General features: G+C 70.1%; 51 protein-coding genes and 1 riboswitch (1 of these 52 only partly in view). Of the genes, 21 read left to right on the forward strand and 30 right to left on the reverse strand.

Annotated features, from left to right (window positions below; genetic code table 11):
- Positions 1–140: 140 nt before the first annotated feature.
- From MFF64_RS24900 to MFF64_RS24915, 4 genes are all read right to left on the reverse strand, one after another.
- The gene (locus tag MFF64_RS24900; protein WP_099898938.1) at positions 141–977 is read right to left on the reverse strand and encodes an LptA/OstA family protein; all 837 of its coding nucleotides are present in this window, start codon (positions 975–977) and stop codon (positions 141–143) included.
- A gap of 4 nt (positions 978–981) precedes the next feature.
- The gene (lptC, locus tag MFF64_RS24905; RefSeq protein ID WP_099898958.1) at positions 982–1,740 is read right to left on the reverse strand and encodes an LPS export ABC transporter periplasmic protein LptC; all 759 of its coding nucleotides are present in this window, start codon (positions 1,738–1,740) and stop codon (positions 982–984) included.
- A 133-nt stretch (positions 1,741–1,873) separates the two neighbouring features.
- On the reverse strand, positions 1,874–2,488 hold the full coding sequence (locus tag MFF64_RS24910; RefSeq protein ID WP_099898940.1) for a ribonuclease D: 615 nt from the start codon (positions 2,486–2,488) through the stop codon (positions 1,874–1,876).
- 93 nt (positions 2,489–2,581) lie between these two features.
- Positions 2,582–2,974, reverse strand: coding sequence for a ComEA family DNA-binding protein (locus tag MFF64_RS24915; RefSeq protein ID WP_099898942.1), 393 nt, complete (start codon positions 2,972–2,974; stop codon positions 2,582–2,584).
- Positions 2,975–3,222: 248 nt separating this feature from the next.
- On the opposite strand from MFF64_RS24915, the gene rpmF reads away from it, so the two are divergent.
- The gene (gene rpmF, locus MFF64_RS24920) at positions 3,223–3,408 is read left to right on the forward strand and encodes a 50S ribosomal protein L32 (protein WP_048425702.1); all 186 of its coding nucleotides are present in this window, start codon (positions 3,223–3,225) and stop codon (positions 3,406–3,408) included.
- Between the two features lie 87 nt (positions 3,409–3,495).
- On the opposite strand, the gene MFF64_RS24925 is transcribed toward rpmF, so the two are convergent.
- Positions 3,496–4,698, reverse strand: coding sequence for a YbfB/YjiJ family MFS transporter (locus tag MFF64_RS24925; protein WP_099898944.1), 1,203 nt, complete (start codon positions 4,696–4,698; stop codon positions 3,496–3,498).
- 74 nt (positions 4,699–4,772) lie between these two features.
- On the opposite strand from MFF64_RS24925, the gene MFF64_RS24930 reads away from it, so the two are divergent.
- Positions 4,773–5,669 carry a LysR family transcriptional regulator gene (locus MFF64_RS24930; protein WP_207767851.1) on the forward strand — a complete coding sequence of 299 codons (897 nt, stop codon included), beginning with the start codon at positions 4,773–4,775 and terminating at the stop codon, positions 5,667–5,669.
- Positions 5,670–5,864: 195 nt separating this feature from the next.
- Here MFF64_RS24930 and MFF64_RS24935 read toward each other — a convergent pair whose 3' ends face one another.
- Both MFF64_RS24935 and phaR read right to left on the reverse strand, forming a co-directional pair.
- The gene (locus tag MFF64_RS24935; protein WP_099898949.1) at positions 5,865–6,092 is read right to left on the reverse strand and encodes a hypothetical protein; all 228 of its coding nucleotides are present in this window, start codon (positions 6,090–6,092) and stop codon (positions 5,865–5,867) included.
- Between the two features lie 69 nt (positions 6,093–6,161).
- The gene (gene phaR / locus MFF64_RS24940) at positions 6,162–6,764 is read right to left on the reverse strand and encodes a polyhydroxyalkanoate synthesis repressor PhaR (RefSeq protein ID WP_099898951.1); all 603 of its coding nucleotides are present in this window, start codon (positions 6,762–6,764) and stop codon (positions 6,162–6,164) included.
- A 316-nt stretch (positions 6,765–7,080) separates the two neighbouring features.
- On the opposite strand from phaR, the gene MFF64_RS24945 reads away from it, so the two are divergent.
- Positions 7,081–8,262, forward strand: a complete 1,182-nt coding sequence (locus tag MFF64_RS24945; RefSeq protein WP_099901733.1) for an acetyl-CoA C-acetyltransferase — start codon at positions 7,081–7,083, stop codon at positions 8,260–8,262.
- 200 nt (positions 8,263–8,462) lie between these two features.
- Positions 8,463–9,191 carry an acetoacetyl-CoA reductase gene (gene phbB / locus MFF64_RS24950; protein ID WP_238192702.1) on the forward strand — a complete coding sequence of 243 codons (729 nt, stop codon included), beginning with the start codon at positions 8,463–8,465 and terminating at the stop codon, positions 9,189–9,191.
- A 40-nt stretch (positions 9,192–9,231) separates the two neighbouring features.
- On the opposite strand, the gene MFF64_RS24955 is transcribed toward phbB, so the two are convergent.
- Positions 9,232–10,464: an ABC transporter substrate-binding protein gene (locus MFF64_RS24955; RefSeq protein WP_099902083.1), complete on the reverse strand. Its 1,233-nt coding sequence runs from the start codon at positions 10,462–10,464 to the stop codon at positions 9,232–9,234.
- 242 nt (positions 10,465–10,706) lie between these two features.
- Here MFF64_RS24955 and secA point away from each other — a divergent pair, with 242 nt between their 5' ends.
- The gene (secA, locus tag MFF64_RS24960; RefSeq protein ID WP_238192703.1) at positions 10,707–13,577 is read left to right on the forward strand and encodes a preprotein translocase subunit SecA; all 2,871 of its coding nucleotides are present in this window, start codon (positions 10,707–10,709) and stop codon (positions 13,575–13,577) included.
- Between the two features lie 220 nt (positions 13,578–13,797).
- On the opposite strand, the gene MFF64_RS24965 is transcribed toward secA, so the two are convergent.
- The 6 genes from MFF64_RS24965 to MFF64_RS24990 all read right to left on the reverse strand — a co-directional run bounded on the left by MFF64_RS24965 (position 13,798) and on the right by MFF64_RS24990 (position 19,054).
- Entirely contained in the window at positions 13,798–14,214 is a 417-nt protein-coding gene (locus MFF64_RS24965; protein WP_099903439.1) for a gamma-glutamylcyclotransferase family protein, read from the reverse strand.
- Between the two features lie 17 nt (positions 14,215–14,231).
- Positions 14,232–16,235, reverse strand: a complete 2,004-nt coding sequence (locus MFF64_RS24970; RefSeq protein WP_238192704.1) for an acetyl-CoA carboxylase biotin carboxylase subunit — start codon at positions 16,233–16,235, stop codon at positions 14,232–14,234.
- 128 nt (positions 16,236–16,363) lie between these two features.
- Positions 16,364–16,813 (reverse strand): hypothetical protein, encoded by a 450-nt coding sequence (locus tag MFF64_RS24975; RefSeq protein ID WP_099902957.1) that lies wholly within the window; start codon positions 16,811–16,813, stop codon positions 16,364–16,366.
- A 183-nt stretch (positions 16,814–16,996) separates the two neighbouring features.
- Positions 16,997–17,674: a hypothetical protein gene (locus MFF64_RS24980; protein WP_099902959.1), complete on the reverse strand. Its 678-nt coding sequence runs from the start codon at positions 17,672–17,674 to the stop codon at positions 16,997–16,999.
- A 184-nt stretch (positions 17,675–17,858) separates the two neighbouring features.
- Positions 17,859–18,416 carry a DUF1993 domain-containing protein gene (locus MFF64_RS24985; protein ID WP_099902961.1) on the reverse strand — a complete coding sequence of 186 codons (558 nt, stop codon included), beginning with the start codon at positions 18,414–18,416 and terminating at the stop codon, positions 17,859–17,861.
- A 38-nt stretch (positions 18,417–18,454) separates the two neighbouring features.
- Positions 18,455–19,054, reverse strand: a complete 600-nt coding sequence (locus MFF64_RS24990) for a L,D-transpeptidase (RefSeq protein WP_099902964.1) — start codon at positions 19,052–19,054, stop codon at positions 18,455–18,457.
- 208 nt (positions 19,055–19,262) lie between these two features.
- On the opposite strand from MFF64_RS24990, the gene MFF64_RS24995 reads away from it, so the two are divergent.
- The gene (locus tag MFF64_RS24995) at positions 19,263–20,192 is read left to right on the forward strand and encodes a histone deacetylase family protein (protein WP_238192705.1); all 930 of its coding nucleotides are present in this window, start codon (positions 19,263–19,265) and stop codon (positions 20,190–20,192) included.
- A 246-nt stretch (positions 20,193–20,438) separates the two neighbouring features.
- Here MFF64_RS24995 and ribB read toward each other — a convergent pair whose 3' ends face one another.
- Together ribB and aroC are read right to left on the reverse strand one after the other, a co-directional pair.
- Positions 20,439–21,740 (reverse strand): 3,4-dihydroxy-2-butanone-4-phosphate synthase, encoded by a 1,302-nt coding sequence (ribB, locus tag MFF64_RS25000; protein WP_438823096.1) that lies wholly within the window; start codon positions 21,738–21,740, stop codon positions 20,439–20,441.
- Between the two features lie 53 nt (positions 21,741–21,793).
- Entirely contained in the window at positions 21,794–22,909 is a 1,116-nt protein-coding gene (aroC, locus tag MFF64_RS25005) for a chorismate synthase (RefSeq protein WP_238192706.1), read from the reverse strand.
- 386 nt (positions 22,910–23,295) lie between these two features.
- Between aroC and MFF64_RS25010 the strand changes: the two genes are divergently transcribed.
- Positions 23,296–27,162: a glycosyltransferase gene (locus tag MFF64_RS25010; RefSeq protein ID WP_238192707.1), complete on the forward strand. Its 3,867-nt coding sequence runs from the start codon at positions 23,296–23,298 to the stop codon at positions 27,160–27,162.
- A gap of 190 nt (positions 27,163–27,352) precedes the next feature.
- Here MFF64_RS25010 and MFF64_RS25015 read toward each other — a convergent pair whose 3' ends face one another.
- The gene (locus tag MFF64_RS25015; protein WP_238192708.1) at positions 27,353–27,820 is read right to left on the reverse strand and encodes a hypothetical protein; all 468 of its coding nucleotides are present in this window, start codon (positions 27,818–27,820) and stop codon (positions 27,353–27,355) included.
- Positions 27,821–28,097: 277 nt separating this feature from the next.
- On the opposite strand from MFF64_RS25015, the gene MFF64_RS25020 reads away from it, so the two are divergent.
- The 4 genes from MFF64_RS25020 (at position 28,098) to rimM (ending at position 31,075) form a co-directional block, all read left to right on the forward strand.
- A complete protein-coding gene (locus tag MFF64_RS25020; RefSeq protein WP_099903004.1) occupies positions 28,098–28,319 on the forward strand; it encodes an eL24 family ribosomal protein in 222 nt (73 codons plus the stop codon).
- A gap of 19 nt (positions 28,320–28,338) precedes the next feature.
- Positions 28,339–29,937: a signal recognition particle protein gene (gene ffh, locus MFF64_RS25025; RefSeq protein ID WP_099903001.1), complete on the forward strand. Its 1,599-nt coding sequence runs from the start codon at positions 28,339–28,341 to the stop codon at positions 29,935–29,937.
- Between the two features lie 74 nt (positions 29,938–30,011).
- Positions 30,012–30,371, forward strand: a complete 360-nt coding sequence (gene rpsP / locus MFF64_RS25030; RefSeq protein WP_048449108.1) for a 30S ribosomal protein S16 — start codon at positions 30,012–30,014, stop codon at positions 30,369–30,371.
- A gap of 8 nt (positions 30,372–30,379) precedes the next feature.
- The gene (gene rimM / locus MFF64_RS25035) at positions 30,380–31,075 is read left to right on the forward strand and encodes a ribosome maturation factor RimM (RefSeq protein ID WP_438823097.1); all 696 of its coding nucleotides are present in this window, start codon (positions 30,380–30,382) and stop codon (positions 31,073–31,075) included.
- Positions 31,076–31,396: 321 nt separating this feature from the next.
- On the opposite strand, the gene MFF64_RS25040 is transcribed toward rimM, so the two are convergent.
- The 4 genes from MFF64_RS25040 to MFF64_RS25055 form a co-directional block, all read right to left on the reverse strand.
- Positions 31,397–31,822: a Ros/MucR family transcriptional regulator gene (locus MFF64_RS25040; RefSeq protein ID WP_238192725.1), complete on the reverse strand. Its 426-nt coding sequence runs from the start codon at positions 31,820–31,822 to the stop codon at positions 31,397–31,399.
- 406 nt (positions 31,823–32,228) lie between these two features.
- Entirely contained in the window at positions 32,229–33,197 is a 969-nt protein-coding gene (locus tag MFF64_RS25045) for a cation diffusion facilitator family transporter (RefSeq protein ID WP_099907622.1), read from the reverse strand.
- Between the two features lie 106 nt (positions 33,198–33,303).
- Positions 33,304–36,297 carry a hybrid sensor histidine kinase/response regulator gene (locus MFF64_RS25050; RefSeq protein ID WP_099907620.1) on the reverse strand — a complete coding sequence of 998 codons (2,994 nt, stop codon included), beginning with the start codon at positions 36,295–36,297 and terminating at the stop codon, positions 33,304–33,306.
- A 24-nt stretch (positions 36,298–36,321) separates the two neighbouring features.
- Entirely contained in the window at positions 36,322–37,368 is a 1,047-nt protein-coding gene (locus MFF64_RS25055) for an HD-GYP domain-containing protein (protein WP_099907618.1), read from the reverse strand.
- A gap of 280 nt (positions 37,369–37,648) precedes the next feature.
- On the opposite strand from MFF64_RS25055, the gene MFF64_RS25060 reads away from it, so the two are divergent.
- A complete protein-coding gene (locus MFF64_RS25060; protein ID WP_099907623.1) occupies positions 37,649–37,996 on the forward strand; it encodes a DUF6481 family protein in 348 nt (115 codons plus the stop codon).
- A 537-nt stretch (positions 37,997–38,533) separates the two neighbouring features.
- On the opposite strand, the gene MFF64_RS25065 is transcribed toward MFF64_RS25060, so the two are convergent.
- Together MFF64_RS25065 and MFF64_RS25070 are read right to left on the reverse strand one after the other, a co-directional pair.
- Positions 38,534–39,031: a Ros/MucR family transcriptional regulator gene (locus MFF64_RS25065; protein ID WP_099907616.1), complete on the reverse strand. Its 498-nt coding sequence runs from the start codon at positions 39,029–39,031 to the stop codon at positions 38,534–38,536.
- A 565-nt stretch (positions 39,032–39,596) separates the two neighbouring features.
- Positions 39,597–40,178: a DUF2147 domain-containing protein gene (locus MFF64_RS25070; protein ID WP_099907614.1), complete on the reverse strand. Its 582-nt coding sequence runs from the start codon at positions 40,176–40,178 to the stop codon at positions 39,597–39,599.
- A 272-nt stretch (positions 40,179–40,450) separates the two neighbouring features.
- Between MFF64_RS25070 and MFF64_RS25075 the strand changes: the two genes are divergently transcribed.
- The 4 genes from MFF64_RS25075 to MFF64_RS25090 all read left to right on the forward strand — a co-directional run bounded on the left by MFF64_RS25075 (position 40,451) and on the right by MFF64_RS25090 (position 43,241).
- Positions 40,451–40,600, forward strand: coding sequence for a hypothetical protein (locus tag MFF64_RS25075; protein ID WP_165795859.1), 150 nt, complete (start codon positions 40,451–40,453; stop codon positions 40,598–40,600).
- 165 nt (positions 40,601–40,765) lie between these two features.
- Positions 40,766–42,589 carry a cation:proton antiporter domain-containing protein gene (locus tag MFF64_RS25080; RefSeq protein ID WP_238192709.1) on the forward strand — a complete coding sequence of 608 codons (1,824 nt, stop codon included), beginning with the start codon at positions 40,766–40,768 and terminating at the stop codon, positions 42,587–42,589.
- Positions 42,590–42,697: 108 nt separating this feature from the next.
- Complete coding sequence (locus MFF64_RS25085) at positions 42,698–42,955, forward strand: hypothetical protein (protein WP_099907327.1); 258 nt, start codon at positions 42,698–42,700, stop codon at positions 42,953–42,955.
- A gap of 73 nt (positions 42,956–43,028) precedes the next feature.
- Positions 43,029–43,241 (forward strand): hypothetical protein, encoded by a 213-nt coding sequence (locus MFF64_RS25090; protein WP_099907324.1) that lies wholly within the window; start codon positions 43,029–43,031, stop codon positions 43,239–43,241.
- A 189-nt stretch (positions 43,242–43,430) separates the two neighbouring features.
- On the opposite strand, the gene thiS is transcribed toward MFF64_RS25090, so the two are convergent.
- From thiS to MFF64_RS25105, 3 genes are all read right to left on the reverse strand, one after another.
- Entirely contained in the window at positions 43,431–43,643 is a 213-nt protein-coding gene (gene thiS, locus MFF64_RS25095) for a sulfur carrier protein ThiS (RefSeq protein WP_099907322.1), read from the reverse strand.
- Positions 43,640–44,854, reverse strand: a complete 1,215-nt coding sequence (gene thiO / locus MFF64_RS25100) for a glycine oxidase ThiO (protein ID WP_099907319.1) — start codon at positions 44,852–44,854, stop codon at positions 43,640–43,642. Before thiO ends, thiS begins: the two co-directional genes overlap by 4 nt.
- 66 nt (positions 44,855–44,920) lie before the next feature.
- Positions 44,921–45,054: riboswitch (TPP riboswitch) on the reverse strand.
- 38 nt (positions 45,055–45,092) lie between these two features.
- Positions 45,093–46,340 carry an adenylate/guanylate cyclase domain-containing protein gene (locus tag MFF64_RS25105; RefSeq protein ID WP_099907318.1) on the reverse strand — a complete coding sequence of 416 codons (1,248 nt, stop codon included), beginning with the start codon at positions 46,338–46,340 and terminating at the stop codon, positions 45,093–45,095.
- 224 nt (positions 46,341–46,564) lie between these two features.
- Here MFF64_RS25105 and MFF64_RS25110 point away from each other — a divergent pair, with 224 nt between their 5' ends.
- Entirely contained in the window at positions 46,565–46,819 is a 255-nt protein-coding gene (locus MFF64_RS25110) for a DUF2798 domain-containing protein (protein ID WP_099907316.1), read from the forward strand.
- Positions 46,820–46,902: 83 nt separating this feature from the next.
- On the opposite strand, the gene rpoD is transcribed toward MFF64_RS25110, so the two are convergent.
- A complete protein-coding gene (gene rpoD, locus MFF64_RS25115) occupies positions 46,903–48,900 on the reverse strand; it encodes an RNA polymerase sigma factor RpoD (protein ID WP_099907314.1) in 1,998 nt (665 codons plus the stop codon).
- 194 nt (positions 48,901–49,094) lie between these two features.
- Positions 49,095–51,005: a DNA primase gene (gene dnaG / locus MFF64_RS25120; protein ID WP_207768229.1), complete on the reverse strand. Its 1,911-nt coding sequence runs from the start codon at positions 51,003–51,005 to the stop codon at positions 49,095–49,097.
- A gap of 238 nt (positions 51,006–51,243) precedes the next feature.
- Here dnaG and MFF64_RS25125 point away from each other — a divergent pair, with 238 nt between their 5' ends.
- Complete coding sequence (locus tag MFF64_RS25125) at positions 51,244–52,248, forward strand: DUF2806 domain-containing protein (RefSeq protein WP_238192710.1); 1,005 nt, start codon at positions 51,244–51,246, stop codon at positions 52,246–52,248.
- Between the two features lie 48 nt (positions 52,249–52,296).
- On the opposite strand, the gene MFF64_RS25130 is transcribed toward MFF64_RS25125, so the two are convergent.
- Positions 52,297–52,755: a GatB/YqeY domain-containing protein gene (locus tag MFF64_RS25130; protein WP_099904778.1), complete on the reverse strand. Its 459-nt coding sequence runs from the start codon at positions 52,753–52,755 to the stop codon at positions 52,297–52,299.
- A 162-nt stretch (positions 52,756–52,917) separates the two neighbouring features.
- Here MFF64_RS25130 and carA point away from each other — a divergent pair, with 162 nt between their 5' ends.
- The 3 genes from carA to MFF64_RS25145 all read left to right on the forward strand — a co-directional run bounded on the left by carA (position 52,918) and on the right by MFF64_RS25145 (position 55,365).
- The gene (carA, locus tag MFF64_RS25135; protein ID WP_099904780.1) at positions 52,918–54,132 is read left to right on the forward strand and encodes a glutamine-hydrolyzing carbamoyl-phosphate synthase small subunit; all 1,215 of its coding nucleotides are present in this window, start codon (positions 52,918–52,920) and stop codon (positions 54,130–54,132) included.
- Positions 54,133–54,269: 137 nt separating this feature from the next.
- On the forward strand, positions 54,270–54,641 hold the full coding sequence (locus MFF64_RS25140; RefSeq protein WP_099904783.1) for a hypothetical protein: 372 nt from the start codon (positions 54,270–54,272) through the stop codon (positions 54,639–54,641).
- Between the two features lie 31 nt (positions 54,642–54,672).
- Positions 54,673–55,365 (forward strand): class I SAM-dependent methyltransferase, encoded by a 693-nt coding sequence (locus tag MFF64_RS25145; protein ID WP_238192711.1) that lies wholly within the window; start codon positions 54,673–54,675, stop codon positions 55,363–55,365.
- A gap of 66 nt (positions 55,366–55,431) precedes the next feature.
- Here MFF64_RS25145 and metG read toward each other — a convergent pair whose 3' ends face one another.
- A protein-coding gene (metG, locus tag MFF64_RS25150; protein ID WP_238192712.1) for a methionine--tRNA ligase crosses the window boundary here: on the reverse strand, positions 55,432–55,764 show its final stretch. 1,473 nt of this gene lie beyond the right edge of the window; 333 of the gene's 1,806 nt are visible here — the last part of the coding sequence; the start codon falls outside the window, past its right edge; the stop codon is at positions 55,432–55,434.

The following is a 55,764-nucleotide window of genomic DNA, read 5'->3' on the forward strand; positions in this document are numbered from 1 at the left end:
TCGCGCCTTCGCATCGACGCGTCGATGCGAAGGCGACCGGCGCATTAGCGCCGGCCCCCATTCGGTCTTGCCTGGCACTTTCGAACGCGTCCGTTCGAAGGTGCGGCGGTATCAGGGATCGATCTTGCTCAATTTCCCGCCTACCCCCGTGGCTTCGGCGCCGCCTTCCCCGCCTGCCCCGCCGGTTGTGCGCAGCCGGCCTGCTTGCCCTTGGCGTTGTCGTCCTTGCCGCCGGGCACGAACATCGCGGAGACGCGGCCCCCGGCGACCGGGTCCATGTTCGCCCGGCCGGTATTCATGTCGTAGACGAGGCGCGAGCCGCGGGTGACATTCTGGCACTGGCTCAAGACAACGTTGCCGGTCAGCACGACCCGGTTCGCCACCCGGTCGAACACCGCGTTGTCGCCGCTCGCCACCTGGTCCTTCGACACCACCGTGACCGGGCCGGCGCAGACAACCTGGCGGATCGCGCTGCCGTCGGTCGGATCTGACGACTTCTCGGCCTTGGCCTCCGTCTTGGGCTCGGGCTTCGCCTCGACCTTCACCGCCTTCTCGACGGCCTTAGCCTCCGCCGGCTGGGCGATGGAGGCTTTCGCGTCAGCCTTCGGGTCCGAGCCCTTGGCATCGGTTCCCTTGGCCTCGGTTCCCTTGGCCTCGGCGCCCCTGCCCTTCGGGTCCTTCTCCTTGCGCTGGTAGTGCACGGTCATGCTGGAGCAGCGGATGGTGCTCTCGCCCTGCACCGCCACGACGTTGCCGGCGAAGACCGCCTTGTTTTCGCGGTCGAACACGTCGAGCCGGTCGGCGTCGATCTTGATCGGCTCCTTGCCGCCGCCGCTGCCGAAGGCGCCGAAGCCGGAACCGGCTTCCTTCTTCTTGGCGGGCGCAGCCGAGGTCTCGGCCCGCGGGACGGACGGAAGGGCGAGGGCGCCAAGGGTGAGGCAGCCGAGCGCCGCGAGGGCCGGAAGACGGGGACGCACGGGCTCAATCGTCCTTGATCTGGGCCTCGGTGGTTCGCAGCGGCGAATCCTGCTCCGAGGGCTCTTGCGAGGGCAGATGGTTGGAGAAGACCGCCTTGACGTTGCCGACGAACGAGATGGTCTTGCCGCTCTCGGTCACCTCGAGCCCGTCGGCCTTGATCGAGCCGGTCGGCATCGTGACGGTGACGGCCTCGCGCGACGACATCGCGCCGGCCTTGAAGTCGACATGGGCCGAGGTCAGACGCGCCTCCTGGCCCTTGTCGGTCCACAGGCGGATGTGCTGGCTCAGGTCCAGCGACTCCTTCTGAGTGTCGAAGATCCCGGCCGTCGCCTCGATATGGGCGAGCCCCCCCGATTCGTCGGTGGTGAGGCGGCCGAGCATGTTCTGCAACTCGATCACGAACGGCTTGCGCACGTCCTGGAGCGCCGCCTTGGCGGTGACCACGTAGGGCCGGTTGTCCTTCGAGCGGTAGCCCGAGAGGCGCGGGCTCTCCATCGTCACCTTCGAGCCCGAGACGCCGATCGAGCCGAGGCTGACCGAGACGCCGAGATCGGCGAAGGGGTTGAGCCAGGTGCCGACCACGATGGCGAGCCCTGCCGCGCCCGCCCCGAGGGGGATCGCGCGCCGCAGCCAGCGCACCTGCGCGCTGTGCCGCCGCGCCCGGGCATGGGCGCGCAGGCGCCGGGGATCGAGGCCCGGACCGGCCGCGGACGGGACCGCGTCGAGCGAGGAAGCTTGCAGCAAGGTCGTGGCCACCTGCATCGTGCCCGGGTCCGGCACGGAATGCGCGGGACTTGACGTCCCTCCATGCTCCGGCCCGGTGTCGAAGTTATGGCCGGCAGGTTAACAGAACGGCGACGCTTCGTCTCGCCGCCCTCGCACGGGCTCTCACGCCTCAGCTATGCGCGAAGATGTCCGTCTCGTCCCATTCGAGCAGGTCGAGGCGGGCGCGGGTCGGCAGGAAGTCGAAGCAGGCCTGAGCCATCCCGCTGCGCTCCTCGCGGGCGAGCATCATGTCGAGCCGCTCGCGCAAGGCGTGGAGGTGGAGCACGTCGGAGGCGGCGTAATCGATCTGCGCCTGGCTCAGGGTGTCGGCGCCCCAATCCGAGGATTGCTGCTGCTTCGACAGGTCGACGCCGATCAGCTCGCGCACCAGGTCCTTCAGGCCGTGCCGGTCGGTGTAGGTGCGGGCGAGCCGCGAGGCGATCTTGGTGCAGTAGACCGGACCCGGCATCACGCCGAGGCGGTGATAGAGCACCGCGAGATCGAAGCGGGCGTAGTGGAAGATCTTGGTGACCGCCGGGTCGGCGAGCACGCGCTTGAGCACCACCGGCTCGGGGCCGACCCGCGGGATCTGCACGAGGTCGGCCTCGCCGTCGCCGCGGGAGATCTGCACCACGCAGAGCCGGTCGCGATGGGGCTGGAGGCCGAGGGTCTCGGTGTCGACCGCGATGGCCGGTCCCGGAACGTAATCGTCGGGCAGGTCGCCGCGGTGCAGGCGGTGGGGCATGGGAGGGGGTGATCCGGGGCCGTGCGATGCGCTGTCCCGGCGCCTATCACCCCTCCCCCGAGCCGGCAAGGATGCGGCAAGGATCCAGGCAGTTCAGGACTTCTGGCGGGCGATGACCTTGTCCTTGATGCCGTCGTAGACGTTGGACGGGACGATCTTCTTCGACAGGAGCTCGTCCTTGCCACGATACGGCCGCCCCTTGATGATCGCCTCGGAGCGAGCAGTTCCGATACCCGACAGGGTCTCCAGTTCCTGCTTGGAGGCGCTGTTGAGGTCGATGAGGGCCGGCTTGCCGGCGGGTGCCGCCTTCGGAGCCTCGGGCGCCTTCGGAGCTGCCGGCGCCGCGGGAGCCGGTGCGGTCGGCACCGGCCGGGTCGCGGGAGTCGACGGTGCAGGAGACGGTGCAGGAGACTGGGCCAGGGCGGGGCCGGCGCCCAGCAGGGCGACGAGGGCCAGAACGCGGGGCAGGCGGGGGAAACGCGTCATCGGGAAGCTCCGATCGTGCCACCCGGGGTCCGGGCTTCGGTTCCCGAGCGGCAGGGCCATCATGCGAGCGTCGCCGTTGAACGGCGGCTTAATGGATGATGCCGCAGCAGACCGGTTTTCTGAAGCGGGTCCCCTAGCCAGAGCGGCGCGTCTCCTCTATAGACCGCGCTCCGATCAGGATCGCGACGCGCGCGGCGGCCCCGCTGGGGCGGCCTCGCGCCTGTTTTGTTGCACGGGAAGTAGTTTCAATGGCCGTTCCGAAGCGAAAGACCTCTCCGTCGCGGCGCGGCATGCGCCGTTCCGCCGACGCCCTCAAGGCCCCGACCTACGTCGAGGACAAGGATTCCGGCGAGCTGCGCCGCCCGCACCACATCGACCTGAAGACCGGCATGTACCGCGGTCGCCAGGTGCTGAAGGTCAAGTCCGACGCGTGATCCGGCTTGGCGGCGCGCATAGCGCCGCCGATGAACGGCACGGGATGACGGCGCCCCTCGCGGGCGCCGTTCTCGTTTGTGGCATCCCTAGGTCGGGGCGCGATCGGCCCGCCACAGCCACAGGGCGGTGACGACCAGGAGCAGCGTCGCCAGCGCGCCGGTCAGGTCGATGGCGTCGAAGCCGGCCCGGTGATCCGGCCCGAGGGTGCGCACCATCAGCGGGCCGAGGATCTGCCCGGCCGCGAAGGCGGCGGTCATCCGGGCGAGGAGCGGCGTGGGCGCGTCGGGGCGCGCCTCGCGGGCCAGCTGCAGCCCCGCCATGGTGGCGATCATGAACGTGCCGCCGACGAGGAGCGCCGAGGCCGCGACCGCCCAGAGGGCGTGGATTGCGAGCGGCAGCACGGTGCCGAACGCCATGACCGCCTGCGCCATCGCCCAGAGCCGCCGGCGCGGCACGCCCGCGAGGTGGCGCGCCGCCACGGCGACCGAGAGAAGCGCCGCAAGACCGAAGAGCGGCCAGGCCAGGCCGAAGACCAGGGGGTCGGGGGTCAGTTCCCGCGCCATCGCCGGCAGGAACGTCGCCGGCACGATGTAGCCGAAGCCGAAGGTGCCGTAGCATAGGATGAGCGCCCCCTGCCCGGCGCCCCGGGCGGCGGCTGCCGCATCGCGCTCCGCGGAGACGGGTGGGCGGGCGCCCTGCCCATACGACAGGAACCCGACGACAAGCGCGCCGAGCGTCGCGACAGCCCCGAGTTCGAGCCACAGCCGCGCCGCCGGCTGGCGCCCGCCGAGCCAGGTGAGGAGACCGGCGAGCGCGATGCCGAGGCCGACGCCGGTATAGATCCAGGCGCCGAGCCGCGGCGCCTGCCTCCGGGCGAGTTCGGCCAGGCACCAGCCGCTGGCGCAGACGAGGGCCCAGGCGCTGAACACCCCGGCCGCTGCCCGCAAGAGCGCACCGATGAGGGTCGGCGAGGGGCTGCCGGCTCCCGCCATCGCCACCGTCGTCAGCGCCACGCCGGCGAGGCTCAGGCGTAAGCCGCGGCCCGGATCGCCGGAGAACCACGCCGCCGTCAGGGCCCCGACCAGGTAGCCGGCATAGTTGGCTGCCGCCCATTCGGCGCCGGCAGCGGCATCCAGGGCATTGTCGCGCAGCATCAGGGGAAGGAGCGGCGTGAAGGCGAAGCGGCCGATGCCCATGGCGACCGCGAGGGCGAGGATACCGCCGGCGACGACCAGGCCGTTGGCCGGGCGCGCGTCGGGGGAGGCGAGAGAGAGATCCTTCGTGCTCATGAGGGCGATCAGACACCCGCTCTCCCTTCTTGGAAAATGAATTTTTATGATCTATCCTTCTTGTTATGAGAACGATGGACCTCGACGACCTGCACATCTTCCGCAGCGTGGTACGGGAGGGCGGGGTGACGCGGGCGGCGAGCCACCTGAACCGGGTGCCGTCCAACGTCACGACCCGGATCAAGCAGTTCGAGGAGCGGCTAGGCGTGGCGCTGTTCCGGCGCGAGGGCCGCACGCTCGCCCTCACCGACGCCGGGCGCACCCTGCTCGGCCACGCCGAGAAGCTCCTGCAGCTGGCGGACCTGGCCGAGCGGGAGTTGCGCGGCGGCGGGATGCGCGGGGTGTTGCGGCTCGGCTCGCTCGAGAGCGCCGCCGGCGCCCGGCTGCCGCCGATCCTGTCGGCGTTCCACGCGCACTATCCCGACGTCACGATCGAGCTGCAGACCGGCACGACCCGGGCGATGCTACGCCAGCTGGAGCGCCACGAGGTCGAGGCCGCGTTCGTCTCCGAGCCGTTCGAGCATGGGACCCTGTCGTCGGTGCCGGCCTTCGACGAGGAGCTGGTGCTGATCACGGCCTGGAGCGCGGACGGAGGCTTGGACGCGATCCGGACCGTGGTGGCCTTCCCGCACGGCTGCTCCTACCGCCAGCGCCTGTTCGAATGGCTCGCCGCAGAGGGCCGGTCGCCGGAGCGGGTCCTGGAGATGAGTTCCTACCACGCCATCGTCGCCTGCGTGGCCGCCGGCACCGGGGCGGCCATCGTGCCGGCGGAGGTGCTGGATCACGCGGTGCTGGGCACGGCGGTCGCGCGTCATCCGCTGCCGGCCGGCTTGCGGCTCAACCGTACGCACCTGGTCTGGTCGGGTGAGGCGAGCCCGGCCCTGCGCTCGCTGATGGGGCTGTTGCCGCGGATGGGAGAGCAGGAGGCGGCATCAGGGCGTTCTTCGCGCGTCGGTCCGACGAACTCCTGAAGATTCCATACCCTCCGCGTCGTCCCGGGGCTCGCCGCGGGGTAGCCCGGGATCCAGGCACTCTGGGAGTGCGGAACGAAGCCGAACGCGATCCAGTCCTCTTCCGAAATATTTGTGGTTCCGGAAGCCGGGCGCCGCTGCGCCACCCGGACCGACCCTATGGGTATCGACACCAGCGAGCGAGTCGGGAAACTCTCACAGATCGCTGCCCGCCGCATACTGCGCCGAGGCCACCCGCGACCGGTCGCGCCGCGACGGCCGCAAGCTCCCGGTCGGTCCGTCGATCAGGTGGACCAGGAAGGTCGCCAGCGGCCGGGCCGGCAACACCCGGGGCCCATGCCGGGCGGGCTCCGGAGCACCGAGCGGGACGAGGGCCCGGCTGGTGGCGTCCGGGTCCGGGACGGGCGTATCGGGCTGGGACATGGCGGAGGCCCTGCGAGGTGACGACGGACCAACGCAGCAAGCCGCCTGCCGTGTTCCCTCCCCGCCGCTCTACTTCTTCGCCAGGGCCTCGAGCCGGCTCTGCATCTCGGCCATCTGGCGCTTGAGGTCGTCGAGCTCACCCTTCGGCGCGGCCGCCGCGGGAACCGGTGCCTCGGCCGGCTTGTCGCCGGCGGCCGGCTGGCCGCCGGGGCCGAACGGCGTGAACATCCGCATGGCCTCGTTGAAGAAGCTCATGTTGGCGCGCACCTGCTCCTCCATGGCGTGCTGGAAGGCGGTGGGGCCGAAGGTCTGGGACATCTTCTCGCGCAGGCCGTCCTGCTCGCGGGCGAGGTGATCCATCGAGTATTCGAGGAAGCTCGGCACCATCGCCCGCATGCTGTCGCCGTAGAAGCGGATCAGCTGGCGCAGGAAGGCTACCGGCAGCAGGTTCTCGGCGCCAGCCTTGTTCTCCTGCTCGAAGATGATCTGGGTCAGCACCGAGCGGGTGATGTCCTCGCCCGATTTCGCGTCGTAGACCACGAAATCCTCGCCGGCCTGCACCATCGCGGCGAGGTCCTCCAGCGTGACGTAGGTCGAGGTGCCCGTATGGTAGAGACGCCGGTTGGCGTACTTCTTGATGACGGTAGGTGTCGACTTGCCGCTCTCCGCCATCGGTGCGTGGCCTCCCTCTGAGCCAATCTCTTGGCCAACTTCTTGGCGAACCCGGCGGGAACTGGACGGCGCCGGGCGAGCCGAATTTTCACCGGTTCTCATGATTGAACCTTAAGGCCTTCGTGTGCTGGCGAAAATAGCAATCTGCGCGCCGTCCACGCAAACTGGCCGCGCTGCCAGCGCGAGAACCGTCCGAGCACGCCTTGACTTCGCGCAGGGCAACGCTTTCATCCACCCCAAAGCACGCGGGACAGAGCTGCCGGAAGCGGGCCGACGGCATCCCGTGACGCTGGGAGAGGGTCGAGAGGAGAGGCGCATGGCTGAGAAGGCAGATATCGTGATCGTGGGTGCCGCCCGCACCCCGGTCGGGTCGTTCAACGGGGCCTTCGCCACCGTGCCGGCCCACAAGCTCGGCGCGGTCGCCATCAAGGCTGCCCTGGAGCGGGCCAAGGTCTCCCCCGAGGAGGTCGACGAGGTGATCTTCGGCCAGGTGCTCGCGGCCGGCGAGGGCCAGAACCCGGCCCGCCAGGCCGCCATGGCCGCTGGCATCCCGCAGGAGAAGACCGCCTGGGGCCTCAACCAGCTCTGCGGCTCGGGCCTGCGCACCGTCGCGGTCGGCATGCAGCAGATCGCCAACGGCGACGCCGACATCATCGTGGCCGGCGGCCAGGAATCGATGTCGATGGCCCCGCACGCCCAGTACCTGCGCGGCGGCCAGAAGATGGGCGACCTCAAGCTCGTCGACACGATGCTGAAGGACGGCCTGATGGACGCCTTCAACGGCTACCACATGGGCAACACCGCCGAGAACATCGCCCAGCAGTGGCAGCTGACCCGCGAGGAGCAGGACGCCTTTGCGGCCCGCTCGCAGAACAAGGCCGAAGCCGCCAAGAAGGAAGGCCGCTTCAAGGACGAGATCGCCCCCGTCACCGTGCCCGGCCGCAAGGGCGACGTGGTGGTCGATGCCGACGAGTACATCCGCGAGGGCGCGACGCCCGAGGGCATGGCCAAGCTGAAGCCCGCCTTCTCGAAGGACGGCACCGTCACCGCCGGCAACGCGTCCGGCATCAACGACGGCGCCGCCGCCCTGGTGCTGATGTCGGCGGCCGAGGCCGAGAAGCGCGGCCTCAAGCCCCTCGCCCGCATCGCCTCCTGGGCCACCGCCGGCGTCGACCCGAAGATCATGGGCACCGGCCCGATCCCGGCCTCGCGCAAGGCCCTCGAGAAGGCCGGCTGGAAGGCCTCCGACCTCGACCTGATCGAGGCCAACGAGGCCTTCGCGGCGCAGGCCCTCGCGGTCAACAAGGACCTCGGCTTCGACGATGCGAAGGTGAACGTGAACGGCGGCGCCATCGCCATCGGCCACCCGATCGGCGCGTCCGGCGCCCGCGTCCTCGTCACGCTGCTGCACGAGATGCAGCGCCGCGACGCCAAGAAGGGCCTCGCCACGCTCTGCATCGGCGGCGGCATGGGCGTCGCCATGTGCCTCGAGCGCTGAGAACGCCTGAAACGCTAAAGTCGCGCTGAAATATCACGCCCTAGACGAAAGGCGGCCGGGAGCCCGGCCGCCCCCTCACAGTTAGTACTCAAAGAAGCGGGACAGCACCCGCCTTCGTTGTGGAACGGCGTCCTTCCGTAAAGTACCACGGAACCGCGCCGAGGGACGGATCGCTCGAACGCTCATCAAGGAGAGGGCACATGGCAGAACGCGTCGCACTGGTCACCGGGGGCACGCGCGGCATCGGCGCTGCAATCTCGAAAGGTCTGAAGGAGGCCGGCTACAAGGTCGCGGCCAATTACGGCGGCAACGACGAGGCCGCGCAGGCCTTCAAGGACGAGACCGGGATTCCGGTCTTCAAGTTCGATGTCGGCGACGCTGCGGCCTGCGAGGCCGGCATCCGCGCGGCGGAAGCCGAACTCGGCCCGATCGACATCCTGGTCAACAATGCCGGCATCACCCGCGACGGCATGTTCCACAAGATGACCTTCGAGCAGTGGCAGGCGGTGATCCGCACCAACCTCGACTCGATGTTCACCTGCACCCGTCCGCTGATCGACGGCATGCGCTCGCGCGGCTTCGGCCGCATCATCCTGATCTCGTCCATCAACGGCCAGAAGGGCCAGATGGGCCAGACCAACTACTCCGCCGCCAAGGCCGGCGTGATCGGCTTCGCCAAGGCGCTGGCGCAGGAGAACGCCAACAAGGGCATCACCGTCAACGTGATCGCGCCGGGCTACATCGCCACCGAGATGGTCAAGGCGATCGCCCCCGAGGTGCTGAAGGCCAAGATCCTGCCGCACATCCCGGTCGGCCGCCTCGGCGAGGCCGAGGAGATCGCCCGCGCGGTCGAGTTCCTGGCCGGCGAGCATGCGGGCTTCATCACCGGCTCGACCCTGACGATCAACGGCGGCCAGTACTTCGCGTGATGGGGTCGGGGGCGCTGGCCAGCGCCCCCGCTTCGCTCGCTTACTGCGTCAGCGGGCAGCCGCTGGCCTTCGCGGACAGGAACGCCTTGTCGCCGGGAATCGTCGCCAGTAGCTTGTAATAGTCCCACGGCGCCTTCGACTCGGCCGGCGACTTGACCTGGAACAGGTACATGTCGTGGACCATGCGGCCGTTGGCCTGCACCGTGCCGCCGCGGCCGAAGAAGTCGTCGACCTTCAGCTCGCGCATCTTGGCCGCTACCGCGTCGGTGTCGTCGGTACCGGCGGCCTTCACGGCCTTCAGGTAGTGCGCGACCGATGAATAGGTGCCGGCCTGGATCATGTTCGGCATCTTGCCGGTCTTGGCCATGTAGCGCTTGGCGAAGCTGCGGGCCTGGTCGTCGAGGTCCCAGTAATAGCCTTCGGTCAGCACGATGCCCTGGGCAGCCTTGAGGCCGAGGCCATGGACTTCCGCCAGGGTGAAGAGCAAGGCCGCGAGGCGCTGCCCGCCCTGGACGATGCCGAACTCCGCCGCCTGCTTGATCGCGTTCGAGGTGTCGAGCCCGGCATTGGCGAGGCCGATGATCTTGGCGCCCGACCCTTGGGCCTGGAGCAGGAACGACGAGAAGTCCTGCGCGCTCAGGGGATGGCGCACCGCGCCCACCACCTTGCCGCCCTTCTGGGTCACGTACTGGGTGACGTCGGCCTGGAGCGCGGTGCCGAAGGCGTAGTCGGCGGTGAGGAAGAACCAGGTATCACCGCCGGTCTCGACCAGCGAGCCGCCGGTGCCGACCGCGAGCGCGTGGGTGTCGTAGGCCCAGTGGAAGCCGTACGGCGTGCACTGCTTGCCGGTGAGGTCCGAGGTGGCGGCGCCGTCGACGATCGTGATCTTGCGTTTCTCCTTCGACAGGCCCTGCACGGCGAGCGCCACCGAGGAGGTGGTCAGTTCCATGATCGCGTCGACACGATCGGTGTCGTACCATTGCCGGGCGATGTTCGAGGCGATGTCCGGCTTGTTCTGGTGATCGGCATCGACGATCTGCACCGGCACGTCGAGGACCTTGCCCCCGAAATCCTCGACCGCCATTTTGGCCGCCTCGACCGAGCCGCGGCCGCCAAAATCGGCGTAGACGCCGGACTGGTCGTTGAGGATGCCGATCTTCACCACGCCGTCGGACACGCCCTTCTGGGGCCCTTGCGCCTGCGCGGCGACCGCGAAGGCCAGTCCCGCGGCAAGCGCGGTGGTGCGGGCGAGCGCCCGGCTCAAACGTGTCATGTCGTCCTCCCCGGCCGCTTCATTGCCCGTGCGGCCGTTATCCTGCTGAGTGGCAGAACGGCAGCTAGAGCGGTGCCGGAGCGGGAATCAAGCGGCGGATCCGCCCTCCTCCCCCCGTCTTTCGCAGCACGGCCACGCTCGTGTCGTGCGACGGCTGCCTTTTGGGTGCACGGCTCCCTATATGGGCCTATAAGGCGCCCGCGGCGCGCGCCCAGACTGTTACGATCGATCGCAGGTTTACGATGCTCGGTTCCATCGCCAAGAAGATCTTCGGGTCGTCCAACGACCGCCGGGTGAAGGGATACCGCCCCCGCGTCCAGGCCATCAACGCCCTCGAGCCCGAGCTGGCGGCCCTGAGCGACGAGGCCCTGCGCGCCCGCACCGACGCCCTGAAGGCCGAGCTCGCCGCCGGCAAGACCCTCGACGACATCCTGGTCCCGGCCTTCGCCACGGTGCGCGAGGCAGCGAAGCGCGTGCTCGGCCAGCGCCACTTCGACGTGCAGATGATCGGCGGCATGGTGCTGCACGAGAGCGGCATCGCCGAGATGAAGACCGGCGAGGGCAAGACCCTGGTGGCGACGCTCGCCACCTACCTCAACGCCCTGTCGGGCAAGGGGGTCCACGTCGTCACGGTCAACGACTACCTCGCCCGCCGCGACGCGGAATGGATGGGCCGGGTCTACCGCTTCCTCGGCCTCTCGACCGGCATCATCGTGCACGGGCTCGACGACGTCGAGCGCAAGGCGGCCTATGCCTGCGACATCACGTACGGCACCAACAACGAGTACGGCTTCGACTACCTGCGCGACAACATGAAATACGAGCTGGGCCAGATGGTCCAGCGCGGCCACAACTACGCGATCGTCGACGAGGTCGACTCGATCCTGATCGACGAGGCGCGCACGCCGCTCATCATCTCGGGTCCCATCGACGACCGCTCCGACCTCTACACCGCGATCGATGCGGTGATGCCGCGCCTGGCGCGTGAGGATTACGACCTCGACGAGAAGCAGCGCACGGTCTCGCTCACCGAGAACGGCAACGAGCACATCGAGGAATTGCTGCGCGAGGAGGGCATCCTCAAGGAGGGCGACCTCTACGACGCGCACAACGTCACGCTGGTCCACCACGTCAACCAGGCGCTTCGCGCCCACACCCTGTTCACCCGCGACAAGGACTACATCGTCCGCAACGACGAGGTGGTGATCATCGACGAGTTCACCGGCCGCATGATGCCGGGCCGGCGCTACTCGGAAGGCCTGCACCAAGCGCTGGAGGCCAAGGAGCGGGTGACGATCCAGCCCGAGAACCAGACCCTCGCCTCAATCACCTTCCAGAACTACTTCCGGCTCTACAAGAAGCTCGCCGGCATGACCGGCACCGCCTCGACCGAGGCCGACGAGTTCCAGGAGATCTACAACCTCGAAGTGGTCGAGATCCCGACCAACAGGTCAGTCGAGCGCGTCGACGAGGACGACGAGGTCTACCGCACCGTCGACGAGAAATACGCCGCGATCATCAAGGAGATCGACAAGGCGCATTCCCGCCTGCAGCCGGTGCTGGTCGGCACCGGCTCGATTGAGCGCTCGGAGCACCTTGCCAGCCTGCTGGTCAAGCACGGCTACAAGCCGCTCGACTACAGCGACCCCTCGGCCCTGGAAGACGTCTACGCCGCCGCCCGCGAGGGCCGGGTGACCAAGCGCTTCGCGGTGCTGAACGCCCGCTTCCACGAGCAGGAAGCCTATATCGTGGCCGAGGCCGGCGTGCCCGGCGCGATCACCATCGCCACCAACATGGCCGGCCGCGGCACCGACATCAAGCTCGGCGGCAACCTCGACATGCGCATCGAGCAGGAGCTCGCCGGCGTGCCGGAGGGCCCCGAACGCGACGCCCGCATCGCCGGCCTCAAGGCGGAGATCGAGCAGAACCGCGCCAAGGTCCTGGCCTCGGGCGAGCCCGCCGACCTGGCCGCCGGCCGTAAAGTGGCGCTCCCCGGCGGCCTCTACATCGTCGGCACCGAGCGCAATGAGAGCCGGCGCATCGACAACCAGCTGCGCGGCCGCTCCGGCCGCCAGGGCGATCCCGGCCGCTCGAAGTTCTACCTCTCGCTTCAGGACGACCTGATGCGGATCTTCGGCTCCGACCGCATGGACGGCATGCTCCAGCGCCTCGGGCTCGAGGAGGGCGAGGCGATCATCCACCCCTGGATCAACAAGGCGATCGCCAAGGCGCAGCAAAAGGTCGAAGCGCGTAACTTCGACATGCGCAAGAACGTGCTCAAGTACGACAACGTCATGAACGACCAGCGCAAGGTCGTGTTCGAGCAGCGCCGCGAGTTCATGGCGCAGGAGAGCGTGCGCGAGACCGTCGACGAGATGCGCCAGGGCGTGATCGAGGATGTGGTGGCGCGCCACGTGCCGGAGGACGCCTATCCGGAGCAGTGGGACATCGCGGGCTTGCGCGAGAGCGTGACCCGCGACCTCAACCTCGACGTGCCGGTCGAAGACTGGGCCAAGGAAGAGGGCATCGCCGACGAGGAGATCCGCGAGCGCCTGCGCAAGGCGGCGGACGAGGCCTACGCCGAGCGCGTCGCCCGCAACACCCCGGAGGTGATGGCCTATGTCGAGAAGCAGGTGCTGCTCCAGAGCCTCGACCACCTCTGGCGCGAGCACCTCGTCACCCTCGACCATCTGCGCCAGGTGATCGGCTGGCGCGGCATCGCTCAGCGTGATCCCCTCAACGAGTACAAGTCGGAGGCGTTCGACCTGTTCAACAGCCTCGTCGGCAATCTGCGCGAGCAGGTCACTGGCCAGCTGATGCGGGTCGAGATCATGTACCAGGAGCCGGAGCCGCAGACGCTGCCGCCGATGTTCGCCCAGCACCTCGACCCGGTGACCGGCGAGAACGAGTTCGCCTTCGCCGAGGGCGCGGCCGGGGGTGGCGGCGGCGCCTACGAGTTCGCCGGCCAGGCGCTCAACGCCGATGCCCCGGTCCTGGAGCGCAACGCCGACGACGCCACGACCTGGGGCCGCGTCGGCCGCAACGAGCCCTGCCCCTGCGGCTCGGGCAAGAAGTACAAGCACTGCCACGGGCGGTTCGCCGCGGAGGTGTGATCTGAAGGCGGCGATGCGCGCCCAAACCCTCCCCCCTCTGCGGGGAGGGTGCCCCGCGGCGAGTGCGAAGCACTCGTGCGGGGGGTGGGAGAGGGGACGCCGCTTCCGGAAAGGTCGCGACCAGAGTGAAGGGCATCCCGTCCTTCAGCGTCGCGCTGCCCCTCTCCCGGCCTACTCCGTAGGCCACCCTCCCCCGCGGAGGGGGGAGGGTTTCAAGCGCTCACCGCTTCAGCGCCATCAATCCCCGTAAATACGTCTCCGGCAGCCCATTATCCCGCCCCGCCGCGATCACGCCTTCCAGGTAGCCCGGCCGGGGCACCCCGCCGCTGCCGCGTCCCAGATACACCAGCGCCCGCCGCACCCCGCCCTCGGTCGAGACCGGCTGCTGCGCCTTGACGTAGAGCCCGCTCGCCACGCCTTCGTAGCGGTCGAGGGCCGGCACGTCGCTCAAGCTCAGGTCCCAGAGTACGCCCCAGACCGTGCCGGTGGGGCAGCGCTCGACCGAGGCGTAACCCTCGCGCATGATCACCAAGCGGTGGCGGTTGAGCCGGCCGAGGCCGAGCACACGCGAGGCGGGGCAGCGCCGGGCCATGGCGGCCCGGTCCATGTTGGAGCCGTAGGCGAAGTAGAGCGGCACGAACGGCCCCCTCCGCCTCAGGCGAATTCGAGGATCACCGCGTCGACCGCCAGGCTGTCGCCTTCCTTGGCCTGGATCGTCTGCACCGTGCCGTCGCGCTCGGCGCGGAGCACGTTCTCCATCTTCATCGCCTCGACGATCGCCAGCGGCTCGCCCGCCTTCACCTCCTGGCCAGGCGTGACCATGATGCTCTTCACCAGCCCCGGCATCGGGCAGAGCAGCTGCTTGCCCGAGCCGCCGACCTCCTTGACCGGCATCAGTGCCGCCAGCTCGGCCTCGCGCCGGGTGTAGACCCGCGCCTCGGCGGCGGCGCCGGCATGCTGAAGGAAGACGCCGTTGAGGAGGGAGCGGACCTGGATCGCCGACGGCGCACCGCCGATCGTGCCGGTCCAGACCGGCTCGCCGGGGACCCAGTCGCTCTCGACCAGCCATTCGGTCCCGTCCGCGAAGGCGACCGCGATCCCGTCCTCGGTCGTCTCGACGACGGCCTCGAAGCTCTCCTCGCCGAGCCGCACCACCCGCTCCTGCTCGAACCGCAGCAGGTTCGGCTCGCGCATCTGGCCCGAGATGCCGCGCTTGCGCTCATTGAGCAGGTGGTCGATCGCGGCCGCCGCGGCCGCCATCCGGCGCGCCACCTCGCCCTCGGGCTTGGGCGCCTCGAACCCGTTCGGGAATTCCTCGGCGATGAAGCCGGTGGAGAGCCGGCCCTCCTGCCAGCGCGGATGATGCATCAGCGCCGACAGGAACGGGATGTTGTGGCGGATGCCGTCGATCGCGAAGGCGTCGAGGGCCTGGGCCTGGGACGAGATCGCCTCGGCGCGGGTCGGGGCCCAGGTGACCAGCTTGGCGATCATCGGGTCGTAGTGGATCGCGATCTCGCTCCCCTCCTCGACGCCGGTGTCGTTGCGCACGATCGCCTCGCCGAGCGGGCCCTCCTCCGGCGGCCGGTAGGTGGTGAGCCGGCCGATCGAGGGCAGGAAGTTGCGGGTCGGGTCCTCGGCGTAGACGCGGCTCTCCACCGCCCAGCCGTTGAGCGTCACGTCGTCCTGGGCAATCGGCAGCGTCTCGCCAGCCGCGACCCGGATCATCAGCTCGACGAGGTCGAGGCCGGTGATCATCTCGGTCACCGGATGCTCGACCTGGAGCCGAGTGTTCATCTCGAGGAAGTAGAACGACTTGTCCTGGCCGGCGACGAACTCGACGGTGCCGGCGGAATCGTAGTTCACCGCCCTGGCCAGCGCCACGGCCTGCTCGCCCATCCGGCGCCGGGTCGCCTCGTCGAGGAGCGGGCTCGGCGCCTCCTCGATGACCTTCTGGTTGCGGCGCTGGATCGAGCATTCGCGTTCGCCGAGATAGACGACGTTGCCGTGCTTGTCGCCGATCACCTGGATCTCGATGTGGCGCGGATCGGTGATGAACTTCTCCACGAAGACCCGGTCGTCACCGAAGGACGAGGCGGCCTCCGAGCGGGCGCGGGCGAAGCCCTCCGCCACCTCGCCGGCGGAATGCGCGATGCGCATGCCCTTGCCGCCGCCGCCGGCCGAGGCCTTGATCATGACGGGGTAGCCGATCTCGTCGGCGATGGTGACGGCGTGCTCCGGGCTCTCGATCACCCCGAGGAAGCCCGGCACGGTCGAGACCTTGGCGGCGGACGCCGCCTTCTTCGATTCGATCTTGTCGCCCATGGCGGCGATGGCGCCGGGATTCGGGCCGATGAACACGATGCCGGCCGCTTCCAGCGCCTTCGGGAAGGCCTCGCGCTCGGACAGGAAGCCGTAGCCGGGATGGACCGCCTGCGCGCCGGTCTGCCGGCACGCTTCCACGATCTTGTCGATGACGAGGTAGGACTGGGCCGCGGCGGCGGGGCCGATATGCACCGCCTCGTCGGCCATGGCGACGTGGAGCGCGTCGCGGTCGGCGTCGGAATAGACCGCCACCGTCTTGATCCCCATCCGGCGCGCCGTCTTGATGATGCGGCAGGCGATCTCGCCGCGGTTGGCGATCAGGATCTTGTCGAACATCGGAGCGCGCACTCGAGCCTTTGGGGGGAGCCGGGCCGGGGTGGGTCACACCCAAGCTCATCCCCGTTAAAGCATGGCGCGCGCGCCGCAAAGCCGGCTGTTCTCGGCCAAACGGTCGAAACCCACGCTCACGCGGCGACCGCGTAGGACAGGATCTCCTCGACCGCGTCCTCGGCGCCGGCCCGCGCCCGGTTGGCCTTGAGGGCGAAGCTGATCAGGACCGGGTCGTTGGTCTCGGCCTCGCGCACCACCTCGACGGCGATGCGCGCGCCAATGGCGGTCGGGCCGCGGCCGCAGCCGAGCGAGGCGGCGAGCCAGTGGGCGGTATCGGCGTCGATATGCCCGGTCGGCCGCTCGCCCCACACGGCGAAATCGACGATCGCCGCGACCAGCCAGTCGCCGAAGGTCTCGTCGGCCCCCGGGATCGCCCGGTCGAGGCCGAACAGCATGTCGGCCTCGTCGCGGCAGGTCAGCCCGTCGGGCAGCACCGCCCGGTTCAGCTCGCGCACGTCCTCCAGGCTGATGGCGCCGGCGGCGATGATACGGTTGCAGAAGTGTTGCAGCGAAGCGTTGGTCATCTGTCTGTGCCTCCCCGGCCTTTGTTGTGCCGGTGCTTGTCCCTGTGTGAGGAGGACTATGCGGGATGGAAGGGCGTCAACAAGTTAACGGCGGGATCTGAATCCCTGTTCAGGTTAAAGCCTGGCAACGGGACGGCGTTGCTAAAGGGTTGCGATGGTCCGTACGATGCGAGCCCTTCGAACTCAGATCGTCCGCCAGGGGGCGGCCTCGTGCGGGGCCCGCTCCAGATGGTCGAGGAGGGCGAGAACCAGGGCGAGAGCCGCGTGGCTGCCGGTGATCCAGGGACCGGCCGTCCCATCCTTCTCCAACCGGACCGTCGTGGAGCGGCCATGGCGTCGCAGCGCGAAGCCGTAACCGGGCAGCGCCTTGTCGAGCAGGCGGACCGCCTCGTCGTAGGAGGTGATGAAGTCGCGCACGCTCATGCCGCAGGCGGTCACGTAGTAGTGCGGCTCGAACCAGCCCTGGAGGATCATCCGGGCATGTCCCCCGGGGCCGACGACGAGTGGCGGGCCCTGCCCATCGTCGTCGAGCGCGATCTTGTCGATGCACAACCCCCATCGTCTGCCCTTCGACGTCGCGATGGTGTGGAAGAGGGCGTCGACGAGTTCCCCATTGGCCTGCGTCTCGCGCCATCGATAGGCGTACGTGTTGGATAGCCGCTCGCTCAGGGCACGGAGTCGAGCCGGATCGACGCGGCGCGGATCCGGCGGGATCTGCTTGAAGCGCTGACCGCGATACTCGCCGATCATCGCGTCGATCGCTTGCTCCTCGAGGTCGTGGCGCCGGTACCGCCAGCGTCGGACCGGCCCGATGGTCTGGAGCCTCCACAACAGCGTCCAGCACCAGACCGGCATGACCATCCGTGTCTCCTCCCGTCCGATGCATTGTTCATCGATCAGTCGTCGCTGGATCGGGCCACGGCCCGCCCGGCCCGACGACCGCGCGCTCACCGTCGCGCCTGCCCCGCCGCGCTCGGATGGAGAGACGGCGGCGATGCTGCGCCGGGGGGTGGGGTCGCGCGCGTGCTCGCCGCGGCATCCGCGATCAGGCGGCCGTTCCCGGCCGCAGATAGCCGAACATGTGCGGCACGTAATCGGCTTTCCCGAGCGGGACGCCCTGGCTGCGCAGGATCGCGTAGGCGGTCACGAGGTGGAAGTAGAATTGCGGCAGGGCCCAGTCCCGCGCGTAGTCCTCCCCCGTCATGTCGAAGACCATGCCGGTCGGCAGCGTCAGCGTCACCGGAAGGCCCGCTCCGGCATCCAGCTCGTCCGGCGCGACGGCGTCGAGCCGCGCCAGGGCCTCGGCGATGCAGCCCTCGGCGTCCAGGATCGAGCCCGGCCGCTCACCCGCCTCCCGGCCCTCGCGCGCGAGATCGTCGAGCGCCGGCGGCAGGGGCTCGCCACGGAGCCGATGGATCGCCTCCCGGGCTTGCAGGCAGGCGAAGCGCACCTGCGACGACAGCGGGTACATGTCGGCGGCGAGGCGGCGCGACATCAGCCCGTCGGCCTCCGCGCCACCCTGCTCGCGCGCCTTGTCGAGCCAGCCCGAGAGGGCCCGCAGCATCTGTGCGTAGGTGGGGACGAGCCGTTGCGTCAGGGACATGGCCATTCCTCATTCGAGGGCGTGGCGCGCCGGACCGTCTACCGCACGATCACCTTCGCGTCCGCCCCGACCCGGTTGTACAGGTCGACCACGTCGATGTTGCGCATCCGGATGCAGCCAGACGACGCCGCCTGGCCGATCCGCTCCGGCTCGTTGGTCCCGTGGATGCGGTAGAGCGTGTCCTTGCCGCTGGCATCCGCCAGGTAGAGGGCGCGGGCCCCGAGCGGATTGGCGGGACCGCCCTGCATCGCGTGGACGTGGGGCCAGCGCTTGATCATCTCGGCCGGCGGATGCCAGTCCGGCCAGGCGGCCTTGCGGAAGATCCGGGCATTGCCGGACCAGCCATAGGCCTCGTCGCCGACGGTGACGCCGTAGCGGATCGCCTTGCGGTCGGGCAGGACGTAGTAGAGCTGGCGCTCCTTCGTCTCGACCACGATCGTGCCCGGCGCCTCGCCGGTCGGATCCTCGATCATGTAGCGGGCGAAGCGCCGGTCGATTTCCGGCTCCGGCACCATCGCCATCCACTCCTTGTCCTTGGCCGACAATTCGGGATCGGGGGTGGCGCGGTATAGGCAGCCCGGCAGCGCCAGGAGGGCTCCCGTCAGAACGGTCGCGAGGGCGAGACGGGGGCGGCGCATCGGGGAAGAACCTTGCAAGTCGGCGGGCTGACCCGCGAATCAGTCGTCGCCCGAGCCTAAAGCGTGGCCGTTGGGGCGCGAAGCGGGGGAAAACGGTCCCGCGCGAGTTGCCGCGCCTGTGTTGCGTCCGGGCCATGGCCCTGCCACGGTGCGGGCCGGGGATGGCCGGTCACGGGACCGGCCTGCGGGAACGCTTGAAGCGGGCACGATGACGACGCTGTATCTCTGCCATCCGGCCTCCCTCGACCACGACACGCCGCCGGGCCACCCCGAGCGGGCCGATCGCATCCGGGTGATCGAGCGGGTGCTGGAGGACGAGCGCTTCGCCGCCCTGGTGCGCGAGCAGGCGCCGCTCGCCGACCTCGCGGTCGCGGGCCTCGCCCATCCAGAGAACTACGTCGCGGCGATCGCCGCGGTCGCGCCGGACGAGGGGCTGGTCGGCATCGATTCCGACACGGTGATGTCCCCGGGCTCCCTGGAGGCCGCCCGACGGGCCCTCGGCGCGGCCGTGCGGGCCGTCGACGAGGTGATGGGGGGCCGCGTCGCCAACGCCTTCGCGGCGATGCGCCCGCCGGGCCACCATGCCGAGCGCGAGCGCGCCATGGGCTTCTGCCTGTTCAACACCGCGGCGGTGGCGGCGCGCCATGCGCGCAAGCACCACGGCGCCGCCCGGGTGGCCCTGGTCGACTGGGACGTCCATCACGGCAATGGCTCGCAGGACATCTTCTGGGACGATCCGAGCGTGCTATACGCCTCGACCCACCAGATGCCGCTCTTCCCCGGCACCGGCGCGGCGTCCGAGCGCGGCGAGCACGACACCATCGTCAACGTGCCGCTGCATGCCGGTGACGACGGCGACACCTTCCGCGAGGCCTTCGTCCACGGCGTGCTGCCGCGCCTCGACGCGTTCCGGCCCGACCTGATCGTGATCTCGGCCGGGTTCGACGCCCACTGGCGCGATCCGCTCGCCAACCTGAAGCTCACCGAGGCCGATTTCGCCTGGGCGACCCGGGAGGTGATGGAGATCGCCGAGCGCCACTGCGGCGGCCGCGTCGTGTCGCTGCTGGAGGGCGGCTACGACCTGATCGGATTGTCGAAGTCTGTCGCGGCCCATGTCGAGACGCTGATGGGACGCTGAGGGCTCGCTCGACAGGATCGGCCAGTTCGAACCCGTGCTCGTGCCGACACGACGTCACGCTCCCCCGGGGCGCGCCGCAGGCGAGAACCCGGGATCCCTCATCGCCGACAGCGCAGGATGAGGCGGAACGCGGTCCGCACCGTCCCGAACCGTCGGCGGTCATGGATCCTGGGTTCCGCTGCGCGGCCCCGGGGTTGACGCCGAGAGCGTCGATGGCGTCGAGGGTGCGAGCCGCCGCCGACGCCCCTACCCCTCCAGCGGCTCGTCGCCGACCATCTCGATCCCGAAGCCCGACAGGCCGACATAGGACCGCGCGGCGCTCGAGATGTTGCGGATCGAGACCACGCCGAGGTCGCGCAGGATCTGGGCGCCCAAGCCCACCTCGCGCCACTGGCGCACCCGGGCCGCCTCGGCCCCGTCCTCGCCGGCCCCGTCGGGCAGCTGCGACAGCGGCACCCCGGCGGTGCCGTCGCGCAGGTAGACCAGCACGCCGCGGCCCTCCTGCGCGAAGCGGCGCATCACCGCCTCGATGGTGCGGCCGCCCTCGATCACGTCCGCCACCACGTTCGAGCGGTGCAGCCGCACCAGCACGTCGCGGCCCTCGCCGATGCGGCCGTGCACGAAGGCGAATTGCTGCATCGGCTCGAACGGCGTGGAGTAGGCGTAGCCGGTCATCTCGCCCCACTCGGTCTTGACCGGGAAGGTACCGACCCGCTCGACCAGCTTCTCGCGGGCTTGGCGGTAGGAGATCAGCTCGGCGACGGAGATCTGCTTCAGGCCGTGCTTCTCCGCGAAGGCCGTGATCTGCGGCCCCTTCATCACGGTGCCGTCGTCGTTGGCGAGCTCGCAGATCACGCCGACGGGCGGGAGCTTCGTCAGCCGGCACAGGTCGACGGCGGCCTCGGTATGGCCGGAGCGCATCAGCACGCCGCCATCCTTGGCGATCAGCGGGAAGACGTGGCCGGGGCGCACGAAGTCGGTCGCGCCCATGTTGCCGTTGGCGAGCGCCCGCACGGTGTTGCAGCGCTGCTCGGCAGAGATGCCGGTGGTCAGTCCGTGCTTGACGTCCACCGTGACCGTGAAGGCGGTGCCGAGCGGCGCGTCGTTCGAGGCCACCATCGGCTCGAGGCGCAGGCGCTTGGCCTCCGCGGCGGTGATCGGCGCGCAGACGATGCCGCAGGTGTTGCGGATGATGAACGCCATCTTCTCCGGCGTGCAGAGCGAGGCGGCGACGACGAGGTCGCCCTCGTTCTCGCGGTCGTCGTCGTCAGTCACGACCACGATCTCGCCGCGGGCGAAGGCGTCGAGGGCCTCGATGATGGATGCGTGGGTCACGGGCATCTCCTGTCCCAGGAGCGCGAGCCCCAGGAAGTCGTTGGGGGTGACGGCGCCGCCGGTCTCCCGCGCCACGGCCGCCGCCGTCTCCCGCGAGAGCCAGGGCTCGGGATTGTTGCACAAGCCCGTCACCGCCGCCGGCGAGAGCCCGCAGCGCCGCGCGAAGTCGAGGCGGGTCACGCCCTGCTGCCGGAGCCAGTCGCCGAGTTTCACGCCCCCGTCATAGCCTGCCGGCCGTTTCAGTCAAACTGAAACAGTCGGTGCATTCACGCAGGCTGAAACCCCGCCCCTTCTCCGACCTGGCCACGGTGGCGCAACCAGTGGTCTGCGAGCACGCAGGCCATCATCGCCTCGCCCACCGGCACCGCCCGGATACCGACGCAGGGGTCATGACGGCCCTTGGTCCGCAGGTCGACCGGGCGGTTGTCGCGGGTGACGCTCGCCCGCGGGGTGAGGATCGAGGAGGTCGGCTTGACGGCGAAGCGGCAGACCAGCGGCTGTCCGGTCGAGATGCCGCCGAGCACGCCGCCGGCATGGTTGGCGAGGAAGATCGGGCGCCCGTCATTGCCGGGCCGCATCTCGTCGGCATTCTCCTCGCCACGCAGGGCGGCGGCCGCGAAGCCGTCGCCGATCTCGACGCCCTTGACGGCGTTGATCGACATCATGGCGGCGGCGAGATCGGCGTCGAGCTTGCCGTAGACCGGCGCGCCGAGGCCGACGGGTACGCCCTCGGCCACCACCTCGATCACCGCGCCGACCGAAGAGCCCGCCTTGCGGATGCCGTCGAGGTAGTCCGCCCACTGCGCCGCCGCGGTCGCGTCCGGGCAGAAGAACGGGTTGTTGTGCACCTCGTCCCAGTCGAAGCGGGCGCGGTCGATCGCGTGCGGGCCGATCTTCACCAGGGCGCCGCGGATCGTCACCCCGGCGAGAACCTTGCGGGCGACGGCGCCCGCCGCCACCCGGGCCGCGGTCTCGCGGGCCGAGGAGCGCCCGCCGCCGCGATAATCGCGGATGCCGTACTTGGCGTCGTAGGCGTAATCGGCGTGGCCCGGCCGGTAGCTGTCGCGGATCTCCGAATAGTCCTTCGAGCGCTGATCGACGTTCTCGATCATCAGGGCGATCGGTGTGCCGGTGGTGAGCTGGCGCCCGGCCGTGCGCTCGTCCGAGAACACGCCCGAGAGGATGCGGACCTGGTCCGGCTCCTGGCGCTGGGTGGTGAAGCGGGACTGGCCCGGCCTGCGGCGGTCGAGTTCGGCCTGGATCTCGGCCGCCTCCAGGGGGATCAGCGGCGGACAACCGTCGACGACGCAGCCGAGGGCCGGGCCGTGGCTCTCGCCGAAGGTGGTGACGCGGAAGAGGTGGCCGAAGCTGTTATGGGACATGGCGGCTATGAGAGTCGGTGCGGCCGCTCTAGAGCATTTTGCGCTGGACGGGAATTCCTCCTGCATACCGGCCCGCCGGCGCATCGCGCGTCGACCTCCCGCGGCCGGCTCCGGCCGGCGCGGAACAGTTCGTCCCGGCAACGTGCGGGCGCCGGTGTTCGGTTCTCGTGGCGCGGCTCGCCCGTTCTGCTTCGCAGGTTCGAGCGGCTTGACATGGTCGCTGTGTGGCTCGTACATCCACTCGATTTTGCAGTGCGAGAGAAATATTGCCGGATGAAACCAGGATGTCGTTTAGATGGATCGTGAGCACTGACCCGGAGGTCAATTTGTAGATATTGTATTATCTGTAATATTTCGCGGCGCGATCAGCAACGACGGGGACCGACATGAATTTATTCAAGCTACCGCGACTCGGATCCCGCAAGAAGGGCGAAGGGCTCGATGTAAAATTTTATCGAAATTACTATGCAGACATGAGCGGTGCTTCCGATCGCGAGGTCTTCAAGCATTGGGAGGAGTTCGGTCGAGCCGAGGGCCGCTTCGCCAACGAAGCGCTCGCGCGAGATTCTGCGATCTCCAGCGGCAAGCTGCCGAAAGATTTCGACGTCGAAACGTATTTGAAGCTGAACCCGGACGTCGCGGCCGCGATCAAGTGGGATTTTCAGGCGGTCCTCCACTACGTCGAGCATGGCAGGGCGGAGGGCCGGCCCTACGCCGACGCCGCGTCCGGTGCGGCCCGCGGCGGATCCGCCCTCCCCCGGGGGTTCAACCTCGCGAGCTACGTCGCCTGCAATCCGGACGTGGCTCGCATCATCACGTCGAATGCCGGCCGCCTGAACCATTATTCGGAGCACGGTCGCGCGGAGAAGCGCAACTACAAGCCCCTGTTCTTCGATGCCGATTTCATCTCGCAGCTCTACGGGGTGACGATCCCGCGCGACGCAAGCGTCGAGGAGGCGGTCGCCACCGTCAAGCAGAAGCTGCGGCCGTCTGAGGACCAGCTAGTCTATTTCAACGAAGAAGAAATTGCAAAGACCAGCAACATCAACATTCCTTATTTTTCTAAATATTTTGATCATAATTTCTATTACTATAAATATCTAAAGGGAAGCGGAAAATTTCTGAACAGGGCCGAGTGCATTCGGCACTTCTGTGAGATTGGCCAGTACGAGCAATTCGACATCTCGCCCGACGGCGTCTTCGACGACGACTTCTTCCGCGCCGAGTACGGGGCCGACGGTCCCGGGAGCGGATCGTCGCGACGGGAGCGCTACGCGCTTTGGTTGAGGAGCGGCGCGGACGAGCCGCGCTGGCCGAATCTGAGAGTGCTCGCGCATCTGCGCCACGGGGCGAAGCTGCCGCGGGCCGTCGAATCCTTCGTCGCGGCGACGGTCGGGCGGGAGGCCGACCAGGCGGAGCCGGTGACGCCGAGCCGGGTCATGCGCGACCTGCTCGAGTGGAAGCGGGATCTGGACGACCCCGAGGTCGCGGGCTTCTTCATCGATGCGGCCGACGCGCTCGCGACGCAGGGCCGGAGCGTCGAGGCCGCCGAGCTGTACGCGCGCGCCCTGCGCCACGCCCCCACGCACCCGCGCGGTCTCAATCACCGGGCGGACCTGATCCATCGCGGCGGCAACCTCGCCCTGGCCACCGACCTGCGCCGAGACGTCGTCGCGCTCGGCTGCAGCAACGAGTGGACCTTCCTCCACCTGGCCCAGGGCCTGCTGGAACTCGGCGAGCCGAAGGCCGCGATGCGCGCCATGGCGGCGGGCGTGGAGAAATATCCGGGCGATGTCGGCCTCCGCCGCCGGCTGCGCGAGTTGCAGGAGAAGTTCTTCTACGACGTCTGGGAGAAGAGCGCGGACGTCGCCCTGCTGTCGGGCTACGACGAGGCCAGAGCCCTCGTGACCGAGGCCGCGCGGAGCCTGATGCGGGACGAGGAGCGGCCGCCCGGGGCGGGCCGCGTCCGCCGCGTCGCGCTCTACGCCAATTGCGACCTGCCGCAGTGCCGGTTCTACCGGGTCGAGCAGCGCGCCGAGCAGCTCGCCGCGGCTGGCTACGAGGTCGCCGTCTACGATTATACAAAAGATCACGACAAATATATGTCTGATCTCACGAAGATCGATTACACGATCTTCTACCGCGTTCCGGCATTTCCGAACGTCATCGATGCGATCACGAAGACCTCCGAGCTCGGCATCGTGACGATCTATGACATCGATGACCTGGTGTTCGATCCGGAGTATTTCCCTCCGGCGCTCGACACCTATGCCGGCCTGATCGACGCGCGCCAGCACGCATCGATGGCCTGCGGCGTCAGCCTGTTCGCCGAAGCCGCCGCCGCGTGCGACTACGGCATGGCCTCAACGCCGAGCCTCGCCCGTCACCTTGAGCGCCGGGTCCGGACCGGGACCGTGTTCCACCAGCCGAACGCGCTCAGCAGCGCCCACCTCGTCAGCATGCAAGGACAGGCGAGCGCGCACGGTGACATCGTCACGGTCTTCTACGGCTCCGGCACCAAGGCCCACAAGCTCGACTTCGAGCAGCTCATCGAGCCGGCGCTGGCGCGCCTGTTCGAGACCCACGGCGACCGCGTCCGCGTCGTGGTCGTCGGCGAGATCACGGTCTCGGAGCGGCTGCGGCCTTGGGCGAAGCACATCATCGCCTCGCGACCGATCGCCAACGTCGCTTCCTACTGGGACCTGCTGCACGAGGCCGACATCAACCTCTCGGTGCTGGTGTCGGACACGTTCAACGACTGCAAGAGCGAGATCAAGTGGATGGAGGCCGCGATGTTCGGCATTCCGTCCGTGGTGAGCAGCACGCAGACCCACCGCGAGGTGATCGTCGAGGGCGAGACCGGCTTCCTGTGCGAGACGAGCGAGGCGTTCTACGCCGCCCTCGACCGTCTGGTCCGGTCCCGGGACGACCGGCGCCGGATCGGCGAGGCGGCCAAGCGCGCCGTGCTCGAGACCTACGGGCTGGAGCGGCAGGCAGGCCGGCTGTCCGAGATCATCGAGCGCACGACGGCGCGCCAGCTCGCCCCCCGCCGGAAGCTCGTCATCGTCAACGTGTTCTACCCGCCGCAGGCCATCGGCGGCGCGACCCGGGTCGTCTACGACAATGTCCGCTCGCTGCGCGCGATCCTGGGGCCCGAGTGGCAGATCGACGTGATCTGCACCCTCGAGGGCGGACCGACCCCCTACGCCCTCGACTGGTACATCCGCGACGGCGTGCGGGTGTACTGCATCACCGCTGCCAACCACCCCGCCATCGACAACGTCGTCGAGGATCCCGAGATGGGGCGCGTCTTCGACCGCGTCCTCGACCGGATCGAGCCGGACCTGATCCACTTCCACTGCATCCAGCGGCTGACCACGAGCTGCGTCACCGCGGCGATCCGGCGCCGCATCCCCTACCTGATCACCATGCATGACGGCTGGTGGATCTCGCCGCATCAGTTCCTGATCGACGGCAACCGCGCCGTCGAGACCTACGATTTCAGCGGCAAGGCGTCCCTCGACGCCTTCATGGGCGAGGGCTATGCCCGCGCCAGGACGCTCTTGCGCTGCATCAGGGGCGCCACACGGGTGCTGACCGTGTCGCACCCCTTCGGCGCGCTGTGCCGCAGCGTCGGCCTCTCGGAGATCGAGGTGGTGGAGAACGGCGTGTCGCGCCTGCCCAAGGTCATCCGGACCGCGAGCCCGACCGGCCGGGTCCGCCTCGGCTTCATCGGGGGGCTGGCCGACCACAAGGGCTACGGCCTGATCCGCAACGTGCTGTTCAACGAACCGTTCAAGAACATCAGCCTGCTGCTGATCGACCACGCCATGCATCCGAACGAGCGGGTGACGGAGGAGTGGGGCAGCGTCCCGGTCGAGATCCGGGGCAAGTTCCCGCAATCGAGCGTCGGCGGCCTCTATGCCCATATCGATGTGCTGCTGGCTCCGTCGGTCTGGCCGGAGAGCTACGGCCTGGTGACCCGGGAGGCGATCGCCTCCGGCTGCTGGGTCGTCGCCTCGAACCGGGGGGCGGTGGCCGATTGCGTCGTCGAGGGCCGGAACGGCTACATCGTCGACGTCGCGGACGAGGCCGGGCTCCTGGCCGCGCTCCGGTTCATCGACGACAATCCGGCGATCCACCTGCGCTCGCCCGATGACAACGCCCCGATCCGGACAGCGAACCAGCAGGCGGAGGAGCTGGCCGTCATCTACGGCGAGGTCATCGACGCCGACCGGGCGAAGCGGGCCTGACCCGCGACGCGCGCAGGGGGCTCCTGGTGCGCGTCGCCTCCCTGGAACCGGCCCCTGCACCAAGGACCTCGCGCCCGATCACGGCGCCCGAACACGAAGCGCCCCGGCATCGATGCGTCGATGCCGGGGCGTCACGTCTACGCAGGGTGTCGGTTGGGTCGGGCGCTTCAGGCCTGAGCGCCCGCGGCGTTCAGCGCCGAGGCTGGAACAGCGGCTGGGCCAGGGCCTCGGCCCGGGCCATCCACAGGTCGCGCTCGGCACGCAGCTCCTCGGCCCTGTCGACCTCGTTCTGCACGTGGGCGCGCAGGGAGCGCAGCTCGTCGGCCAGCATGGCCTGCAACTCGTCGTAGCGCCCGTGCTCCTGACGCAGCCGGGCCTTGAGCATCATGTTCTCGGCCATCAGCGCGGCGAGGTCGTCCGGCTCCGCGCCGGCCGCCGGCGGGGCCTCGGCCTCCGGCAAGGGAGCCGGCTCGTTCGGGACGACGATCCGGGGCTCCCAGGCCGGCGGGGTCTCGGCCGGCCGGCGCTGTGAGGGCGCGGGCGCGGCGCGGGCCTGGTCGGCGGCGTCGATCCGCGACAGGGTCGCCAGCCAGTCCTGCAGCGGGCCCGAGGGCTGCCGCGAGGCGGTGGTCTGCGTCTTCAAGGCCGGTTCGGACACGCCGCATCTCCTGCGAATCTTGTCCTCAGTTTAACCTCTCGCATGGTTAAGAAGCCGTAAATGTCGCCCCGATGCGGGCGCGCCGGAGATCGGACATTGACATCACCCGCGCAGGGCGATAGGCCCCGGCCTCTCAGGACGAGGTCTCGTCTCGACGCCGACCGGCCCATGAGGCCGGAGGTCAACGCCCGACAGCGCGATGCGCCCTCGGGCGCGAACGGCGTTGCGCGCGACCGACCCACCCGCTGCCCGTAAGGGGCGGCGCGCAGGAGACCGGATGACCAGGACCGACCACGCGCCGTTGCGCATCGAGGACGCGGTGAACGAGCTCTGCCCCTGGTCGGGCAAGCCGATCGCGGCCGATTCGCTGACGCTCTACAACGGCGCGGTCGTGGGCTTCTGCAATCCCGATTGCCGCGACAAGTTCGAGCGGGCGCTCAACCACTTCGAGGGCGCCTTGCAGGCCCGGCGCGCCGCCTCCGCGGGCGTGAACGAGTAATCCCCGGAGACTGACGCGCATGTTCGAAGGCCTCTCCGATCGCCTCTCCGGCATCCTGTCCGGGCTGACACGCCGCGGCGCCCTGACCGAGGCCGACGTCACCGCCGCCCTGCGCGAGGTGCGTCGCGCCCTGCTGGAGGCGGACGTGGCCCTCGAGGTCGTGCGCTCCTTCACCGAGAAGGTGCGCGAGCAGGCCGTCGGCGCCGTGGTGCTGAAGTCGGTGACGCCCGGCCAGATGGTCGTGAAGATCGTCAACGACCAGCTCGTGGCGATGCTCGGCGGCGAGGCCGGCATCATCGACCTCAACGCGCCGGCTCCGGTCGGCATCCTGATGGTCGGCCTGCAAGGCTCGGGCAAGACCACCACCACGGCGAAGATCGCCCGGCGCCTGACCCAGCGCGACAAGCGCCGGGTGCTCCTCGCCTCCCTCGACACCCGCCGCCCGGCCGCGATGGAGCAGCTGGCGGTGCTGGCGAAGCAGGTCGGGGTCGAGTCGCTGCCGATCGTCGCCGGTCAGTCGGCGGTGCAGATCGCCAGGCGCGCCATGGAGGCCGCCCGCCTGGGCGGCTTCGACGTGGTGATGCTCGACACCGCCGGCCGCGTCACCCTCGACGAGGCGCTGATGCAGGAGGCCGCCGACGTCAAGGCGGCCACCAGCCCGCACGAGGTGCTGCTCGTCGCCGACGCGCTGACCGGCCAGGACGCGGTCAATACCGCCCGCGCCTTCGACGGGCGGCTCGGCGTCACCGGCATCGTGCTCACCCGCATGGACGGCGATTCGCGCGGCGGCGCGGCGCTCTCGATGCGGGCGGTCACCGGCAAGCCGATCAAGCTCGTCGGCACCGGCGAGAAGGTCGACGCGCTCGAGGAGTTCCATCCGGCCCGCGTCGCCAACCGCATCCTCGGCATGGGCGACATCGTCTCGCTCGTCGAGAAGGCGGCCGAGACCATCGACCAGGAACAGGCCCTTCGTGTCGCCGAGAAGATGCGCAAGGGCAAGTTCGACCTCGACGACCTGTCGATGCAGCTCGCCCAGATGGAGAAGATGGGCGGCATCGGCGGCTTGATGGGCATGCTGCCCGGCATGGGCCAGATCAAGAAGCAGGTCGAGGGCGCCAACCTCGACGAGAAGATGTTCAAGCGCCAGCGCGCTATCATCTCGTCGATGACCCCCGAGGAGCGCCGCAACCCCGACGTGCTCAAGGCCTCGCGCAAGAAGCGCGTGGCGAAGGGCGCCGGCGTCGACGTCTCGGAGATCAACAAGCTCCTCAAGATGCACCGCACCATGGCCGACATGATGAAGGCCATGGGCTCGGGCAAGCGCGGCATCGGCCAGGCGCTCGGCAACATGTTCGGCCTCGGCGGCGGGGGAATGGGCGGATTAGGTAAGATGATGGGCGGCATGCCCCAGCCCACCCCCGAGATGCTGGCCGAGCTGCAGAAGTCCCTGCCTCCGGGCACCACCCTTCCGCCGATGCCCCCCGGCCTCGGCGGTCCCAAGGCGCCGGCCGGCCCTGCCGGCAAGGCGCCCCCCGCCGCTCCCGCCCTTCCGGGCCTCGGGGCCAAGCTCCCGGGCCTGCCCGGCCTCGGCGGCCTTCCCTTCGGCAAGAAGAAGTAGGCGGCACCGGATCCGCCAGGGTCCCCCGCCCGCATCGTCGAACGATCCTCGAACCCCTCAACAGGAAGAGACCCATGTCCCTCAAGATTCGCCTGACCCGCGGCGGCGCCAAGAAGCGCCCGTACTACCGCATCGTCGTCGCCGACGCCCGCGCGCCCCGCGACGGCCGCTTCATCGAGAAGGTCGGCGCCTACGACCCGATGAAGCCGAAGGACGATCCGGCCCGCGTGATCCTCGAGACCGAGAAGGTCCAGGCCTGGCTCGCCAAGGGCGCCCAGCCGACCGACCGTGTCCTGCGCTTCCTCGACGCCGCCGGCCTCGCCAAGCGCCCGACCCGCAACAACCCGCAGAAGGCCGAGCCCGGCACCAAGGCCAAGGAGCGCGCCGCCGCCCGCGCCGAGAAGGCCGGCGCCGCCGCCGACTCGGCCGAGTAAGCGCGACCGTGGCGCGTCGCCCCGACGCCCGTCCCCCGCGCGGCCGGGCCCCTTCGGGTCCTGCCCACGGGGGCTCCGATCCGCGCCGGGGCGCAGGCACGCCGGCGCCGCAGCGCGCCAGCCTGACGCCCGCACGCAGCGAGGCCGGGATCGCCACCGATCCCGGGTTCGTGCTGCTGGGCGAGTTCGGTCGCGCCCACGGCCTCAACGGCGAGGTGCGGCTGAAATCCTACACCGCCGACCCGGTGGCGATCGGGTCCTACGGCCCGCTGACCGGGGCCGACGGACGCACGATCGAGATCGCCTCGTTGCGCCCGGCCGCGGGCGCTCCCGACATGCTGATCGCCCGGGTCGCCGGCGTCTCAGGCCGCAACGGGGCCGAGAGCCTGAACCGGCTCGCCCTCTACGTCGCGCGCGACCGCCTCGGGGCTGCGGAGGAGGAGGACGAGTTCTTCGCCGCCGACCTCGTCGGGCTCGCGGTGGTGGACCGCGCCGGCACTCCCCTCGGCACGGTGCGGGCGGTGCCGAATTACGGCGGCGGCGACCTCTTGGAGATCGCGCCGGCCGCCGGCGGCAGCCCGGCCCTCCTGCCCTTCACCAGGGCCTTCGTGCCGGAGATCGACATCGTCGGCCGCCGGATCATCGTCGATCCGCCCGAGGACCTGTTCGCCCCGGCCGCGCCGCGGGATCCGGACGCCGCCTGAGGGCGGCCCGAGGTAGACAATTCGCCGATGAGAAGCCCGTCCGACGCGATCGACGGATTCAACTCGAAAGACGCGACTTGAAATCCTCCATCGCGATTCCAGAGCCGCTGATGGTTCAGAAACAAGCGGATCTTTGTCCGCTTCGTTCTGATTCACCTGCACGTCTGGATTCCGGGCTCCCTAACACTGCCCCGGAACGACTTGACGGGTGTCAATTCAGCTCAGCGAAACAGGCACTCGCGCATCGAGTCGCGTCCACGCCCTCTCCCCACCGGCGGGGAGAGGTGACTTGTGCCCGATGACGGGTGAGCGTCGGAGCCCTTACCGACCGCGGTTCTTGCGCTGCTGGCCGAGGCCCGAGCTCTTGGCGAGTTCGGAACGCTGGGCGGCGTAGGTCGCGGCGACCATCGGGTAGTCGTGCGGCAGGCCCCACTTCTGGCGATACTGCTCGGGCGAGAGACCGCGGGTGGTGAGATGCCGCTTGAGCGACTTGTAGGGCTTACCGTCCTCCAGGCTGATGATGTAATCCGGCGTGACGGTCTTACGAATCGGCACCGGGGGCGTGGGCTTCTCGGGCTCGGGCGCCGGGGGCGCGGCGACGCGCTCGAGCGAGGCATGCACGGCGGCGATCAGGCTGCCGAGATCCCCGACCGGCACCGAGTTCTTCGACACGTAGGCCGACACGATATCGGCCGTGAGCATGACGAGTTCGCCCGGCTCCTGATCCTGAGTATCCACGTCTGACATCATAGGGTTTCCGCTTCGCGAGTGTGATGGACGGAGGCGTTGCAGCGGGCCGGTCCGGCGCCGCGCCGCCGCTCGGTCTTCTTGAGGGCCGTCACGCACCAAGTCCGCATGCGCGATCACCCGGTCCCTGAGACTTGGTGGCAAGTCTTATGCCCTGCCGCAAGCTGGTAGCAGCAACGCAGGGGTCAAATCAGGTAGTTCCTGTGGATTTCACCGTGATTCAATCAAGCTGAATATACTCAAGGTTGCAATTTCCGATTTCACGTTGCCGATAATTGCATAAAAGTCTATCGGGAGCCGGCTTTTGAGTGAAGAGCCACGGCGGCAGCTCCGGCGCGGATCCGACCGCCGGTGGCGGTCGGGCGATCCGGACTTGGGCGATGTGGGGTGATGGGCCGGCGCGGGATCAGGCCACCCTGTCCGGCCGCCGGGCGGCCGCGTCGTGCCGGGCCTGGATCTCGATGAAGACGCGCCGGACCTTGGGGCTCAAGCCCTTCATCCGGGTCTCCAGATGGCCGACGAGCCGCTCGATCTCGCCGCCGGTGAGTCCGTCGTCGATGTCGAGGCTGACATTGACCAGGACGTCGGCGGGCCCGAGGTGCTGCGTCAGCACCTCGTTGACGTGCTGCACCCCCGGCTCGGACCGCACGATCTCGTGGAGGCCGGCGACCAGCTCGGGCTCCGCCGCCTCGCCGACGAGCAGGCCGTGGGTCTCGATCATCAGGAAGATCGCCATGCCGATCAGGATCAGGCCGATCACGATCGAGGCGATGCCGTCGAAGGCGGGCTGGTCCAGCGTCTCCGCCAGGATCACGCCGGCCAGAGCCACGACGAGGCCGATGAGCGCCGCCACGTCCTCGACCAGCACGGTGAACAGGGCCGGGTCCTTGCTGCGGCGGATCGCGGTGATCGGCGGCAGCTTGCCCTTCTCGCCCCAGAACGCCTTGAGGGCGACGAAGCACGAGAAGCCTTCGGCCAGGACCGCGAAGCCGAGGATCGCCAGATTGACGGTGAATCCCGGGATGGTCCGCCCGAGGATCACGGCGTCGGCGGCGGGCTCGGGGTGCTGCAGCTTGTGCACGCCCTCGTAGACCGCGAAAGCACCGCCGCCGAGGAAGATCAGCAGGGCTACCAGGAAGGCGTAGAAGTAGACCTCGCGGCCGTAGCCGAACGGGAAGCGGGCATCCGCCGGCTTCCCCGCCCGCTTCAGGCCGACGAGCAGCAGGAGCTGGTTGGCGGTATCGACCACCGAGTGGACACCCTCGGCCAGCATGGCGCTGCTGCCGGTGAGGAAGGCGCCGACGAACTTCGCGGCGGCGATCGCCAGGTTGGCGCCGGCGGCGGTGTAGATCGCGCCGCTGCTCTCGTGGGCCATATCTCCGAGACTCCCGTCGCCCGGCGAGCGTGGCCGTGGCTGACGACAGTAACGCCGCGAGGGGCTGGCTGGGTCCGGTCGCCCGCGACGACGGCCCTCTCGAGCATCAGGCGGCGTCGCGCAGCGCGGGCGCGGGAGTGTCCATCCCGAAATGCCCGTAGAGCGCCGCGATGCTGGCGGTGAGCAGGCCGTCGAGCGGTGCCAGGGTCGCCTCGTCCGGCACCCGCCCCTCGACCCGGGCCGCGTGCTCGATCTCCCGCAGGTGCCCGGCGAGCGCCGCGGCACCGACATTGAGACTCATCGACTTGAGCCCGTGGGCCGCCCGGCCCGCCGCCTCGGCGTCGGCCGCCGCCCGCAGGGTCGCCAGGCCGTCGGGCCCGTGTGCGGCGAACAGCCCGAGCACCCGCCCGACGAAGGCCGAGCCGGAGCCCTCGGCCATCTCGGCGAGCCCGGCCAGGGTGTCGGGCTCGAGGAGCGCGGCCGGCATCGGAGCATCCGTCCCCCGTGCCCCCTCGATACCCCCGATCGTCCCCGCTTCTCCGCCCGTTCCCAGGGCCGCCGCCAGCGTGCGGGCGAGGTCGGCCAGGGTGAAGGGCTTGGCCAGCACACCGTCCATCCCGGCCTCGCGCCAGGCTTCGGCTGCGGTGCCGACGACGTGGGCGGTCGACGCCACGATGGGGATGCGGGCCGCTCCCTGCGCGGCCTCCCATTGCCGGATGGCCCGGGCGGCGTCGAAGCCGTCGAGGCCCGGCATCGAGCCGTCCATCAGGATCAGGTCGAACCCGCCCTCGCGCGCCACGTCGAGCGCCCGGAAGCCGTCCTCCACCGTGACGACCCGGGTCACGCCGAGGCGACCAAGAGCCTCGACAGCGACCTCGCGGTTGACCGGGTTGTCGTCCGCCACCAGTACCCGCGCGGCCGGGAAGCGCGGCAGGGCCACGACCGGTCCGGCCTCGGCGCCGATGCCCGCGAAGGTCTTGCCCGTCGCCAGCGCCGCGAGCGCCGGGCGCCACTCTCCTTGCGCGAGGGGCCAGCGCAGCAGGGCATCGGCGAGGCCGGACGAGAGAACGGCGGCCCCGCTCGGCTCACCCATCGGTGCGATGGCGACGACCCGGCCGGCCCCGGCCGGGCGGCGCCCGATGCGGGCAAGATCGAAGGCCTCGACGAAGTGGTGCGCGCCCTGCCCGGTCTCCCCCGGCGCGAAGCCGGCGGCGAGGAGGCCTTCCGTGAGGGCGAGCCGCGTCGCGGATCCCGAGATTGCGACGGCCACCGCAGGAACGATCCCTCCCTGCCGCAGCACCGGCTCCGCCGCGGCGAGGACGTCGAGCGGGATCTCGGCCCAGAAGGTCGAGCCGCGGCCGACCTCGCTCTCGACCCCGATCCGCCCGCCCATGGCGGCGACGAGCCGCTCGGCGATCGACAGGCCGAGGCCGGTGCCGCCGAAGCGCCGGGTCGTCGAGCCGTCCGCCTGCGAGAAGGCGGAGAAGATCGTCGGCAGGGTCTCGGCCGGGATGCCGATTCCGGTGTCGGACACGCTCAGGCGCAGCGTTTCGCCTCGGTCCCGGGTGTCGAGCCGCACCAGGACGTGGCCGGATTCGGTGAACTTGAGAGCGTTGTTGACGAAGTTGCCGAGGACCTGGCCGAGCCGCACCGGGTCGCCGTGAACCGCCCGCGGCACGTCCGGCCCGACGACCGCCGCGAGGTCCAGCCCCTTGGCCCGGGCCCGCTCGCCGAACAGGGTCACGACGGTGTCGGCGACCTCGGAAGGGTCGAGGGCGATGCGCTCCAAGGTGAGCTTGCCGGCCTCGACCTTGGCGAAGTCCAGGATGTCGTTGATGATCGCGAGCAGGCTCTGGCCTGAGCGGGCGATCACCTCGGCGTAGCGGCGCTGGCGCGCCGGCAGCTCCGCGGCGGCGAGCAGCTCCGCCATGACCAGCATGCCGTTCATCGGCGTGCGGATCTCGTGGCTCATCGTCGCCAGGAACGACGACTTGGCGCTGTTGGCGGCCTCCGCTGCCTCCTTGGCCTCGCTGAGGTCGTGGGTGCGGTCGCTCACCTCCTGCTCCAGCCGGGCCTGGTGCTCGACCAGGCGGTGGTCGCGCTCGCGCACCGCGTCGATGAGGCCGTTGAAGCTCGTCGCCAGCCGGCCGACCTCGTCGCCGGATTCGGCGCCGGGCGGCAGGACGGCGCGGCGGGCGTAGTCGTGGTTCTCGCGCACCGCATCCATGGTGCGGGCGAGCGCGGTGAGCGGCCGGGTCAGGGCGCGGCCGAGGCGCCAAGCCACCGCGAAGCCGACCGCCATGGCGAGCCCCGCCGCCATCAGAGCGTTGCGCACCACGTCGACGAGGCGCCCGACGAGGTCGGCGGTGTCGGCGATCAGGGTCACCCGCCCGACGACGCGGGCATTCTCCACCACCGGCACGCTGACCTTGACCGTGCGGGCCAGCACGAGGGCCAGCGGCGTGAGGCCCTCCTCGTCGAGATCGAGGTCGTCGGCGAGGCGCAGGCCGGTCCCCTGCTCGGCGAGCGCCGTTCCGTCCGGGCGGGTCAGCCCGGCATAGACGATGCCGTCCTGGCGGGCGATTGCCCGGAGCGCCGCATGGGCGCCGGCGGCGTCGTCCGCCGCGGCGGCTCCCGCGGCGGCGGCGGCGAAGACGGAGGCAAGGCCGGTGAGCGCCCGGCGCGTGTCGGCAGCGTAGCGGCCGACCTCCGACCAGGCGCCGAGCGCCGCGGCGGCCGCCAGCGCGACGATCACCGCGCCGAGCACCGCCCGGCCGAGGCGGGCCGCGAGGCTGCGCGCCGGTCGGGACGGCGCGGGAGGCCGTGCCGCCGGGGCGATCCCGCCCGGGACAGGCTCGGCAGAGGGACTGCCGGCGGGCTTCGGGCGGCGCTCGCCGCGCTGCAGGCTCCGGCGCCAGCGATCTCCGAGCGAGGGCCCGGCCGTCCTCGAACCCGGGTCTCCCCCGGCCCGGCTCGGCCGCCCGGGCCGGGGGTGCGGTGCGGGCAGCGGATCCTCCGCCACGCGGATCACCCGGGCGCGCAGCCGCCGGTTCTGTCCAGGCGCGACCGAGGCGGTCGGTTCCTCCGGCGCATCCGTCATCCCGGTTGTCACGGCCTCGACACCTCAGGCGGCGCGGCTCACGGCCTGGCCGACCAGGTCCGCGACGGCGTCCCATCGGGACAGGAAGGCCTCGACCACCGCCGGATCGAAATGCGCCCCGGCCTCCCGCTGCAGGAAGGCGTGGGTGGCCTCCAGGGTCCAGGCGCGCTTGTAGGGCCGGTCGCTGGTCAGGGCGTCGAACACGTCCGCCACCGCGACGATGCGGCCGGGGAGCGGGATGTCGGTGCCGGACAGGCCGTTGGGGTAGCCCTCGCCGTCCCAGCGCTCGTGGTGGCTCACGGCGATCTCGGCGGCGAGCCGCACCACGTCGGACGAGCTGTTGGCCAGGATGCGGGCGCCGCGCTCGGCGTGGCGCTCCATCTCCCGGCGCTCCTCAGAGGTCAGCGGACCGGGCTTGAGCAGGATCGCGTCCGGGATCGCGATCTTGCCGACGTCATGCATCGTCGAGGCGAGGCTGATCAGCCGGCACTGCTCGAGCGGCAGGCCCAGCGCCTCGGCGATCAGGTTCGTGTAGTTCGCCACCCGGGCGACGTGGTCGCCGGTATCGGTGTCGCGGTGCTCGGCCGCGCGCATCAGCACGGTGACGATCTCGCGCTCGCGCGCCTCGACCAGGGCCACCGCGGCGGCGACCTCTTGCGCCAGCCGGGCGGCGTGGGCCTGCTCGGCCTTGTGGGCCCGGCGGAGCGCCAGCAGGTTGGTGACGCGGGCCCGGATCTCGACCGGGTCGCAGGGCTTGTTGACGAAGTCGGTCGCGCCGGCCTCCAGGGCGGACCGGCGCAGGGCGCGCTGGTCGAAGCTCGTCACCATCACGATCGGCACGTGCGCGAAGCCCGGCAGCGCCCTTAACGCCCGGATGACTGCGAGGCCGTCCATCCCGGGCATCTCGTAATCGGTCAGGACGACGCCGATCTCATCGGTATGCGCCGCCGCGAAGGCGAGCGCATCCGCCGGCCGCGTGAAGCTCTCCGGCCGGCAATCCACGACCGGCCGCAGCGCCTCGAGCATCAGGAGGTTGTTGAGCTCGGCATCGTCGAGGACGATCGCACGCATGAGGTCTCCTCCGGCGAGAGATCGCCACTGCCCCGCGAGGGTGCCGGAGAAACCTTGACAATCCCCTGTCCGGAGGTCCGCGTTTTACCCCGATCGGCCGAGGTTCCGGCCCCACTTGGGTGGCCGCGGCGTCTTTGGCTTTGAAACCGGACGCTGTCGGCGCTAGAGCACGTGCGACGGCCCCTCGCGCGCAAGCGGGAGCCGGACACCCATGACGGATCCCGGCGCGGCCCTCAACCGACAGGCGCGCCTTCGCACGCAGGACGACGAGACGAACACGATGGCCGGCTTCAAGGACCAGAACTTCAACGATCGGCGGAGTACGTCCGCGGACGCGAAGAAGGCCCTGCTGGAGAAGTTCCGGGCCAAGCCCGCCGCCGACGACCCGGAGGTCCAGGCCCGCATGGCGGAGCGCCAGAAGATCGCCGAGGCCCGCGCCGCCCGCGCCGCGGAACGCGAGGCCGCCAAGCAGGCCGAGGCCGAACGCCTGGCCGCCGAGGCGGCCGAGGCCAAGGCCCGCGCCGAGCGCGAGGCGGCCGAGGCGGCCGAGCGCGAGGCGGCCCTGGAGGCGGAGCGCAAGGCAGCCCGCGACGCCCGCTACGCGGCCCGCAAGGCGCGCCGCAAGTAGACGAGAGACGACGCGATCGAACCGAGCTGCGGACCTCATCCGGGGACCGCGACGGTCGTTCCAACCCCCGCCGGATTCGGCGCCGCTCACGGCGCGCGACGTCCGGCGGGGGTTTTTCGTTGCCGACGCTGCCGCCTCGCGGACTGTCCCAGGCCGAGCAGGGCCGGGACTTGCGGTTGTCGCAACGCGGCTCAGGACCGAGGAGGCGCAGACCTCCCTCTTCCCGGCCGGCAGGAAGCGGGCCGTGCCCCCATTCAGGGAGAACGGCGAGCCCGTAGGGCGAGGGTGGGGTGCTTCCGGATGAGCTCCTTCCGGAACCAAACCCCTCGCTCCGGCTCCGCCTGCGCTCCCGTCATCGACGACGAGGTCGATGAGGTCCTCTCCCGGCTCGCGGGAGAGGAGAATTTCCACGCCCTGTCTGCCCCGGACGACGGTTCATCGAGGCGGGACATCGGCCAACGATCGCCGGACCTCCTGGAGGCCACCGGACCCCGCCCCCGCACACGAGGCCCGCACGCGACCGTCCGGGCTGTCGCATCACTCTCCCTTGCGCGGACGGCCACGGCGGGCCGCTGTCGCCTCGCCGTCGCTGCCTTGCGCAGCCGCGAGCCGGGCCGCGGCCGCGCGATCGCGCCGGATCTGGCCGAGGCCGAGGGTCTTGGCGAGTTCCGAGCGCTGGGCGGCGTAGGTCGCGGCGACCATCGGGTAGTCGGGCGGCAGACCCCATTTCTGGCGGTACTGATCCGGGGTGAGTCCACGGGTCGTCAGGTGCCGCTTGAGCGACTTGTAGGGCTTGCCGTCCTCCAGGCTGATGATGTGCTCCGGCGTGACGGTCTTGCGGATCGGCACCGGGGGCGTGGGCTTCTCGGGCTCGGGCGCCGGGGGCGCGGCGACGCGCTCGAGCGAGGCGTGCACGGCAGCAATCAGGTTTGCCAGTTCCCCGACCGGCACGGAGTTCTTCGACACGTAGGCCGACACGATATCGGCCGACAGATCGATCAGCTGCGAGGTCGGTGCCTGCTCGTCAGCGCTCATGGATGCCCCCTTTTTTGGAATACTTCTTTGCACATGCGGCGAAAAAACCAAACAGTCAATGAAAAAATTTTATTCGCGAGTAGATCGGGATCGACGAGACCGCCCTGCGGTCGTTCGCCTCGCACGTGCTGCTTTTTCGGCAAGTTCTGATTCGCATATAGGCGGTTGCAAAAGGAATTTTTGCTTAATTCTTGATCTTGCGGTTTTATCCGGCGGGCGGCCTGAGCCTCACCTGGTCGTCTGCAACGCACCGGGAGCCTGACATGTCGCAATCTGGCGGAAACAATACTTGAGGTTGTGAGAGAGAATGGACGCGCTCCGCAACGGTGGCAGATCCGGTCCCGACTCGGCCGTTGGAACTCGCAATCTAAAATTGTATCGCTGAACCGGACGGCACAAGAAAAAGGCACCTGCCGAGACCGGCAAGTGCCCTTGGAAAAGCCACCCTTGAGAACGCCACCTTCGAATAGGTGGTCTGGAGATGCGTGACCCGGAAACGACCGACGCCGCGACGGTGGAGAGCGACGGCGCGGGCCGATGTCCGGGACCCTGCCCGGGACGCGCCTCAGGGCTTGGGTGCGGCGGCCGGCGTCGCGGGCTTGGCGGCCGCCGCGGGAGCGGCCGCTTTCGGCGCCGCGGCCCATTCGGCATCCGGCCGCGGGCCGTTCGGGGCGCCGGTCGGGGCGGTGAGCTGGCCGGGTGCGACGTCGTTCGCGCGGGTCCAGGTCTGGGAGCCGCACAGGAACCCCATCAGGCAGCCGCGCACGTTGAGCTCGCCGGGCTCCTCGGTCCAGATCGAGACGTCGTAGAGCTTGCCGTCGTCGGCGTTGTAGATCTGTCCCTCGTAACGGTTATCGGCGTTCGGCTTCAACCCCATGATGAGTTGGTGGCCCAGGGAGGGGCGGCTGCGCTTCTTGGCGTCGGTGTTCTTGAAATCGACCCGCGGCTGGCCCTTGTCGTCGTTGGGGGTCTTGAGCCAGACGGCGTAGCCGCAGACCCGATCGGTGCGGGCCGGGCACTTCTCGATCCGGATGCGGGCCCGGCCGTCCTCGGTCAACCAAGTCCCGCTCGGGTCTTTCGGTGCGGCGAGCGCCGCGGCCGACGACAGGCCGAGAGCCACGAGCGCCCCGGTCAGGACCTTCTTCATACTGTACATCCTCGTCTGGCGGTGCGGTCCACGCACAAACATCGTCCATCGCTGATGCCGCATCGCGCGGCCGGACGCCAGAGGCCGGCCCATTGCGTCGGAATCGTGGGCGACCGATGCGGACATGCTGCCTCACGGCGGGATGTCACATGGCCGGCCGCTCCCGCGGCGAGCTAGAGCAGCGACGCCGGGCGGCAATCGTCCATCCGGCACGAGACGCCAATATTTTCGACTGCCGCGTAGCGGCGTCCCCTCACCGCCAGGGCTGCCGCATGTTCACGACCGAGCTCCTCGTGATGACTTCCGCCACCCTCGGGGCGATCGTCATCGTGCTCGCCGCCCGGCCGGGCGCCAGCCTGCGGGCGGGCCTGCCGCGCCTCCCCCGCGCCGTCGGGGCCGCACGGCGGCCGTTCGGACGCTGATCGGCGCCCCTCGGCGAGAAGAGGCGCCGGATGCGAGGATTTCGGGGAGCGGGGGCGATTTTTGGTGCGGTGCAGCACCGCAGGAACCCGGAAAGGCTGCTAGACTTCGGACACTAGGTTGCTGCCCTGGCGGCGCGCCAAACCCGAAAAGGAGCTGACCCGACCGTGCCGCACGCCTCGGAGCTGATCGCCATCATCGCCCTCGGGCTCGTTTTCGCGTTCGTCGGCGGCATGCTCGCGCAGCGGCTGAAGCTCCCGCCGCTGGTCGGCTATCTCCTGGCAGGCGTCGCGGTCGGACCGCACACGCCCGGCTTCGTCGGCAATGCCGAGCTCGCCGGGCAGCTCGCCGAGATCGGCGTGATCCTGCTGATGTTCGGGGTCGGCCTGCACTTCTCGATCGGCGACCTGATGTCGGTCCGGGCCATCGCGCTGCCCGGCGCCGTGGTGCAGATCGCGGTCGCCACCCTGATGGGCCTGGCCTTGAGCGTCGCCTGGGGCTGGGGCATCGGGGCGGGCCTCGTCTTCGGCCTCGCCCTCTCGGTCGCCTCGACGGTGGTGCTGCTGCGGGCGCTCGAGGAGCGGAGCCTCCTCGATTCCGACAAGGGCCGCATCGCCGTCGGCTGGCTCATCGTCGAGGATCTGGCGATGGTGCTGGCCCTCGTCCTGCTGCCGGCGCTCGCCGGGCCCCTCGGCGGCGAGAGCGCCGGGGCGGCGCACGGCCTCGCGGGCGACGGCAACATCTGGCTCACCCTCGGGCTCACGCTCGCCAAGGTCGCGGCCTTCGCCGGGCTGATGCTGGCCGGCGGCCGTCGGGTGGTGCCCTGGCTCCTCGACCAGGCCGCCCGCACCGGCTCGCGCGAGCTGTTCACCCTGGCGGTCCTGGCGCTGGCGCTCGGCATCGCGTACGGATCGGCCGAGCTGTTCGGCGTCTCCTTCGCGCTCGGCGCCTTCTTCGCCGGCATGGTGCTGGCCGAATCGGACCTCAGCCACCAGGCCGCCGCGGATTCGCTGCCGCTGCAGGATGCCTTCGCGGTCCTGTTCTTCGTCTCGGTCGGCATGCTGTTCGACCCGACGATCCTGCTGCGCGAGCCGCTGGCCGTGCTCGCCACCCTGGCGGTGATCCTGGTCGGCAAGTCGCTCGCGGCCATCGCCATCGTGCTGGCCTTCCGCCATCCGCTCTCGACGGCACTGACCATCGCGGCGAGCCTGGCGCAGATCGGCGAGTTCTCGTTCATCCTGGCGAGCCTCGGCATCAGCCTGAAGCTGTTGCCGCCGGAAGGGCGCGACCTGATCCTGGCCGGCTCGCTCCTCTCCATCACCCTCAACCCGCTGATCTTCGCCTCCTTGAGCCGCCTGAGCCGCTTCGTCGAGGCGCGGCCGGGACTCGCCGCCCGGTTCGAGCGCGGCGGCGAGCAGGTCGCGGTCTCGGCCCACGCCAAGGGCCGGGAGGGCCACGCGGTGGTGATCGGCTACGGCCGGGTCGGTGGCGCCATCGGCAAGGCGCTCGAGGCCTGGGAGCTTCCCTTCGTCGTGGTGGAGCGCGACCGGCGCCGGGTCGAGGAGCTGCGCGCCGCCGGCGTCGCGGCGGTGTTCGGCGATGCCGGCGCGCCGGGGATCCTCGACGCGGCGGATATCGGGCGGGCGCGCCTGCTGGTGGTGGCGAGTCCGGACGCGCACCAGGCCCGGCGCCTGATCGAGATCGCCCGCGAGGCCAATCCGGGGATCGACACGGTGGTGCGCACCCACAGCGACACCGAGCGGCGCAACCTCGAGGAGGAGAAGGTCGGCCTGGTGCTGATGGCCGAGCGCGAAGTCGGCTTCGGCATGGCGCTCTACGCGCTGCGCAGCTTGGGCCTCAGCGAGGGCGAGGCCCGCCTGTTCATCGACACTAGCCGGGCCGAGAGCCGGGCCGAGCCCGTCGCGGAGGCCGAGCCCGAGCTCGGCGCCCCGGAGCTGCGGCCGCACCGCGAGGCGCCTGCGGAATCGTGACGCAGCATCGTTACCAAACTGCAATCCTCCGGTAAGTGTCGCCTGAGCCCGGATCCGCCATTCTCCTCCCGGTCCACCGAGATCCGGTTCACCGCGAGGAGTCCGACGATGTCGCAGCCGCAGATGGAGCGTCCGGCCGAGCTGATGGTGTGGCACGGCACGCTGGCCGCGCCCGGCCCGCGGGAGATGCGCCGTTACCCCACCCTGCGCGCCGCCCTCGCGGCGGCCGTGCAGGCCGACGATCCCGAGGCCCTGCCCTGGATCGTCACCGAGGATGGCGCCGTGCTCAGCCCGCGCTGGATCGACGAACACGCCCCCCGGGCCATCGCACGCCAAGTCCGATCGTCGCTCCGCCTCCCGTCCTGACGGCTTGCGTCGTTCGGGCGGCTCACGCTCGGCGCGCGCGCGTGCTATCGTCTCCCGACGAGCACGAATCGCCATGACGAGCCTGCGCAAGACCGCCCCTGCCCGCCCGGCCACGATCGCGGCGGCGACACACGGCTACACCGCCGTATCCTTGAGGCTGCGCCGCGCGGCCAACGACAACCGGCCCCGTTCCGGTCGCCGACGCACCCTGACGCTGATCGCCGGCGCCTGGCTCGCCGTGCTGGTCGCGGCGGCGGTAGCCCTCTGGCGTACCGGCGGATTTTGACGTCGCCGAACGAGCCCTCAGCGTCGAAGGAAGAGTCCGGCCTGCACGACACATCTGGCGTGCGTCGTCGCGACTCACGGCACACGACAGTGCCGTTTGCCGGAGCTGCACGATCCGGCCTCTGTCTCCGGCGTCGCCGCACTGTCGGATGACGAAGCGGCAACCGGTCCCGCCCCGGCGCAGAACGCGCTAACCGCCCTGCATAGCGCGCACGATCTCGACGCGATCGCCCTCCGAGAGCGCCGTCGTCGTCCAGTCGCGCTGGCGCACCACCGCCCCGTTGAGCGCGATGGCGAAGCCCTGCGGGCCGGGGAGGTCCAGGTCGGCGGTTTCCTGGCGCCACAGGGCGTCGAGCGTAGCGGCCTCGCTGTCGCGGGATTCGCCGTTGACGAAGAGCTTCATGCGGTCTCGCCTCGTAGGGAGTCATGCGGGGCGGGCGGCGCGAACCGGGCGAGGCCGAAGGGGGCGGCCACCGGCAGCGACTCGCCGCGCAGAATCAGGGTGGAGATGGCCTCGGCGGTGACCGGAGCCAGCAGGTAACCGTTGCGGTGGTGGCCGGCGGCCAGCACCAGGCCGGGCGACGCCTCGCCGAGAATCGGGGCATCGTCGTCGGAGGTCGGGCGAAAGCCGCTCCAGACACCCGCCACCCGCATCTCCTCCACGCCCGGAAGCGCCCGGCGGGCGCCCTCCAGCAGGGCGTAGAGGCCGCCGGCCGTGAGGTGCGGGTCGAAGCCGGTCTCCTCCACGGTGGCGCCGACGATGAGCGAGCCGTCGCCCTTCGGCGCCATGTGGACCTGCTCGGTCCAGACCACGTGGGCGAGGCCGCCGCTGCGCGGCGTCATCTGCAACGCCATCGACTGGCCCTTGAGCGGGCGCACCGGCAGGGCGAGGTCCGGCACCAGGCCCCCCTCCCCGGCCCAGGCGCCGGAGGCGAGCACCACGGTGCCCGCCCGCAACGAGCCCGTGGTGGTCTCGACCCCGATGACCCGGCCGCCCTCGCGGGTGAGGGCCGTGACGGGGGTCTCCTCGATCAGCCGGCCGCCGGCTGCGCGAAACGCCTGGCGCAGGGCGACGATCACGCGCGCAGGATCGACCTGGTGGTCGTCGGCGCAGAACAGGCCGGCGGTGACGGTGGGGCGCAGGCCCGGCTCGCGGGCGCGGATGGCGGGGCCGGACAGCCACTCGACGGCCAGCCCGTCGCGGCGCTGCAGCTCGTGCCGGAAGCGCAGGCGCTCGACCTCGTCGCGGCCCAGCGCGATCACGAAGGTGCCCTCGCGGCGGTAATCGATCGTCAGACCGGATTCGGCCTCGAGTTCGTTGCGGAACGGATGCCACAGGCGCTGGCTCGCGAGGCAGAGCGGCAGCAGGGCCTCGCCCCCGGGCTCGTGCTCGGCCGCCGCCGCCAGCATGCCGGTGGCGGCGAGACTCGCGCCGTCGCCGGCCTTGGCCCGCTCGATTACCGCGACGGCGAGACCGGCCCGCGCGAGGCGCCACGCGATCGACAGACCGATCAGCCCGGCGCCGATCACCGCCACGTCGGTGCGTTCCGGCAGCCGGTCCCTCTCCGGGCTCGGGCCCGGTCCGCCTCGCCGTCCGATCGTCTGCGCGTGCACCCTCGTCTCCACGGTGGCCCGAAGAGAGTGGACAGCGCCCGATTGCCGGATGATGCGCGTGGATCCCAAGAGGACCCTGTCCAATCCCTACGCCGGTATGAGCCGGATCAGGTTCGAAGGATTTCCGCGCTGACCGGGCCCGGCGGGCCTCCAGTCCAGCGGTATCTCAGCCCCTTGTCGGGGATCTCCCTGGAACACCCGGTATTTGGCGGGGGACGGGCCCGTCGTCAACCACCCTTCACCCACCCTTGCCCGGGCGATAGATCGCCATCTCCTCGGCGATCCCGTCGAGCGGGTGGGTGCCCAGCAGCTCGGGGTCGCCCCACAGGAAGTCGACGAAGGGCTTCGACATCAGGAGCGGTTCGGACAGGACCTTGTTGAGCTTGGCGAGCCGGCTCGCCAGGTTCACGTCGCGGCCGATCACCGTGAAATCGAGCCGGGCGCCGGAACCGACATTGCCGTAGGCCGCCTCGCCGTGATGGAGCGCGATGCCGATCTCGATGCGGGTGGGAAAACGCCCGGCGCGGTTCGCCTCCTCGACGCGACGCAGGGCGGCCTGCGCGGCCGAGAGCGCGCCCTGCGCCGCGCCGCCGAGATCGTCGCCGCTCTCGCGGAAGATCGCCAGGAGGCCGTCGCCCATGTATTTCAGCACCTCGCCGCCCTCGCTCTCGATCGGCGGCACCAGGCAGTCGAAATAGGTGTTGAGCAGCTCCACCGAGGCCTCGGGCGTGAGCGCGTCGGTGAGGTGGGTGTAGCCGCGCATGTCGGCGAAGAGGATCGCCGAGCGGATCCGCTCGACCTGGCCGCGGCGGATGAAGCCGGCCAGGATCGCCTGGTGCGGCCCGTCGCCGACATACACCCGCAGCACGTGGTCGAGGCGGGCATTGAGGCCGCGCATCTCCATCACCGCCGACAGGGTCGGGATGATGAAGCGCAGGATGGCCAGATCGTCGTCGCCGAAGCCGCGGGGATCGCGGGTCGCGAAGGTGACGCCGTTCTTGGTGCCGTTGGTGAAGAACAGCGGCACGGTGATGTAGTGCGTGTAGCCCGCCGCCTTCAGCTCCGGGATGATGCTGTAGCGGTCGTCCGGCGTCTCGCGCAGGTCGAGGATCAGCCACTGCCCGGTGGCGTAGACATGGGCGAAGGGGCTGCGCGCCAGCGCCTGCTCGGTGACCTCGCCGTGCGGGAAGAGGCGGAAGCTGACCCCGTCCTCCCGGGTCCAGAACCGGCCGACGCCGGAATAGTCCGAGTGCAGCGCGTCGATGGCGGTCGTCGCCCGATCGACCGGCACGCCGAGATCGTTCAGCCGCTCGGCCATGCCGGCGAGGAGATCGCCGGATTCCGGCAGCCGCGCCCCCTCGCTGAGCAGCCAGTCGCGCAGGGCCACGCAGTCGCGAAACAGGCCGATCGGGATGTCGCTCGCCTCCGACCCGTCCGCCGCGGCCGTGGGCGTCGGAGCGGGGATGAGGCGAGGCTGGTCGTGCATGGCTCTGACATGGGCGTTGCGAGGCAGGAGGGCAAGGCTTGGCTGCGGGCAACCGGGACGCAAGCTTGGCACGTGATCCTGGGGCTGCTAGGGACGATGCCGTCGGCGGGATCGCGTCCCGGTCGGCCGTAAGCGTCTCACGTCAAGCAACGCGCTCCCAGGGTGGTGTCCACCGGGCGCGTCGCGCCGTCCGCGTTGCTCCGCTCGCTCACGAAAGACGCGCCATGCCCTTCCCGATCGTCCCGCAACGGCTGCCGGCCTCCTCCGCGCCGCTGGTGACCGCGTTCCTGCTCTCCATCCTGATGACCTGCGTCGTCTCCGGCATCTCCACCCTGCTCAGCCTCGGGTTCACGCCGGACGTTCTGCTGCACTGGCCCCGGGCCTGGGGCTTCTCGTGGCTCGTCGCCTTCCCGACGCTGCTTCTCGTGCTGCCGCTGGTGCGGCGCACCGTGGCGCGGATCGTGGCGCCGCCGCAGTAAGCGCTGCGTGGGAGAAACCAGACGAAAGAAGGCCCGGGAGGCGCTGCCTCCCGGGCCCGTTCGCCGTGTCAGGACCGTCGGCCTCAGTTGTCGAGGAAGCTCCGCAGCTTCCGCGACCGGCTCGGATGCTTGAGCTTGCGCAGGGCCTTGGCCTCGATCTGGCGGATGCGCTCGCGGGTCACCGAGAATTGCTGTCCGACCTCCTCGAGGGTGTGGTCGGTGTTCATGCCGATGCCGAAGCGCATGCGCAGCACGCGCTCCTCGCGGGGGGTGAGCGAGGCGAGCACCCGGGTGGTGGTCTCGCGCAGGTTCGACTGGATCGCCGCGTCGATCGGCAGGACGACGTTCTTGTCCTCGATGAAGTCGCCGAGGTGGGAATCCTCCTCGTCGCCGATCGGGGTCTCGAGGGAGATCGGCTCCTTGGCGATCTTGAGGACCTTGCGCACCTTCTCCAGCGGCATCGCCAGCTTCTCGGCCAGCTCCTCCGGGGTCGGCTCGCGGCCGATCTCGTGCAGCATCTGGCGCGATGTGCGGACGATCTTGTTGATCGTCTCGATCATGTGCACCGGGATGCGGATCGTGCGGGCCTGGTCGGCGATCGAGCGGGTGATCGCCTGCCGGATCCACCACGTGGCGTAGGTCGAGAACTTGTAGCCGCGACGGTACTCGAACTTGTCGACCGCCTTCATCAGGCCGATGTTGCCCTCCTGGATCAGGTCCAGGAACTGCAGGCCGCGGTTGGTGTACTTCTTGGCGATCGAGATCACCAGCCGCAGGTTCGCCTCGATCATCTCCTTCTTGGCCTGACGGGCTTCGCGCTCGCCCTTCTGGACCATGTGGACGATCTTCCGGTATTCCTGGATCTCCAGGCCGGTCTCGGAGGCGAGCGAGATGATCTGCTCGCGCAGGGTGCCGATGTTGTCGGCGCCGCGCTCGGTGAAGTTCTTCCAGCCCTTGCCGCCGAGCTTGGCCACCCGCTCGACCCAGTGCGGATCGAGCTCGTAGCCCTGGTAGTGGCGCAGGAACTCGTCGCGGGCGACGCCGTGGTTCTCGGCGAGCCGCATCAGGCGGCCCTCGTGCGAGATCAGCCGCTTGTTGATGTCGTAGAGCTGCTCGACCAGCGCCTCGATGCGGTTGGCGTTCAGCGACAGTGACTTCACGTCGGCGACGACGGTGTTCTTCAGCTCGGAGTAGCGCTGCCCTTGCGACTCGGAGGCCGCCGCGCCCTTGAGCCGGGTCTCGGCCTGCTCGGCCTGGACCTTGCGCAGCTTGCGGTAGTTCTCGGCGATCGCGTCGAAGGTCTCGAGCACGCGCGGCTTCAGCTCGGCTTCCATCGCCGAGAGCGAGACGTTGTTCTCGAGGTCGTCCTCGTCGCCCTCGCCCTCCGGCGGGGTCTCGCCCTCGGTCTCCTCGTCGCCCTCTCCCTCGACCTCGCCCTCGGCGGGGCCGGCGCGGCCGTCGGGGCCGGCATAGGTCGCCTCGAGGTCGATGATGTCGCGCAGCAGCACCCGGCCGTCGACGAGCTCGTCGCGCCAGATGATGATGGCCTGGAAGGTCAGCGGGCTCTCGCACAGGCCGGCGATCATCGCCTCGCGCCCGGCTTCGATCCGCTTGGCGATCGCGATCTCGCCCTCGCGGGAGAGGAGCTCGACCGAGCCCATCTCGCGCAGGTACATCCGGACGGGATCGTCGGTGCGATCCGTCGGCTCCTTGGCGGTCTCGGCGCGCAGGGCGACGGGGCGGGCGGCGGCGACCTCGGCCACCTCGCCGCCCTCGCTCGCCTCCTCCTCCTCGGCGCTTTCCTGGGGCGCGTTCTCGCCCTGCTGGTCGTCGGCCTCCTCGGCCTCGACCACGTTGACGCCGAGCTCGGACAGCTGGCCCAGCACGTCCTCGATCTGCTCGGAGGTGAACTCTTCCTGAGGCAGCACCTCGTTCAGCTCGTCGTAGGTGACGTAGCCGCGCTTCTTGGCGAGCTTGATCATCCGCTTGACGGAGGCATCCGTCAGGTCGAGGAGCGGGCCGTCGGTCTGCTGCTCGGGGGCCGCCTCGGTCTCGTCTCGTTCCGTTGCCTTCGTCGCCATGCTCAGCCTATGCTTCCCGGTGTCGGCAGTGCCCGGGCGGGGGAGGCTCCCGCCGTGCCGGCACCGTGATGTCTCGTCGGACGGCGCACGAGCCGCCTCAGGATCTCACGCAAATGTGCAAGCCATTCGATCGACTTGCCGTTAACTAGTCCGGACGGAAGCCGCAAGCCGCGCGTGCCCGAGCCGTGCGGGCGTCACGACGAATCCGCGTCTTCGGTCACGTCCGCCTCGCCCTCGGCGCCCGCCACGACAGAGAGGCGGTTCTTCACGTCGCGCAGCCAGGCGAAATTGGCCTCCGTCTCCTCCTCCGCCAGAGCGCGTTCGGCGGCCCGGAGTTCGCTATGTAGCGTTCCAGCCTTGCGGTGCAAGATCACGGCCTGCCGGAGCGCGTCCTCCAGCCGCACCGGATCGGCATGCGGATCGAGCACCCAGCGGTCACCGGGCCGCACCAGGCCGGCGATGCGGCCCGCCGCCGCCGCGAGCCCGGCCCGCTCCAGTCGCGCGTCGAGGAACGCGGCGTCGCCCGCCCCTCCTTCCGCCGCGAGATCGAGGAGCGCGCCACGCAAGGCCCTGGCATCCGCCCCCTCGAACTCGACCTCGGCCAGTTCCTCGGCCTCGCGGGCGAGCAGTTCGGGATGGACCAGGAGGGCGGCGACGATCAGAGCCTCGCGCGAGGACGAACCGCCGGAGAACAGCGAGGAGCGGGCGAGCAGCGGGCTCGCCCGGGCGGTGAGCCGCGGCGAGACCGGCTGGGGCGGCGCGCCGCGACCCCGCGGCACGAAAGGCGCGCGCTCCCGATACGGCCGATCCCCGCCGCCCTGCTGGCGGGCGCCGCCATTCGGGCTCAACCCCCGCAGGCGGGCCTCGATCTCGTCGCGGTAGTAGCGCTTCAGGGTCTCGTCGCGGATGCCGCCGACGATCTCGCGCAGGCGCTGGGCGAGGCCGGCGCGGCGCTCCGGCGTGTCGACCGGGCTCATCTCGGTCTCGCGCGACCACAGCACGTCGACGAGGGGCCGGGCGCCGTCGAGCACCCGGTCGATGGCGCCGGGTCCGCCGGTGCGCAGCAGGTCGTCCGGGTCCTGGCCCTCCGGCATCAGGGCGAAACGCAGGGATTTCCCGGGCTGGAGCGCCGGCAGGGCCACGTCGAGGGCGCGGTAGGCGGCGCGCCGCCCGGCCCCGTCGCCGTCGAAGCACAGGATCGGCTCGTCGGCCATGCGCCAGAGCAGGGCGAGCTGGTCTTCCGTCAGCGCCGTTCCGAGCGAGGCCACCACCTCCGGGTGGCCGGCCAGCGTCATCGCGATGGCGTCGACGTAGCCCTCCACCGCGATCACCCGGCCGGTATCGTGGGCGCTCTTGCGCGCGGCGTGGTGGTTGTAGAGCATCCGCCCCTTGTGGAAGAGCGGCGTCTCGGAGGAGTTGAGGTATTTGGGCTTGGCGTCCGGGCTCATGCCGCGGCCGCCGAAGGCCACCACCCGGCCGCGCACGTCGCGGATCGGGAAGATCACCCGGTCGCGGAACCGGTCGAACGGCACCTTGATGTCGTCGCCGGTGGTGAGGAGATTCAGCTCCACCATCAGCTCGGCCGGCACGTCCCGGGCGGCGAGGTGGTCGCGCAGGGCGTAGCGCTCGGGCGGGGCGTAGCCGAGGCGGAAGGTGCGGCGGATCTCGCCGTCGAGCCCGCGGCCGGCGAGGTAGTCGCGCGCCCGCCCCCCGGCCCGGCCGGCCAGCTGCTCCTCGAAGAAGGTGCAGGCCAGCTCCATCACCTCCAGGGCGCCGCGCCGCCGCGTCTCGCTCTCGCGCGAGGCCTCGCTCGGCGCCGGCAGGGCCACCCCGGCCTCGTTGGCCAAGCGCTCGACGGCCTCCGGGAACGAGACCCCCTCGGTCTCCATCACGAAGGTGAAGATGTCGCCGTGCTTGCCCGAGGAGAAGCAGTGGTAGAACTGCTTCTGGTCGTTGACGTAGAACGACGGCGACTTCTCGGCGTTGAACGGCGACAGGCCGCGCCATTCCCGCCCTGCCTTCTTGAGGCGCACGCGCCGGCCGACGACCTCGGAGGCCGGCAGTCGGGAGCGGATCTCTTCGAGCAGGTGGGGTGGGTAACGCACGGCGGGTCCGGGGCGGCTCCGAGGGAGCACCATTCTAGCGCGAAGAGCGCGACGAAGTCCTTAATGAGCCAGCGGGGCCGTCGTGCAGCGGCGAAGCCCCTGGCGCCGGCCGTTCCGCCCCGCATCCGGCGAGGACGCGCGGTTTCGACTTGAGAACTGGCTTGAACGGTGCGGTGCGCCGCCGCATCCTCGGCGAACCCCTTACCATCGGACCTCCTCGACGGCGGAGCTGCGGCGCATGGATCCGAACGTTCTGAAGCCCATGGTCGACATCGTCGCTCCGTTCGCGAACGAGGGCGCGAAACGGTTGTTCCGGAGCGAGGAAGCCGGGCCCGCCAAGCTGACCGACGCGCTGTTGGAAAAGCTCGTGAAGGTCATCAGCGATTCGGACATGAAGACGATCGCCGAGCATCTGGAGAGGCGATCACGCTACATCGGCCTGCGCAAGCTGTTCAACTTCGAAGGGTGCATGCGGCTCGCCCTGGACCTCGCGCGCGAAATTCCGGAGGAGAAGCAGCAGCCGGCCGACGAAGACTGGTTCGCGCTCTGGTTCAGCGCCGTGGAGAACGTCTCCGAGGAGACGATGCAAACTCTCTGGGCCCGGGCCTTCGCCCAGAAGGTCAATTCCGACGGCCCCGACGTCTCCCTTCGCGCGATCGACTCGCTCAGGCTGATGCAACGCAAGGACGTCGTCAGCTTCAGCCGATTCTGCCAGGTGTATCAGCAACTCGGATACATTTTCATAAACAGCAACATGGTCATGAAAGACCTTTTCTATCCGCACAATCTCGATGATCTGATTGACCTGTCATTGATAACACGATCAGAGACCTTTTTGAACAACATAGCCTTCCGGGGCGGATATTCCCTGTACTTCAAGCTGCCGCCGGACATGTTCGCACCCGATCCGTTTCGGGTCCTCTCGCTATCGGCCCGTGGGCGCGAGCTCGCGGGCACGCTGCCCGCGCCGAAGACGTTGGGCGAGCCGCTCGAATACGGACTGTCGCTCGATGACCCGCTGGTCGTGGCGAAATACATCAACCAGATCGCGTCGGGTTTCGACAGGCGCTACGACATCGTGCTCAGCGCGCACGGCCAGGAGGGACACCGCCCGCCCGCCGGGGGCTGGAAGCGGACCCACATATGGGATCATCGAGCCCAGACGTGGGTCCGGCGCGGGGAGGTACCGGCCGAGTGCGATCCCGGCCTCATCGACGCGCTCGAGAGCGGGCAGGTCCCCTGATCGCGCGACGCAAAGCCCGGCGCTCGCCGGGCTGCCGATGCGGGGGACTTACGACCCCGCCAGCTGCCCCTTCACCAGGCCACTCGCCTTGGCGAAGTCCATCCGCCCCGCATACTTGCCCTTCAGGGCGGCGATGACCTTGCCCATGTCCTTCGGCGAGGTGGCGCCGGTCTCGGAGATGGCGGCCTGGATCGCCGCGCGGGTCTCGTCCTCGTCCATCTGCTGCGGCAGGAACTGCGCGATGATCGCGGCCTCGGCGCGCTCGGCCTCGGCGAGCTCGGGGCGGCCGCCCTGATCGTAGACCGTCGCCGACTCGTTGCGCTGCTTGATCATCTTCTGGAGCAGGGAGAAGATCTCCTCCTCGCCCAGGGGCTCCTTGCCGAGGCCGCGGGCCTCGATGTCCTTGTCCTTCAGGGCGGCCTGGATCAGCCGGACGGTGGCGAGCTTCGCCTTGTCGCCGGCCTTCATGGCCTCCTTCATCTCGGCGGTGAGGCGCTGGCGCAGCATGCCGGTCTCCTGGTGTTGTCGTGCGATGCAAGGCACTTGAAAGGCGAGGCACTTGAGGGGATACCGGGGCATCCCCAGATTGACCGGGCCGCCGCCGGCCCCGTAAACAGCCGGCCGCGCCCGTCGGCCGTGCCCGGCCGCGACATAAGCGAGATCACGATCATGCTGCAAGACGACGCGGCCGCCCCCGCGCAACTCGAAGGCTGGGCCGAGCCCGTCGCGACCGCCCTGCTGGTGCTCGCCGACGGCACGGTTCTGGAGGGTTTCGGCATCGGCGCCACCGGCGAGGCCGCCGGTGAGGTCTGCTTCAACACCGCGATGACCGGCTACCAGGAGATCCTGACCGATCCGTCCTATGCCGGGCAGATCGTCACCTTCACCTTCCCCCATATCGGCAATGTCGGCACCAACGACGAGGACCTCGAGAGCCTCGACGCCGCTCCGGCCTCCGGCGTGCGCGGCGCGGTGATCGCCTCGGCGGTCACGAACCCCTCGAACTGGCGCTCCTCGCGCCACCTCGACGGCTGGTTGAAGGCCCGCGGCATCGTCGGCATCACCGGCGTCGACACCCGCGCGCTCACGGCCCTCATCCGCGACCGCGGCATGCCGAACGCGATCCTGGCCAACGACCCGGACGGCCGGTTCGACCGCGAGGCCTTGATCGCCAAGGCCGCCTCGCTCCCGCCGATGGAGGGCCTCGACCTCGTGCCGCCGGTGACGAGCCGCGAGGCGAAGACCTGGGGCGAGACCGTGTGGCAGCATCCGGTCGGCTACGGCAGCCGGGCGCCGGGCGAGGGCCTCAAGGTCGTGGCGATCGATTACGGCGTGAAGCGCAACATCCTGCGCCTGCTCGCGAAGGCGGGCTGCGACGTCACCGTCGTGCCGGCCACCGCGAGCGCCGAGGAGGTTCTGGCGCTCAAGCCCGACGGCGTCTTCCTGTCGAACGGCCCCGGCGACCCGGCGGCGACGGGCGAATATGCCGTGCCGGTGATCCGCGCCCTCCTCGACAAGAAGGTCCCGACCTTCGGCATCTGCCTCGGACACCAGCTGATGGGCCTCGCGCTCGGCGGCCGCACGGTGAAGATGAGCCAGGGCCATCACGGCGCCAACCACCCGGTGAAGGACCGCACCACCGGCAAGGTCGAGATCGTCTCGATGAACCACGGCTTCGCGGTCGACCCGAACAGCCTGCCCGAGAACGCGGTCGAGACCCACGTCTCGCTGTTCGACGGCTCGAATTGCGGCCTGTCGCTCACCGACCGTCCGGCCTTCTCGGTGCAGCACCACCCGGAGGCCTCGCCGGGCCCGCAGGACAGCCACTACCTGTTCGACCGCTTCGTCAGCCTGATGCGCGAGACGAAGGGTGCAAACGCGTAACTCCGAAAAAGGTTGCAGTCGCTCGCGGCGGCAGCCACAAAAAACCCGAACTCGCGGCTGATTCTCCCGGCCGTTCACCGCCCTGGAGCGACGACGATGCAACGATCGTCGCGGGGCCGCGATTCGGGGCTTGCCCAGTGACCGACCACGCCGCGACCGACAGCTTCTCGCGCCTGCACCGCACCTTCACGACCCATCTCGGCATCGCCGTGGGTCTGGCCTGGGTGACCACCCTGGCGGCCGCGACCCAGGCGCCGTGGGTGCGCAACATCCGCGCATTGATGGATCCGATGGCGGTCCGCGTCGAGAGCACCTGGTCGTTCCTGTTCGCGATGCCGGTGGTGCTGACGCTGGCCTGGCTCGGCGCCGTCTACGGCCGCGAGACCCTGCGCGAGCTGCGCGCCCTGCCGAATGACGCCGCCGAGTTCGCTCTGGCCGCCCTGGTCGCCTTCGCGGTGTTCTACCTCTCCATCGACCGGGCCGTCTCGGTCCTGCTCATCGGCGGCTGACGCCGTCACACGCTGGAACGGGAGCGTCGGCGTGGTCTCCTCCTGGCGCGAATTCTGGGACCGGGACACCCCGATCTACGTCAATGCACGCCACAAGGCCCGACACTATGCCGGGCTTAGCCGTGAGATCGCCGCCCTGGTGCCGCATCCGGACGCCATCGTGCTCGACCACGGCTGCGGCGAGGCCCTGTCGGCCGACCGGGTCGCCGAGGCCTGCGGCCTGCTCCATCTCTGCGAGGCCTCGCCCCGCCAGCGCGACGCTCTCGCGCAACGCTACGCCGGAAATCCCCGGATCACCGTCCTGGCCCCCGAGGAAGTCGCCGCCCTGCCGACGGCCGGCCTCGACCTCGTCGTGGCGAATTCCCTGGCGCAGTATCTCACCGGCCCGGAGCTCGACGCCTACCTCCGGGACTGGCGCCGCCTGCTCAAGCCCGGCGGCCGCCTGATCCTCGCCGACGTGATCCCGCCGCAGCTCGGCGCCGTCTCGGACGCCACGGCGCTCCTCGCCTTCGCGCGCCGGGACGGCTTCCTGCCCGCGGCACTCCTCGGCCTCGCCCGCACATTCCTCTCGGATTACCGCGCCTTGCGCCGGCGCCTCGGCCTCGCGCGCTACGACGAGGCCGAGATGCTGGCCCGGCTCACGGCCGCCGGCTTCACGGCGGAGCGGATGCCGCGCAACCTCGGGCACAATCAGGGGCGGATGGCGTTCTTGGCGCGGGTGTGAGGGTGGCCACGCAGCGCGACCATGCCGGCCTTCGCGACCGCTTTCACGCAGAGCCGGCACCTCCCCTCAGCGACAGGCGGCGTCCAGGTTCTCCGCACCGACCTTCACGACCGGCTCGAACGGGATCGGCCGTCTCGCGTCGCGGCTCCGATCGCCGATCAGGACGTCCTCAGCATCGGCGGGCCATTCCGGCACGGCCACGGTCGCCGTTCCGCCGACCGCCGTGATGGCCGATGCCGCGAGGCCCGGAATGATGCTCCAGGCCACTGTGGCGCACAGCTCGATGAGCCCGAGGGCAACGCGGGTGACCAGGGCTGCTCGCGGGCGGTCGCGCCGTACGGTCGACCACGGCGCCGCGTCCTGAACATAGGCGTTCGCCCGGGCCCAGAGCGCCCGCGT

This window comes from Methylobacterium frigidaeris (assembly GCF_022179185.1).
GTDB classification, from domain to species: domain Bacteria; phylum Pseudomonadota; class Alphaproteobacteria; order Rhizobiales; family Beijerinckiaceae; genus Methylobacterium; species Methylobacterium frigidaeris.

What these genes read in the sequence shown, in the direction of transcription:
- MFF64_RS25050 (WP_099907620.1), bottom strand. Translation starts at nt 36,297, where the DNA reads ATGACGGATGCGCCGGAGGAACCGACCGCCTCGGTCGCGCCTGGACAG.
- MFF64_RS24925 (WP_099898944.1), bottom strand. Translation starts at nt 4,698, where the DNA reads ATGAGCACGAAGGATCTCTCTCTCGCCTCCCCCGACGCGCGCCCGGCC.
- MFF64_RS25045 (WP_099907622.1), bottom strand. Translation starts at nt 33,197, where the DNA reads ATGGCCCACGAGAGCAGCGGCGCGATCTACACCGCCGCCGGCGCCAAC.
- MFF64_RS25040 (WP_238192725.1), bottom strand. Translation starts at nt 31,822, where the DNA reads ATGTCAGACGTGGATACTCAGGATCAGGAGCCGGGCGAACTCGTCATG.
- rpmF (WP_048425702.1), top strand. Translation starts at nt 3,223, where the DNA reads ATGGCCGTTCCGAAGCGAAAGACCTCTCCGTCGCGGCGCGGCATGCGC.
- MFF64_RS25110 (WP_099907316.1), top strand. Translation starts at nt 46,565, where the DNA reads ATGCCCTTCCCGATCGTCCCGCAACGGCTGCCGGCCTCCTCCGCGCCG.
- aroC (WP_238192706.1), bottom strand. Translation starts at nt 22,909, where the DNA reads ATGTCCCATAACAGCTTCGGCCACCTCTTCCGCGTCACCACCTTCGGC.
- MFF64_RS25090 (WP_099907324.1), top strand. Translation starts at nt 43,029, where the DNA reads ATGACGAGCCTGCGCAAGACCGCCCCTGCCCGCCCGGCCACGATCGCG.
- rpsP (WP_048449108.1), top strand. Translation starts at nt 30,012, where the DNA reads ATGTCCCTCAAGATTCGCCTGACCCGCGGCGGCGCCAAGAAGCGCCCG.
- MFF64_RS24910 (WP_099898940.1), bottom strand. Translation starts at nt 2,488, where the DNA reads ATGCCCCACCGCCTGCACCGCGGCGACCTGCCCGACGATTACGTTCCG.
- MFF64_RS25065 (WP_099907616.1), bottom strand. Translation starts at nt 39,031, where the DNA reads ATGAGCGCTGACGAGCAGGCACCGACCTCGCAGCTGATCGATCTGTCG.
- MFF64_RS24955 (WP_099902083.1), bottom strand. Translation starts at nt 10,464, where the DNA reads ATGACACGTTTGAGCCGGGCGCTCGCCCGCACCACCGCGCTTGCCGCG.
- MFF64_RS24980 (WP_099902959.1), bottom strand. Translation starts at nt 17,674, where the DNA reads ATGGTCATGCCGGTCTGGTGCTGGACGCTGTTGTGGAGGCTCCAGACC.
- MFF64_RS24970 (WP_238192704.1), bottom strand. Translation starts at nt 16,235, where the DNA reads ATGTTCGACAAGATCCTGATCGCCAACCGCGGCGAGATCGCCTGCCGC.
- MFF64_RS24945 (WP_099901733.1), top strand. Translation starts at nt 7,081, where the DNA reads ATGGCTGAGAAGGCAGATATCGTGATCGTGGGTGCCGCCCGCACCCCG.
- MFF64_RS25060 (WP_099907623.1), top strand. Translation starts at nt 37,649, where the DNA reads ATGGCCGGCTTCAAGGACCAGAACTTCAACGATCGGCGGAGTACGTCC.
- rpoD (WP_099907314.1), bottom strand. Translation starts at nt 48,900, where the DNA reads ATGGCGACGAAGGCAACGGAACGAGACGAGACCGAGGCGGCCCCCGAG.
- phaR (WP_099898951.1), bottom strand. Translation starts at nt 6,764, where the DNA reads ATGGCGGAGAGCGGCAAGTCGACACCTACCGTCATCAAGAAGTACGCC.
- thiS (WP_099907322.1), bottom strand. Translation starts at nt 43,643, where the DNA reads ATGAAGCTCTTCGTCAACGGCGAATCCCGCGACAGCGAGGCCGCTACG.
- MFF64_RS24985 (WP_099902961.1), bottom strand. Translation starts at nt 18,416, where the DNA reads ATGTCCCTGACGCAACGGCTCGTCCCCACCTACGCACAGATGCTGCGG.
- lptC (WP_099898958.1), bottom strand. Translation starts at nt 1,740, where the DNA reads ATGCAGGTGGCCACGACCTTGCTGCAAGCTTCCTCGCTCGACGCGGTC.
- MFF64_RS24995 (WP_238192705.1), top strand. Translation starts at nt 19,263, where the DNA reads ATGACGACGCTGTATCTCTGCCATCCGGCCTCCCTCGACCACGACACG.
- MFF64_RS25130 (WP_099904778.1), bottom strand. Translation starts at nt 52,755, where the DNA reads ATGCTGCGCCAGCGCCTCACCGCCGAGATGAAGGAGGCCATGAAGGCC.
- MFF64_RS24990 (WP_099902964.1), bottom strand. Translation starts at nt 19,054, where the DNA reads ATGCGCCGCCCCCGTCTCGCCCTCGCGACCGTTCTGACGGGAGCCCTC.
- MFF64_RS25105 (WP_099907318.1), bottom strand. Translation starts at nt 46,340, where the DNA reads ATGCACGACCAGCCTCGCCTCATCCCCGCTCCGACGCCCACGGCCGCG.
- MFF64_RS25020 (WP_099903004.1), top strand. Translation starts at nt 28,098, where the DNA reads ATGACCAGGACCGACCACGCGCCGTTGCGCATCGAGGACGCGGTGAAC.
- carA (WP_099904780.1), top strand. Translation starts at nt 52,918, where the DNA reads ATGCTGCAAGACGACGCGGCCGCCCCCGCGCAACTCGAAGGCTGGGCC.
- ffh (WP_099903001.1), top strand. Translation starts at nt 28,339, where the DNA reads ATGTTCGAAGGCCTCTCCGATCGCCTCTCCGGCATCCTGTCCGGGCTG.
- MFF64_RS25125 (WP_238192710.1), top strand. Translation starts at nt 51,244, where the DNA reads ATGGATCCGAACGTTCTGAAGCCCATGGTCGACATCGTCGCTCCGTTC.
- phbB (WP_238192702.1), top strand. Translation starts at nt 8,463, where the DNA reads ATGGCAGAACGCGTCGCACTGGTCACCGGGGGCACGCGCGGCATCGGC.
- MFF64_RS25055 (WP_099907618.1), bottom strand. Translation starts at nt 37,368, where the DNA reads ATGCGTGCGATCGTCCTCGACGATGCCGAGCTCAACAACCTCCTGATG.
- MFF64_RS25085 (WP_099907327.1), top strand. Translation starts at nt 42,698, where the DNA reads ATGTCGCAGCCGCAGATGGAGCGTCCGGCCGAGCTGATGGTGTGGCAC.
- MFF64_RS24915 (WP_099898942.1), bottom strand. Translation starts at nt 2,974, where the DNA reads ATGACGCGTTTCCCCCGCCTGCCCCGCGTTCTGGCCCTCGTCGCCCTG.
- MFF64_RS25075 (WP_165795859.1), top strand. Translation starts at nt 40,451, where the DNA reads ATGTTCACGACCGAGCTCCTCGTGATGACTTCCGCCACCCTCGGGGCG.
- MFF64_RS24975 (WP_099902957.1), bottom strand. Translation starts at nt 16,813, where the DNA reads ATGACCAACGCTTCGCTGCAACACTTCTGCAACCGTATCATCGCCGCC.
- secA (WP_238192703.1), top strand. Translation starts at nt 10,707, where the DNA reads ATGCTCGGTTCCATCGCCAAGAAGATCTTCGGGTCGTCCAACGACCGC.
- MFF64_RS24930 (WP_207767851.1), top strand. Translation starts at nt 4,773, where the DNA reads ATGGACCTCGACGACCTGCACATCTTCCGCAGCGTGGTACGGGAGGGC.
- MFF64_RS25070 (WP_099907614.1), bottom strand. Translation starts at nt 40,178, where the DNA reads ATGAAGAAGGTCCTGACCGGGGCGCTCGTGGCTCTCGGCCTGTCGTCG.
- MFF64_RS25010 (WP_238192707.1), top strand. Translation starts at nt 23,296, where the DNA reads ATGAATTTATTCAAGCTACCGCGACTCGGATCCCGCAAGAAGGGCGAA.
- MFF64_RS24935 (WP_099898949.1), bottom strand. Translation starts at nt 6,092, where the DNA reads ATGTCCCAGCCCGATACGCCCGTCCCGGACCCGGACGCCACCAGCCGG.